Consider the following 57,017-nt stretch of genomic DNA (forward strand, 5'->3'; position numbering starts at 1 on the left):
CACGCGTACTCGCCGTACCACCGGGTGCGCGAGGGCACCCGGTACCCGGCGGTGATGTTCCAGGTGTTCGACGGGGACAGCCGCGTCGACCCCCTGCACGCCCGCAAGCTCTGCGCCGCGCTGCAGCACGCGACGGCGGCGCCGTTCGAGGAGTCCCCGGTGCTGCTGCGCCGGGAGAAGGACGTCGGCCACGGCGCCCGGGCGGTCTCGCGCACCGTGGACCTGGTCGCCGACACCCTGGCGTTCCTCGCCCACCACACCGGGCTGCGGCTCGCGTGACCTGCCTCTCCCGGCCGTGCTGAGCGGCGGTACCGAGTGCCGAGCGGCGGCCCGTGGGGCGCCGCGCGGTTGCTAGCCTCGTCGGTTCGCTCAGCCCGCTCAGCCCGCTCGGCCCCGGTCGTCCCGGTCCGTGGCCGTCCCCCCGACGGAAGGAGCTCGCCCAGCGTGAGCCTGCTCGCTCCCCTGCACACCCTGGTCGCGACGACGACCCCCGACGTGCCCGAACCCGAGCCGTCCCCGACGCAGACCGAGTCGACGTTCGAACGAGCCCAGACCGACATCCCGTGCGGCACCCTGGACCCCACCTTCTGCGGGACGCTGCACGACTGGACGGGCAACGAGAAGCTCGCCCGCTGGGTCGTCGGCATCGGCGACACCGTGCTGCGCGTCGTCCTCATCCTCGTCATCGCCCTGCTCGTCCGCTGGCTCGTCCACCGGGCGATCGGCCGGCTCAGCGAGCGCATCGCCACCGGCCGCACCGGCATCGGCTCCCGCGGGCACAAGACGACGGCGTTCCTGGCGGCCAGCCCGCTGGCCGGCGAGCGCCGCGCCCAGCGGGCGCGGACCATCGGCTCGGTGCTCAAGAGCGTCGCGACAGGCGTCGTGGCGGGTATCGCCGTCCTGCTGGTGCTCGGCGAGTTCGGGATCAACCTCGGACCGCTGATCGCCGGTGCCGGGGTGCTCGGTGTCGCGCTCGGCTTCGGCGCCCAGTCGCTGGTGCGGGACTTCCTCTCCGGCCTGTTCATGATCGTCGAGGACCAGTACGGCGTCGGCGACGTCGTCGACCTCGGCGAGGCGGCCGGTTCGGTCGAGGCCGTCGGTCTGCGGGTCACCCGGCTGCGCGCCGTGGACGGCACGGTCTGGTACGTGCGCAACGGCGAGATCCTGCGGGTCGGCAACCAGTCCCAGGGCTGGGCCCGCGCCGTCCTGGACGTGGGCGTCGCCTACGGCGAGGACGTCAACCGGGTGCAGGACCTGCTCGCGGACGTCGCGCACCGGCTCAAGGACGACCCCGACTGGGGTCCGCTGGTCCTCGAGGAGCCCGAGGTGTGGGGTGTCGAGCAGCTGTCCGCCGACGCCGTGGTGGTGCGGCTCGTCGTCAAGACCGTCCCGCTGGAGCAGTGGAAGGTCGCCCGCGAGCTGCGGCGGCGGATCAAGGCCCGTTTCGACGCCGAGGGCGTGGAGATCCCGTTCCCGCAGCGCACGGTGTGGCTGCGCCAGGAGGCCGAGGAGAGGGCCTCGGGCGAGGCGGCGCCGGGCCGCGGGCACGGCGACGCGGACCGGGCCGGCGCCTCCCCCGCCGGGGGCCCCGGCTCGACCGGCGGCCCCGCGCCCGAGGAGGAGCGCCGCCAGCCGCCGCCGAAGGGTGAGTCGGACGTCGCGAACGACCTCGACGAGGACAGCGACAAGGGTCTGTGAGGACGGGCCTACCCGGCCGGCCGACCCGACCGGCCCGTCCCGCGGTCTCGTCGCGTCGCGCCGTTCAGCCGCCCCGCGCGGTGAGCCACAGCACCCGGTAGCCGTCCAGCCGGACGGCGCCGTCGTCCTCGGTCGGCGGCGCCGCCCCGCTGATCCGGTCGACCGCGTCGGCCGGGTCGAGCCCCAGGTCGCGCAGCCACCAGCCCTCGACCCACCGGGTCTGCTCGGTGACGTTGTACAGGCCGACGAACGGGCCGGCCCAGTGGTCGCGCAGCACGACCAGGACCCCGCGGTCCGGCGCCGCCAGCGCCTGCGACGCCACGGCCGCGTGCAGCTGCTCGGTCCCCGCGCGGGCTGCCACCAGCCGGCGCAGGCCCCCGAGCACCGCCGCGGGCGCGGGGAGGGGGGCGTGCACAGGGCTGGCGAGCGACCGCTCGGCTCGCTCGACGGCGTCCCAGTCCAGGCGCGGCCGGTGCGCCCACCGGTTGTCGCCCTCGTGGCCGGGTTCGCCGGCCCAGCCGGCGTCGTTGAGCGCGGCCACCTCGTCCCCGGACCAGATGACCGGCACCCCGCCCCAGCCCAGGGCGAGCGCGTGGGCGAGCAGGACCCGGGCGATGGCGTCGTCCAGCCGACCGGGGTCGTCGCCCGCGGCGCCGACCCCGCACAGGCTGGCCGTCGTCCCGCTGATCCGCCGGTCGCCGGTGGCCGGGTTGTGCTGGAAGACCAGGCCGTCGGCGAAGGACCCGGGGAACCGCCCGCTGTAGAAGTCGGACAGGAACGCCCGGTGCCCGGGGCCGGAGAGGCCGACGGCGGCGGCGTCGGCGTCGTCCACCGCCCAGCCGATGTCGTCGTGGCAGCGCACGTAGGTGATCCACGCCGTCGTCGTCGGCACGGGCGGGATCGCCTGCAGCGCCTCGGCCGCCAGGGTCACGTCGCGGCTGGCCAGCATCGACCACGTCTGCACCATGAGGCTGTTGTGGTAGGCGAGGTCGCTGACCTTGCCGTGGTGGCGGCCCTGCCCGAGGTAGCCGACGAGCTGGCCGGGCCCGACGATCGCCTCGGCCTTGAGCAGCGTCGCCGGGGCGGCCACCCGGGTCAGGGCGTGCAGCGCCTGGGTGATGGCGTGCACCTCGGGCTGGTTCTGGCAGTCGGTGCCGAGCCGCTTCCACAGGAAGGCGATGGCGTCCAGGCGCAGCACCTCGACACCGAGGTTCGCGAGGTGCAGGACGACCCCGACCATCTCCACGAGGACCTCGGGGTTGGACCAGTCGAGGTCCCACTGGAAGGCGTTGAACGTCGTCCAGACCCAACCGTCGAGGTCGTCGTCCCAGGTGAAGGAGCCGGGGGCGAAGTCCGGGAAGACCTCGGGCAGCGTCGCCTCGAAGGCGTCCGGGACGGCGCGGTCGGCGAACACGTGGAAGTAGCCGCGGTACCTCGGGTCCCCCGCGCGGGCGGCCTGCGCCCACGCGTGCTCGCGCGCGACGTGGTTGAGCACGAGGTCCAGGCACAGGCTGATCCCGTGCCCGCGCAGGGTCGTCGCCAGCGCGCGCAGGTCCTCGACGTCCCCGAGGTCCTCGCGGACCTGCCGGTAGTCCGCGACGGCGTACCCGCCGTCGTCGTCGCCGGGGCGGGAGCGCAGCAGGGGCATGAGGTGCAGGTAGCGGACGCCGAGGCGACGCAGGTGCTCGACGCGGGTCGCGACGCCGGCCAGGTCGCCGGCGAACCGGTCGGCGTAGGCGGCGTACCCGACGACGTCCGGGCGCTGGAACCAGTCGGGCTCGAGGCTGCGGCGCAGGTCGTGGCGTCGCAGGTCCTGCGGCCGCTGCGCCCAGGACCGTGCGGCGAGGACGGCGAGCCGCCCGGCGAGCTCGTCGGCGCCGTCGTACGCGCCGGCCAGGCCCTCGACGAGGTCGGCCCACCAGCGCTCGAGCCTCAGCCGGAAGATCTCCTGGTCGTGCGGGGGCAGGGCGCCGAGCGCCGGGTCGCAGGCGGCGAGCACGGTCTGCGGCGGGGTCGGGGCGGCCACCGGACCATCACAGCAGAGCGGCTGGGACAATGGGAGGCGTGACGCAGCCACAGCAGCAGTCCGAGCAGGAGCCCGGCCACCAGCCGAGCTTCTACGAGCAGGTGGGTGGCGCCGAGACGTTCCGCCGGCTCGTCCACCGCTTCTACCAGGGCGTCGCCGCGGACCCGGAGCTGCGGGCGATGTACCCCGAGGAGGACCTGGGGCCCGCCGAGGACCGGCTCCGGATGTTCCTCGAGCAGTACTGGGGCGGCCCCACGACGTACTCCGAGCAGCGCGGGCACCCGCGGCTGCGGATGCGGCACGCGCCGTTCCGGGTGACCCCGAGGGCCCGGGACCTGTGGCTGACGCACATGCGCGCCGCGGTGGACGACCTCGGCCTGGCGCCGCTGCACGAGGCCCTGCTGTGGGACTACCTGGAGCGCGCCGCGCACTCCCTGCTCAACGCGATGGAGTAGGTGGCCAGCCCGCCGGCCGGCCGGCGTCCGGCCGATCATGAAACCGGCTCGCAAGACCTGCAAGACATTTCACAGATCGCCGGACCAGGCCCTAGGCTCGGTCGGTGACCACGACGCACCAGAGCCCCGTCACCAGCCCGTCCACCGCCGCCGGTGACCCGGCGCAGGCACCCGAGTGGTGGCGGACCGCCGTCATCTACCAGGTGTACCCGCGCTCGTTCGCCGACTCCGACGGCGACGGCGTCGGCGACCTGGCCGGCGCCACGGCGCGCCTGCCGTACCTGGCCGAGCTCGGCGTGGACGCCGTCTGGCTGTCTCCGTTCTACGTCTCCCCGCAGGCGGACGCGGGCTACGACGTCGCCGACTACCGGGACGTCGACCCGGTGTTCGGCACCCTGGCCGACGCCGACGCGCTGGTCGCGCGGGCGCACGAGCTGGGGCTGCGCGTCGTCGTCGACCTCGTCCCCAACCACACCTCGGACGAGCACGTCTGGTTCCAGGCCGCCCTGGCCGCCGCCCCCGGCAGCCCGGAGCGCGAGCGGTACGTCTTCCGCGACGGTCGCGGCGAGCACGGCGAGCTGCCGCCCAACGACTGGCGCAGCGTCTTCGGCGGCTCCGCGTGGGAGCGCGTCACCGAGGCCGACGGCACCCCCGGCCAGTGGTACCTGCACATCTTCGACGTCAAGCAGCCCGACCTGAACTGGGAGCTGCGCGAGGTCCGCGACGAGTTCCTCGACGTCCTGCGGTTCTGGCTGGACCGCGGCGTCGACGGCTTCCGCGTCGACGTCGCCCACGGGCTGGTCAAGGCCCCCGGCCTGCCGGACTGGGACCACGAGCAGGAGATGCTGCACGGCTCCAACGAGGACGGCGAGCGGCCCCCGATGTGGGACCAGGACGGCGTGCACGAGATCTACCGCGAGTGGCGTGCCCTACTCGACACCTACCCGGGCGAGCGGATCCTCGTCGCCGAGGCCTGGGTCGAGCCCGCCGAGCGGCTCGCGCTGTACGTGCGGCCGGACGAGATGCACCAGGCGTTCAACTTCGACTACCTCGAGGCCGCCTGGCGCGGCCCCGACCTGCGGCGCGTGGTCGAGCACTCGCTGGCCGCGGACGCCGCGGTGGGCGCACCGACCACGTGGGTGCTCAGCAACCACGACGTCGTCCGGCACGCCAGCCGCCTCGGGCTGCCGGTCGGCACGCACCGGCCCAACGGCATCGGCGCCACGGACCCGCAGCCGGACGCCGAGCTCGGCCTGCGGCGCGCCCGGGCGGCCTCCGCGCTGATGCTCGCCCTGCCCGGCTCGGCGTACGTGTACCAGGGCGAGGAGCTCGGCCTGCCCGAGCACACGACCCTGCCCGACGAGGTCCGCCAGGACCCGACGTTCTTCCGTACCGGCGGCGAGCACCTCGGCCGCGACGGCTGCCGGGTGCCGATGCCGTGGGCGGCCGGCGCCCCCGGCCTGGGCTTCGGCCCGTCCGGCCGGACGTGGCTCCCGCAGCCCGACGCCTACCGGGAGCTGGCCGCCGACGCCCAGGACGGCGTCCCCGGCTCGACCCTCGAGCTGTACCGGATGGGTCTGCGCCTGCGCCGCGACCTCGCCCTGGGCGCGGGTTCGCTGGAGTGGGTCGACACCGGCGAGGACGTCGTGTGCCTGCGCAACGGGTCGGTGCTGGTCGTGACCAACCTCGGCGAGCAACCGGTTGTGCTGCCCGACGGCGCGGAGGTGCTGCTGGTCAGCGGTGACCTGGTGGACGACGCCGGCCGGCAGGCGGTCCCGACCGACGTCACCGCCTGGGTCCGCGCCTGACCGGCGGGTAACGCGCTCACGCCGGGTCGGACGGACGCGCCGTCCGCGCGCGCGGCGGGACGGCGTGTTCGTCCGACTCGGCGCAGGGGCGCGGGGTCGGGGCGCGGGGTCGGGGCGCGGGGTCGGGGCGCGGGGTCGGGGCGCGGGGTCGGGGCGGGGACGGCGAGGGCCGGTGGGGAGCCGGCTGTCGGTGGTCGGGTGCAGGGTGACCGCATGCGCTACGGGTTCGTGATGGCCAGTGGGACGACGCGGCAGTTCGCCGACGCCGCGCGACGCGCGGAGGCGCGCGGGTGGGACGCGATCTTCACCTGGGAGACCGTGTGGGGGCAGGACGCCTGGATGACCCTCGCCGCAGCCGCGATGACGACGGAGAGGATCCGGCTCGGGACGATGCTCACCCCGCTGCCGAGGATCCGGCCGTGGGAGCTCGCGGGGCGGGTGGCCACCCTCGACGCGCTCTCAGGCGGCAGGGCCCAGCTCGCGGTGGGGCTCGGCGCGCCGCACGAGGGCTGGCTGGCGTTCGAGCCGGACGAGGGACGCCGCGTGCGGGCGCAGAAGCTGGACGAGGGGCTCGCCGTGTACGACGGCCTGATGCGCGGCCAGCCGTTCTCCTACGAGGGACGCCACTACGCGGTGCGGCCGACGACGTTCGTGCCGCCGCCCCCGCCCGTGCAGACGCCGAGGGTCCCGGTGTGGGTGGTGGGTGCCACGCCGTCGGAGCGCTCGCTCGGCCGCGCGGCCCGGTGGGACGGCCTGCTGGCGGCGAAGGTCGGCAACGGCCCGGACAGCCCGTTCACGCCCGACGACCTCGCCGACGCCGTCGAGCGGACGCGGCCGCTGCGCGAGGCAGCCGGCCTGCCGTGGGACGGGTACGACGTCGTCGTCGAGGGCATCAGCCCGACCGGACCGGCGGGAGCGGAGCACGTGGCGCCGTACCGGGCCGCCGGGGCGACGTGGTGGGTCGAGTCGAACTGGGAGGGCTACGACGGCGACCCACTGGCCGACCTCCTCGCCCGGATCGACGCCGCCCCACCCCGGGACGACTGACGCGCGGCCGCCCCGGGCGGTCGAGCGGCCGTCAGTGCACCGTGTACCCGCCGTCGACGACGAGGACCGACCCGGTCATGAAGGACGACGCGTCCGAGGCGAGGTAGACGAGGCTGGGGGCGATCTCCTCCGGGGTGGCGTACCGCTGCATCGGCGCGTCCAGGATCCAGTGCTGGCGGAACTCCGGCCGGTCCACGGGTGCCATCTCCGTCTTGACGTACCCGGGCGCGAGCGCGTTGACGCGGATGCCGTGCGGCGCCCACTCGGCGGCCAGGCTCTTGGTCAGCTGGTGCACGGCCGCCTTGGAGGCGTTGTACGCGGGCTGCCACTGCGGCCGGTTGACGATCTGCGCGGAGATGCTGCCGATGTTGACGATCACCCCGCCGCCGGCGTCGACCATGTGCCGCGCGGCCGCCCGGCTGCAGCGCCACAACGCGGTGAGGTTGAGGTCGAGGACCTGGTCCCACTCCTCGTCGGGCACCTCGAGCGCCGGGCGGTGGATCGCCACGCCCGCGTTGTTCACCAGGACGTCCAGCGCGCCGAGCTCGTCGACGCACGCGCTCACGGCCCGGTCGACGTCCGCCGTGACGGTGACGTCCGCCCCGACGACCAGGGCCCGGCGGCCGCGCGCGCGGACCTGCTCGGCCACCTCCTCGGTGCGCGCCGCGTCCCGGGCGACGAGGGCGACGTCCGCGCCGGCCTCGGCGAGCCCGAGCGCGAAGGCGCGGCCGAGCCCCCGGTTGGCGCCGGTGACGAGGGCCACCGTCCCGTCGAGGCGGAAGCGGTCGAGCACGGTCATCGGGATCTCCTCGGGGTGCGGGTGCCGTCGGGGCCGGCGGGGTGGGGCTGGACGTGGGCGGGTGCGTGCACGACCCGCACGTCGGCGCCGGTGGCGCGCGCGGCCGCGACCTCGGTCGGGTCAGCGGCGTCGTCGACGACGACGTGGCTGAAGCGGTCCACCGAGCACACCTCGTGCGAGGCCCCTCGCCCCAGCTTCGTGTGGTCGAGCAGCAGCACGCTGCGGTCCGCGACGTCGAGGGCGGCCAGCTTGAGCTCGGCCGACGGCTCGAGCGCGTGGTAGCAGGTGCCCTGGCGGACGGCCGGCGAGCTGAGCAGCGCCACGTCGACGCGCTGCCGGCGGACGGCCTCCAGCGCGGCGGGCCCGAAGGTCGCGTCGAGGTGCGGGTCGTAGTCGCCGCCGAGCAGGTGCACCTGGACGCGCGGGGCGCCGTCCACCTCGCGGACCACCTGCAGGTAGTTCGTCAGCACGGTCAGCGGCCCGTGCGCGCGGCGGGTCAGCAGCCGCAGCAGCGGCAGGACGGACGTGGAGTCGTCGACGAAGACGGTGCGCACGTCGTCCACGAGGTCGACGGCCCGGGCGGCGACCGCCTCCTTGACCGCGGTCGCCGTCCGCAGCCGGAAGAGCGCGCTGGTCTCGACGGTCAGCTCCGAGGGGGCCACGGCCCGGCCGCGCTGCTTGCGCAGGTACCCCGCCGCCGCGAGGGCGTCGAGGTCGCGGTGCATCGTCATGCCGCTGACGGCGAAGCGCCGCGCGAGGTCGGCGATGGTGCACTCCCCCGCCTCGAGGACGTGCTCGAGGACGGCCTCGCGGCGCGCCTGCACCGAGGCGTCGCTGGACCTGCTCCCGCGCACCACCCGCACCTGCCCGTCGCTCGTCCTGCCGCCTCCGCCGTCCGACCGGGTCATCCGACGCCGGTCACGACACCGGACGCGCTCACGACACCCGACACGGTCACACGCCGCCCGGCCGCACGACGATCTTGACGTGCCGGTCGGCGGGGTCCGGTGCCAGGGCCTGCTCGACGTGGTCGAGGTCGACGTGACCCGTGACCAGCCGGTCGAGGTCGACCGCCCCGGACGCCGCGAGGTGGATCGCCTCGGGCCAGGTGCCGGCGTAGCGGAACGTCCCGGTGACGACCAGCTCGCGGTTCTGGACGGCGGCGACCGGCACGGTCATCTCGTCGGCGCCCATCCCGACGAGCACGACGGTCCCCGCACGGCGGACGGCACCGAAGCCCGATGCCACCGCGGCGGGAGCGCCGGAGCACTCGACGAAGGCGTCGACCTGCACGCCCTGGTCCGCCGGGGAGCCCTCGGCGGGGTCCAGGACCCGGGTGGCGCCCAGCTCGCGCGCCAGGTCGCGACGGTGGGCGTCGACGTCCGACACGACGATCTCGGCGGCCCCCAGGGCGCGGGCGACCTGCGCGACGAGCAGGCCCACGGGGCCGGCGCCGGTCACGAGCACGGACGACGCCACGCCCACGCCCGCCTTGCGGTTGGCCCAGACCCCCACGGACAGCGGCTCGAGCAGCCCGGCGGCGTCGTCCGACACCGTGTCCGGCACGGGGTGCGCGAAGTCGTCCGCGAGCGTGACGTACTCGGCGAACGCCCCGTCCACGGGTGGGGTCGCGAAGAACCGCACGTCCGGGCACAGGTTGTAGCGGCCGGCGAGGCACTGCTCGCACCGCCGGCACGGCACGCCCGGTTCGAGGGACACGCGCTGGCCGACCCGGGCCGGGTCGACCCCGTCCCCCACGGCGACGACGGTCCCGCCCGCCTCGTGCCCGAGCACCAGCGGCTCCCGGACGACGAAGTCACCGATCCGCCCGTGCTCGTAGTAGTGCACGTCCGAGCCGCACACACCGACCGAGCCGACGCGGACGAGCACCTCGCGGGGGCCCGGTGCGGGGACGGGGCGCTCCTCGACGGCCAGGTCCCGCACACCGCGCAGGACGCTGACGCGCATCGTCCCCGGCACCGCGTGGGTGGTGGTGTCACTCACCGGTCACCGCTCCCAGGGACAGGCCGGTGACGAGCCACCGGCGGACGGCCAGGCCGGCCAGGATCATCGGCAGCACGACGATCGTGCCGATCGCGGTGACCTGGCCCCAGTCGATGCCGGTCTGCGTCACGAGCTGGCTCGCGGCGATGGGCAGCGTCTGCGAGTTCGGACCCGAGAACACCGTCGCGAACGCGTAGTCGTTCCAGGCGAAGACCAGGCACAGCACGCCGGTGGTGACGAGTCCCGCCTTGCTGAGCGGCAGCACGACGTGCCAGAACGCCTGCCACCGGCTGCAGCCGGCGACCAGGGCAGACTCCTCGATCGACGGCGAGATGTCGGAGAAGAAGGCGCTCATCAGCCAGATCGCGAACGGCAGGTTGAACGTCATGTACGCCAGGACGAGGCCGGGGAGCGTGTCGATGAGGCCGGCGAGCCGGAACATCAGGAACAGCGGCAGGATCACCGCGGCGATCGGCGCCATCCGGGTCGAGATGATCCAGAACGACAGGTCGTTCTTGCGGCGCATCAGCGAGCGGGACAGGCCGTAGCCCGCCAGGGTCCCCAGGACGAGCGACAGGATCGCGGAGACCCCGGCGGCGACGACGCTGTGCCACAGGTACGGCGTCAGGTCGTTGGGCCCGCTGAACAGGTCGCGGTAGTTGTCCAGCGTCGGTTCGAACAGGACCTGCGGGGTGCCGGCCGTGACGTCCGCCGAGCTCTTGAACGACGCCATGACCATCCACGCGAGCGGGACCAGGGTCCACAGGAGCACCAGGGTCAGGACGACGGCGACGACCACCCGGCTGCGGCCGCTGCGCTTCTCGATGGCGGCGACGGTGCCCTGCGGGCGCGTGGGCGCCGCATGGGGTACGTCCTTCTGGGGCGTGGCGGGAGCGGGAGCACTCACCGGGCCACCTCCTTCGATCCGAGCACGCTGACGAACAGCTTGGCGATGGCGATGGTGACCACGAGCATCATCAGACCGATGGCGGCGGCGTACCCGAGGTCGAAGAACCGGAAGGCGTTCTCGAACAACCGGATCGGGATGATCTTCGTCGCGTCGGCGGGGCCGCCGTTGGTGGTGACGTAGATGATGTCGTAGTAGCGGACGGCGTCCATGGCGCGGATGAGCAGGGCCACGAGCAGGATGCCGGAGATGGACGGCAGGACGATGTGCCGCAGCGTCGACCAGTAGCCCGCGCCGTCCAGGGCGGCGGCCTCGAGGACCGACGGGTTCACCGAGCTGAGACCTGCGAGCGTGATGAGGGTGATGAGCGGCGTCCACTCCCACACGTCCATCAGCACGACGGCCACGAACGCGGTGGTCGGGCTGCCGAGCACGTCCCCCTGCCACCCGAGCTGCTGCAGGACCCACGCGTAGAGCCCGAAGGTCGAGTCCGTCAGGTAGCGGCCCAGCAGGCCCACGATGACGGGGGCGACGAACATCGGCAGGAGCACCAGCGACAGCAGCAGACCCCGTCCGCTGACGACCCGGTGCAGGGCCAGCGCGATGCCGACGCCGAGCACCATCTCCAGGCCCAGCGTGGCGACGAGGTACACGCCCGTCCGCAACCAGCTCGCCCACATGTCGGGGTCGGTCAGGACGCGCGACCAGTTGTCCAGCCCCGCCCACTCCAGCCGCACCCCGCCCAGGAGGCGCACGTGGCTGAAGCTCATCACGACCAGCGCGACGAAGGGCACGATCGACAGCAGGGCGAGAACGGTCACCCCCGGCGCGAGCAGCTTGCCGGTGAACGTCAGCCCGCGGCCCCGGTCCGGGCGGTTCGCCGGGCCCGCGGGGGCCCGCGTGTCGGCGGTCATGCCTGCCACCCCCGGTCGACGATGCGCTCGAACCTGCCGGCGACGCCGCGCATGGTCTCCTCAGGAGACTGCTGGCCGGCGATCATCTTGGACAGGCCCGTGAAGATGGCGGTGTCGCAGGCGTTCCACATCGGGATCTTCGGCCGCAGGCCGATGTTGTCCTCCTCCCACGCGGTCGTCACCGCGTCGTAGGTGAGCATGTTCGGCATCTCGCTGGGTCGGGTCGTCGCCTGCTGGACCTCGGGCAGGTCGTAGACGGACAGCCGGGTCGGGGTGCCCCCGCCGGCCTCGCTGCGCAGGTTGCTCAGCTGGGTCTGCGGCGACGTGGCCCAGTTGACGAACAGCCAGGCGGCGCCCCGCTGGGCGCCGGAGGAGTTGGCGGCCACGGAGATCCCCGTCCCGCCGAACATGTGCGCGGTCCGTGCGGGGCCGGAGGGCAGCGGCGCGTAGGCGATCTGCCCCGGCAGCACCTGCTCGTTGCTGGCGGCGAACTCGTGCCAGTTGGGGCACATCGCGATCTCACCGGCGCGCAGCGCCGCCCCGACGCCGTCCCAGTCCCACGTGCTCGAGGCCGGGTGCGCCACGGACAGCAGCTCGTCGTAGAAGGCGGCGGCGGCGACGGCCTCGTCGGAGTCCAGGACGCACTCCCCGGGCTCGCGCACGCCGATGAGCCCGACCTGCTCACCGCCCTGGAAGTAGTCGCCGCCGTACGCCCACAGGACGTTGCTGAAGTCGCACATCAGCGAGTCGTGCTGCTTGGCCTGGTGCCCCGTGCCGTAGGCGACCTCGTCGACGTTGTCGTTGAACCAGCGGGCGATCTGCAGGTACTCCTCCCAGGTGCGCTCCGACCCGGGCGTGGGGTCGAACCCCAGCTCGTCCTGCATCTGCGGGCCGTAGCGCTCGAACAGGTCGGCCCGGTACTGCCAGATCATCGTGGGGCAGTCGTACGGCAGGGCCAGCACCGGGTCCTCGTCCTCGAACTTGCCGGTCGCCCGCAGCTGGGTCGGGATGAAGTCCTCGAGCCCGCCCTCGAGCGGCGGGTAGCTGTCGTCCTCGATGAACTCCCGCAGGTCGACGAGCCCGGCGCTGTACGGCGCCAGGACCTGGTAGGGGTCGGCGTAGATGACCTGGTAGCGCGCGTCACCGGAGGCCATGTCGAGCGCGACGCGCTGCACGAGCGCGGACAGCTCGAGGTTGACGATCTGGACGTCGATGCCGGTCAGGTCGCGGAACGGCTGGAGGTTCGCGGCGATCGCCGCGGTCGGCGCGGTGTTCTCCGAGATGAAGTTGATGGTCGTGCCCTCGAAGCGCCGCCACGGGTCCTGGCCCGGCGTCAGGGAGGGGACGGGCCGCGGGGCGTCGCCGGAGCAGCCGGCCAGGGCACCGGTGCCGGCGAGCGCGCCGGCGCCGAGCAGGCCGGCGCGCAGCAGGGAGCGACGCGTCGGACCACCCGCTGCGCGGGGCACGGCGGGTGGTCCTGCGAGACGTGGTGGGCGTGGTGGACGGCGCATGGGGACCTCCGCGGGGCTCGGGCGACGCCGACGTCCCGCAACTTGTCACACATTTTGTGTGACATCAAGACTGTCGAGGCGTCGCTCGCTGTGGTTGGTTGGGTGGGTACGTGCGCTTTTCCCGCCGCACCCGGGCCGCGAGCCCGGCACACCGCCCCCGGAGGTCCCGTGACCGAGCAGCTCGTCGCCGGCGTCGACTCCTCGACGCAGTCGTGCAAGGTGCTCCTCGTCGACCCCGCGGACGGTCGGGTCCTCGACCAGGGGCAGTCGCCCCACCCCGACGGCACCGAGGTCGCCCCCGCCGCCTGGTACGAGGCGCTGCGCACGGCGACCGGCGCCGTCCGCGGTCACCTGGACGACGTAGCCGCCGTCGCCGTCGCCGGCCAGCAGCACGGGATGGTCGCGCTCGACGCGCACGGGTCGGTCGTCCGCGACGCGCTGCTGTGGAACGACGTCCGCAGCGCGCCGCAGGCACGGCGGCTGGCCGACGAGCTCGGCGCGCGGGCCTGGGTGGACGCGGTGGGGTCGGTCCCCATCCACTCGCTGACCGTCAGCAAGCTCGCCTGGCTGGCCGAGAACGAGCCCGAGCACGCCGACCGTGTCGCCGACGTGCTCCTCCCCCACGACTGGCTGACCTGGCAGCTGCTCGGTGGCGCGCAGGGCGACGCGGAGAAGGTGACCGACCGCAGCGAGGCCTCCGGGACGGGCTACTGGTCGGCCGACGAGGACCGGTACCGCGAGGACCTGCTCGCCCACGCGTTCGGGCGGGTCGTCGGCGTGCCGCGCGTCCTCGCCCCGTCCGGGTCCGCGGGGCGCACGCCCGCCGGGACGCTCGTCGGCCCGGGCCTCGGCGACAACGCCGCAGCCGCCCTGGGCCTGGGGCTGCGACCCGGCGAGGTGGCCGTGTCGCTGGGCACCAGCGGCGCGGTCTTCGCCTCCGCGGACGACGTCACCCCGGACCCGAGCGGCGAGCTGAACCGGTTCGCCGACGGCCAGGGGCGGCTCCTGCCGCTCAGCTGCACGATGAACGCGGCCCGCGTCCTCGGTGCCGTCGCCCAGATGGTCGGCGAGGACCTCGCCGGTCTCGAGCGGCTCCAGGGCGAGGCGGCACCGGACGCCGACGGCCTGGTGCTCCTGCCCTACCTCGACGGCGAGCGGACGCCGGCGCTGCCTGAGGCGGCCGGCAGCCTGCACGGCATGCGCCGGGGCAGCATGACGCCTGCGAACGTGGCGCGAGCCGGCGTCCTCGGCATGCTCTGCGGCATCGCCGACGCGCTCGACGTGCTGCGCCGCAACGGCGTCCACGTCGAGTCCGCGGTGCTCGTCGGCGGTGCGGCCCGGTCCGCCGCCGTGCGGGGGGCGGCTCCGGACGTCTTCGGGGTGCCGGTGAGCGTGCCCCGGCCGGCCGAGTACGTCGCGCTCGGGGCCGCCCGCCAGGCCGCGTGGGTGCTGTCCGGGGACGCCGAACCGCCGGAGTGGGACCGCGAGGTCCTCAGCGAGCACGAGCCCACCGGGGCCGACTGGGGAGCCCAGGTGCGCGAGCGGTACGCCGGCGTCCGGCGCCAGGTGCACGGCGTCTGAACGTCCGACGGGCCCGGGGCGTGGGGTCAGCCCCGGACGACGGCCTCCACCGTCGACCGCGCACCGCGCTCGTGCAGCGAGCGCAGCGCCTCCAGGTAGGGGCCGGTGAAGCGCTCGTCGTCCACCAGGTCGCCGAACAGGTCCCGGTCCCGCAGGAAGGCGAGCGGGTCCTGCGACTGGCGTGCCGCGGCCGCCGTCACCCTGTCCCGCAACCGGTCCACGACCTCGATCGGCTCGCCCTGCTCGTCGACGCCCTCGGCGTACCGGGCCCAGGACGCCACGACGAGCGCCGACCGCCGGACCTCGCCTCCCCGCTCGAGCTGCTCGCGGACGACGGGCACCAGCCACTTGGGGATCCGGTCCGAGCTCTCCGCGCACAGCCGTGCGAGCGTGTCGCGCACCTCGGGGTTGGCGAACCGGTCGACGAGCGCCTGCTGGTACTGCGCGACGTCCACCCCGGGGACGGGGGCGAGCGTGGGCTCGGCCTCCTCGCGCATGTACCCGAGCAGCAGGTCCACGAACAGCGGGTCGGCGCACACCTCGTGGGCGTACCGGTACCCGCTGAGGTAGCCGAGGTAGCACAGGGCCTGGTGGCTGGCGTTGAGCAGCCGCAGCTTCATCAGCTCGTAGGGGACGACGTCGTCGACGACCTGGACGCCGACGTCCTCCAGCGGGGGGCGGCCGGCGGTGAACCGGTCCTCGAGCACCCACTGGGTCCACGGCTCGCAGACCACCGGCCAGACGTCCTCGACGCCGAGGAGGTCCCGGACGGCGGCCCGGTCCTCGTCGCTGGTGACGGGGGTGATCCGGTCGACCATGGAGCTGGGGAAGGCCACGTCGCGTTCGAGGTGCTCGGCCAGCTCCGGGTCCTGCAACCGCGCGAACGCGGTGAGCATCGCCTGGGCCACGTGGCCGTTGCCCTGGATGTTGTCGCAGCTCATCACGGTGAACGGCGGCACGCCGCGCTCACGGCGCCGGCGCAGCGCGGCGGTGAGCAGGCCGAACGTCGTCGACGGGACGGCGTCCGGCTGGAGGTCCGCCTGGATCGCCGGGTCGGACGGGTCGAACTCCCCGGTCACCTGGTTCACGTGGTACCCGCCCTCGGTGACGGTCAGCGAGACGATCCTCGTCGCGGGGTCGGCCATCCTCTCGACGACCGCCTCGGGGTCGTCGGGCGCGAAGAGGTAGTCCACGAGCGAGCCCACCACGCGGGCCTCGAGCCGGCCGTCCGGGTGCTTGACCACCAGCGTGTACAGGTGGTCCTGGGCGGCCAGCGCGTCCCGCATCCGCCGGTCCCCCGGCATCAGCCCGACGCCGCAGATCCCCCAGTCCAGGGCGGCGCCGGCGTCCATCAGCCGGTCCAGGTACATCGCCTGGTGGGCGCGGTGGAAGCCGCCGACGCCGACGTGCACGATGCCGGTCGTGACGGCGGACCGGTCGTAGCCGGGCACGGAGACGTCCGCCGGCAGGCTCCCGAGGGTGTCGGTCGACAGGCGCGTCATGCGGGGTCCTCCTGGGGGTGGGGGGTCACTTGATGGCGCCCATGGACAGCCCGCGGACGAGCTGCTTCTGGGCCACCCACCCGGCCACCACGACGGGCAGCGAGGCGAGCGTCGCCGCGGCCGAGAGCTGGGCGAAGTACAGGCCCTGGCTGGTGATGAAGCCGACGAGGTACACCGGGACGGTGCTGGACGCCGACGCGGTCAGGTTCACGGCGAAGAAGAACTCGTTCCAGGCGAAGATGACGCAGATCAGCGCGGTGGCCGCGATCCCGGGCGCCACCATGGGGAGCATGACGTGCCGCCAGGTGGCGCGCAGCCCCGCGCCGTCCATGGACGCGGCCTCCAGGACCTCCGCGGGCACCTCCTGCAGGAACGACCGCATCATCCACACGGCGATGGGCAGGTTCATCGTCGTGTAGAGCACGATCAGCACCCAGATGTTGTCCAGCGCCTGGATCTGCCCGGCGATCACGTACAGCGGCACGATGACCGCGACGACCGGCAGCATCCGGGTGGAGATGAAGAAGAACAGCACGTCCTGCGTCTTCTTCACCGGCCGGATCGACAGGGCGTACGCGGCCGGGATCGCCAGCAGCAGCACCAGGGCGGTCGAGGCGACCGTGGCGACGGCGGAGTTCACGACGAACGGCGCGGCCCGGTCGATCACCGTCGTGAACTGGTCGAGCGTCGGGGTGAACACCACCTTGGGCGTCTCGGTGTAGGCGTCCGCCTCGTTCTTGAAGCCGGTGAGCACCATCCACAGCACGGGGAAGAAGAAGAGCCCCGCGAGCACCCAGGTGAGGGCGGTCAGCGCGCGCCCCTTCGCCCCCGACCCGCTGGGTGTGCGGCCGGGCGGGGACGACGCGCGGCGGCGTCGCACGCTGGCCTCCCGGCGGCGGGTCCCCGCGTCGATCGTCATGGCGTCTCCTTCGTGAAGCTCGTGAAGATGAGTCGCAGCGCCAGCGTGGCGACGATGATGGTGCCGACGACGACGACGACCCCCATCGCGGCGGCCTGCCCGACGTCGAACCCGAGGAACGCGCGCTGGTAGATGTAGAAGGGCAGGTTGGTGCTGGCCGTGCCCGGCCCGCCCTGGGTCATCATGTAGATGTGGTCGAAGGTGTTGACCACGTAGATCGCACCGAGCAGCACGGACAGCTCGATGTAGCGGCGCATGTGCGGCAACGTGATGGACACGAACGTGCGCACCGGCCCGGCGCCGTCGACGGCCGCCGCCTCGAGGGACGAGCGGTCCTGGCTCTGCAGCCCGGCCAGGAGCAGCAGCATCATGAACGGCGTCCACTGCCAGACGAGGGCCGTGACGACCGCCGCCAGCGGGTACCGCGAGATCCAGTCGGTCTCACCGGCACCGAACGGGCCGAGCACCCAGTTCACGATCCCGTAGGTGGGGTCGAACATCGTCGTCTTCCACAGCAGCGCACCGGCGACGGGCATCACGAGGAACGGCGTGATGAGCATGGTCCGGGCGAGGCTGCGGCCGCGGAAGGGGCGGTCGAGCAGGATCGCGAGCGCCAGGCCGAGGACGAGCGCGACGAGGACGCAGAGCCCGGTGATCAGGACGGTGTTCCAGGCCGCCTGGCGGAACACCCGGTCGGTGAACACGTCCCCGTAGTTGGCGAGCCCGACGAACTGCCGCGACCCGGGCCGGACGAGGTTCCACGCGTGCAGTGAGTACCAGATGGTCACGAGGAACGGCAGCTGGGTGACGATGATGGTGAAGACGAGGGCGGGCAGCAGCGGGCCGCGACGTCGCCACCCCTCGGCCCGGTCCCTCGCCCTGTCGTGGCCGCGGCCCCGCGGGGCGGCGGACGGTGCCCCCGGCGCGGGGGGTGCCTGCGTCCCGGCGCTCATCGGCCGTCCTCCTGGTAGGTGGCGCCGACGCTCTGGGCGTAGCGCTGCGACTGCTCGACCGCCTGGTCGACCGTGATCTGACCGGCGATGGCGGCCGAGATCTGCTGGCTCACCCGGGTCCCCAGGTCCTGGAACTCGGGGATCCCGACGAACTGGATGCCGGTGTAGGGGACGGGGTCGACCGTCGGGTTCTCCGGGTCGGCGTTCTCCATCGCGGTGAGCGTCGGCTCGGCGAAGGCCTGCGCGGCCTCGGCGTACTCGGGGATCTGGTAGGTGGACAGCCGGGACCCCGGGGGGACGGCGGCCCACCCGATCTCCTCACCGACGAGCCGGATGTAGTCCTTGTCGGTCATCCAGGACATGAACTCCCACGCCTGGTCGGGGTGCTCGGACGTGGCGGGGATCGCCAGGGACCACGCGTACAGCCACCCCGAGGCGTCGGTCTCCTGCACGGGCGCCTGGACGTAGCCGTTGAGTCCGGCCACCGTGGAGTCGGTCTCGGACTCGACCGTGCTGACCATGGACGTCGCGTCGTACCACATGGCGGCGTTGCCCTGGGTGTACTGCGTCGCGCACCCGGAGAAGCCGGCCTGGGCGGCCCCGGGGGTGCCGTAGTCGCGGACGAGGTCGACGTAGAACTCGATCGCCTCCCGGCTCTCCGGCGAGTCCAGCCGGGCGTTCCAGTCCATGTCGAACCACCGGCCGCCGAACGTGTTGATGACGGTGTCGAGCGGGGCGAGGACCTCACCCCACCCCGCCAGGCCGCGCAGGCAGATGCCGGACAGGCCCGCCTCGGGGTCGTCCAGCTCCGCGGCGAGCTCGCGGACCTCCTCCCACGTCGGCTGCTCGGGCATCTCCAGCCCGGCCTGCTCGAACAGGTCCCTGCGGTAGACCATGAACGAGGACTCCCCGTAGAACGGCACCGAGTACAGGTCGCCGTCCACGGACAGCGACTCGCGCACCGACGGGATGAAGTCCTCGGGGTCGTACCCCTCGGTCGCCTCGGCGTAGGGCTGCAGGTTGACCAGCCAGCCGTTCTCGGCCCACATCGGCGTCTCGTAGTTGCTGATCATCACGACGTCGAACTCGCCGCCCCCCGTCGCCACCGAGGCGGTGATCTTCGCGCGGGCCTCGTTCTCCGACAGCGAGACGAACCGCAGCGTCGTCCCGGGGTGCTCGGCCTCGAAGCGGTCGGACAGCGAGATCGCGTCCGTCATCTGGGAGTTGGTCACGATGGCGACGACGATCTGGTCGGTGTCCCCGGAGGCGCCCCAGGTGCCCGCCCCGCCGCAGCCCGCGAGGGTGGCGACGGCAGCCAGGCCCGCGGTCGCGGCCCGCCACCGGCCGACGGGCCGTCCGCGCCGCCGTCCTCGCCGCTGTCCCCGGTGGCCTGGGTCCCGTCGGGTCCGCGCTGCTGCCATCACGCCTCCTCCTCGTCGCTGCCGTCCGCGGCCGGCGGCCACGGGCCCTGGACGACGGCGACCTTGCCGCTGCGTCCGCCGTCGGCGACCTGGTAGGCCGCTCCCGCCTCCGCCAGCTCGAAGACGTCGGTCACCACCACGTCGAGGTGCACGCCCTGACGTGCCATCAGCCACAGCAGCTCGCCCATCCGCACGGTGCTCGTGACCCAGGACCCGACCACGGTCACGGCCCGGTGCAGCAGGTCCTCGCTGGCGTCGACCTCCAGCCGGCCGCCCTCGCCGACCAGCACCACCCGCCCCCACCGGCGCACCGACCGGACCGCCGTGGTGCGGGCCGCGGTGCTGCCGGAGCAGTCCACGGCGACGTCCGCCCCGTCCGGCAGGGCACCCTCCAGCGCGGCGGGGTCCACGGCGTCCACGGCGACGTCGACCGCGCCGAGCCGTTCGGCGACCTCACGTCGCTCGGCGGAGACGTCGGTCCCGACGACGCGCGAGGCGCCGAGAGCACGGGCCAGCAGCCCTGTCATCAGGCCGACGGGACCGAGTCCGGTGACCAGGACCTCGTCGCGGCCGTCGACCCCGGCGCGGCGCAGCGCCTCGTAGGCGGTGCCGCCCCCGCAGGCGACGCACGCGCCGTCCAGGTAGGACAGCGGCTCCGGCAGCGCGAGCAGGTCGCGCTCGTCGGCGAGGAGCAGCTCGGCGTGGCCGCCGTCGCGCTGCCAGCCGTAGGCGGCGCGCTGCGGTGCGGTGCAGGAGATCTGGTAGCCGCGCCGGCAGTCGTCGCACTGGCCGCAGCCGCTGATGTGGTAGACGACCACGCGGTCACCGGGGCGCAGCCGGCCCGCTCCCGGGCCCACGCGCAGCACGTCCCCGCACGGCTCGTGCCCGGCGACGACCCCGCGGTAGGCCTCCGGCCCGGTGCCGAGGTGCTCGCGGTAGATCGCGCGGACGTCGCTGCCGCAGATGCCGGAGGCGCGGGGCCTGACCAGGACCTGCCCCGGTCCCGGGTCGGGGTCCGGCAGGTCGGCGAGGGTCACCTCGCGCCCACCCGGGAGGAGCACGCCGTGCATCGGCCCTCCCACGTCGTCGCGGATACCCGCTCAGATGAGCGAGTGCCCGCTCATCTGGTGAGTAGCATCACACCGACGCCACGTCCCGGTGTCAAGGGCGAGGGCGACGCGAGGTGACGACGACGAGTCACGAGATCGGGGTGGAGGTGAGGTCGACGGACGGCGAGACGACCACCCGCGCCAGGTCCGCGACCATCGCGGCGCGGACCGACCCGGCGTTGCTGGCGGAGGTCGCGCGGCGCTACTACCTCGACGACGAGTCGAAGGTCGACATCGGCAGGTCGCTGGGCCTGAGCCGGTTCAAGGTGGCGCGCCTGCTCGACGAGGCGCGGCGCAGCGGCGTCGTCCGGATCCGCGTCGGCGCGCCGGCCACCGTCGACCCGCGGCTGTCGGCCGCCCTGCAGGCCGTCCTGCCGGTGGACCACTGCGTCGTCGTCGCCTCCAGCGGATCGTTCGAGGACGACCGCCGGCACGTCGCGGGGGCCGCCGCGGCCCTGCTCCCCGGTGCCGTGCCCACCGGCGGCCGGCTCGGGCTGACGTGGAGCCGGGCCGTGGACGCCGTGGTCGACGAGCTCGCCGAGCTGCCCCGCTGCACCGTCGTCCAGCTCGCCGGTGCCCTGGCCCCCGACGTCGGCGGCGCCAGCGCGGCGGACCACGTGCACCGGGCCGCCCGGCTCGCCGGCGGGACCGCGCACTCCCTGCACGCGCCCCTCGTGGTGGACGACGAGACCCTCGCCACCGCGCTGCGCCGCCAACGCGGTGTGCGCGAGGCGATCGCGCTCGCCGACGACCTCGACGTCTCCGTCGTCTCCGTGGGGGCCTGGCGTCCCGGTGGCTCCACCGTCTGGGAGGCCGTGCCCGAGGCGGTGCGCTCCCAGGGCGCCTGCGCCGGGGCGGTCGCGGAGGTCAGCGGCCGGCTCCTCGACGCCGCCGGCGGTGCGGTGCGCACCCGGCTCGACGACCTGGTCGTCGCGGTGACGCTGGACCAGCTGCGCCGCCCGCCGGTCCGGGTGGCGCTCGTCAGCGGGCCCGACCGCGCCGCGGCGACGGTCGCGGGAGTGCGCGCGGGTCTGGTGACCCACCTGGTGACCACGAGCGTCAACGCCCACGAGGTGCTCCAGCTCCTGGGCTGACGGGCTGACGGACTGACTGACGCGCAGTAGGGGGTGCCCGCCCGCGCGGCCGGGCGGCGCCCGTCAGGCCAGCAGCGGCTTGCGGACCAGGACGTGGCCTCCGGGAGCCGACAGCCGCACCCACGACCCGCTGGCCAGCACGGCGACGGGTGCGTCCGGCGCCCCGCGGGGCAGGAACCCGAGGGCCTCGGCGGCGAACGCGGCACCGTCGGGCACGGAGGCGGTCCACGAACGGGACCAGTGCGCCGACCGCGACCAGACCGTCGCGCGCAACGTGGCCACGGCCGCCGACCCCGCGCCCTGCGGTGTGCCGGAGGCGATCTCGGCGATCCCGCCGGCGGCGCTCGCCGCAACCGAGGCGCTGGGCACCTCGCCGACGGGCTCCCACCCGGACCGGGGCGGCGAGATACCGGCCCAGGCGACGCCGGTCGACTCCACCGGCGGCAGCGGCAGGGTCGGCCCTCCGTCCCGGCGGGCGAGCCGGTCGGTCAGCCCGCCGAGCGGCGTGACGAGGTCGCCGTCCCAGGGCTCCGCCAGCGCGACCGTCCGCAGTCCGACGACCGTGGGCAGCCCGGCACCGTGCAGCGGTGACACGTACACGGCGAGCACCGGCCCGTGCCCGCTGAGGCGGGCGTCGCCGTCCGGGTCGACGCGGCGGGCGCGGGCCAGGTACGTCCCGAGGTCCTCGCGGGTCGCCTCGTCGGCCAGGTGGATGGCGTCGGCGTCGCTCACGACCGGCGCCTGGCGCTGCGCAGCGGCACCGGCTCGTCGAGCCAGCCCTCCATCCGCTCGCGCTCGGCGTCGCTGAAGCGCCGCGGGCGCCCGGCCTGCAGGTCGTAGAGGACGAGCGTGGACTCGGCCCGGGCGTAGACGGTCGGCGACCCGCCGGGCTCGTCCGCGTCGTCCAGGACCTCGTACTGCATGTCGAAGCTGGCGGCGCTCATCGAGCTGACCCACAGGTCGACCGAGACCGGTTCGGGCCGGTAGTGCAGCGGCTGGAGGTAGTCGATCTCGTGCCGGGCGACGAGCACCCCGGTCTCGACCATCGTCCCGCCGTCGTCGCTGTCGTGACCGTGGAAGGCGACGACGCGCGCGTCCTCGAGCAGGCGCAGGAACTGCACGTTGTTGACGTGGCCGTAGGCGTCCATGTCGGACCAGCGAAGCGGTGTGGGGATCCGTCGGCGGGGCATGGGGCCATCGTCGCGCACCCGCGCCGCCTGCGGCAGCCGGGCCCGCGGTCACCCTGCCGCCGTCGGGGTGGCGGGTTACCGTCACGGGTGTGAGCCATCCCCAGCCTCCCGCCGCCGACCGCACCGAGCCGGGGCCCACCGGCGGAGCCGACCCGGCCGACACCCACGACGGGGGCGCGGCCGACTCGACCGCCGGCCGGTACGTCGAGGACTCCTTCCAGCGGGACACCCGCTACCTGTCCGCCCGGGTGACCGCCGACGGCCGCGACGGCTGGCCGGTCGAGGCGGGCAGGTACCGGCTGGTGGTGGCCCGGGCCTGCCCCTGGGCGAACCGGGCGATCATCGTGCGCCGGCTGCTCGGGCTGGAGGACGCGCTGTCGATGGGCGTGTGCGGCCCGACGCACGACGCCCGCAGCTGGACCTTCGACCTCGACCCCGGTGGTGTCGACCCCGTGCTGGGCATCCCCCGACTCAAGGACGCGTACGAGAAGGCGGTCCCCGGGTACCCGCGCGGGATCACCGTCCCCGCGGTCGTGGACGTGCCGACCGGCGCGGTCGTCACCAACGACTTCAAGCAGATCACGCTGGACCTGTCGACGCAGTGGACGGCGCACCACCGCGACGGCGCCCCCGACCTGTACCCCGAGCCGCTGCGGGACGAGATCGACGAGGTCGCCGAGCTCGTCTACCGCGACGTCAACAACGGCGTGTACGAGGCCGGCTTCGCCGGGACCCAGCGGTCCTACGAGCAGGCGTACGACAGGCTGTTCGCGCGGCTGGACTGGCTCTCCGACCGGCTGTCCTCGCAGCGCTACCTCGTCGGGGAGACCATCACCGAGGCCGACGTCCGGCTGTTCACCACGCTCGCGCGGTTCGACGCCGTCTACCACGGGCACTTCAAGTGCAACCGGAGCAAGCTCGACCAGATGCCGGTGCTGTGGGCCTACGCCCGCGACCTGTTCACCACCCCCGGGTTCGGGGACACGACGGACTTCGTGCACATCAAGCGGCACTACTACGAGGTCCACCGGGACATCAACCCGACCGGTGTCGTGCCGAAGGGCCCGGACCTGTCGGGGTGGCTGGAGCCGCACCACCGCGACCAGCTCGGTGGGCGGCCGTTCGGCGACGGGACGCCGCCTCCTCCCCCGCGCGAGAACGAGCGCGTCCCGGCCGAGCACACCGTGCCCGGGTTCACCCCCTGAGCACACGTCGCGTCGACGCGCGGCGCCCCGCCACGGTGACCGTGACGGGGCGCAGTGCGTGACGGCTGCTCAGAGGCCGAGGTCGCGGCCGATGAGCTCCTTCATGATCTCGTTCGAGCCGGCCCAGATCTTCGTCACCCGGGCGTCCCGCCAGGCTCGGGCGACCCGGTACTCGTTCATGTAGCCGTACCCGCCGTGCAGCTGGACGCACTCGTCGAGGACGTCGTTCTGCACCTGCGCGGACCACCACTTCGCCTTGGCCGCGTCGACCGCGTTCAGCTCGCCCCGGCAGTGCAGCTCGATGCACTGGTCGACGAACGCCTGGGTGACGTCGACGGTGGTGACGAGCTCGGCGACCTTGAACTTGTTGTGCTGGAAGGACCCGACCGCCTGACCGAAGGCCCTGCGCTCCTTCACGTAGTCGATCGTCTCGTCGAGGATCTGCCGGCAGTGCGCCAGGTTGCTGTAGGCGGCACCGACGCGCTCCTGGACCAGCTCCTCCATCATGTGGATGAAGCCGCGGTCCACCTCGCCGATGACGTTGGCGACCGGGACCCGCACGTCGTCGAAGAACAGCTCGGCGGTGTCGGACTCGGTCTGGCCGACCTTGTCGAGCTTGCGACCACGGGTGAATCCCTCCATCCCCGTCTCGACACCGAACAGGGTGATGCCCTTCGGGCCCTTGCTCGGGTCGGTGCGGGCGGCGACGACCACGAGGTCGGCGCTGTAGCCGTTGGTGATGAAGGTCTTCGAGCCGTTGAGCACGTAGTGGTCGCCGTCCCGCACCGCCGTCGTACGCAGCGCCGCGAGGTCGGAGCCGCCGCTCGGCTCGGTCATCCCGATCGCGGTGACGATCTCGCCGGAGCAGAAGCCGGGCAGCCAGCGCTGCTTCTGCTCCTCGGTGGTGAGCCGCTTGAGGTAGGGCGCCACGACGTCGGAGTGGATCCCGAAGCACGAGGACAGGGCGGCGGAGACCTTCGACAGCTCCTCACCCACGACGACCGTGAACTTCCAGTCGTCGGCGCCGCCACCGCCGTACTCCTCCGGCATCATCAGCGCCAGCAGCCCCTGCTTGCCCGCCTCGAGCCACAGGTCCCGCGGGAGCGCCCGGGCCTCGATGAACTCCTCCATCCTCGGCCGGGCGTGCCGGTCCAGGAACTCTCGGGTGGAGGCGCGCAGCGCCTCGTGCTCCTCGGTGAAGATCGTGCGCCGCACGGGTGCTCCTCGCTGTGCTGGGGCCGGGAACGGGGGTACTGTCGAAACGTGACTAAGCGCTTGCTCACCCCAGGGTCGTCGGCCGACGAGTCCGGTGTCAAGCCGCGGGAGGCCGCCCCCCGCGACGAGCCGGCGACCGGCTCTGGCACCCTCGCGGACGTGCCCGGTGACCGGTCCCGCAGCACGGGCGACGCGTCCGACGTCGGCTCCGAGGCTGCCCACGCCCCCGACGGGAGGGGCTACCCGGACGGCGTCGAGGGCGCCCTGGCGGTGGCGGCGGACGACCCCGAGGTGCCCCCCACCGCGCGCAGGCTGCTGGACGCGGCCGTCGACACCTTCGCCGAACGCGGCTTCCACGCCACCACCACCCGCGACATCGCCACCAGGGCGGGGCTGTCTCCGGCCGGCCTGTACGTGCACTACCCGTCGAAGGCCGCCCTGCTCGGGCACCTCAGCCGCACCGGTCACGACGCCGCCCTGCGGCTGGTCCAGCACACGCTCGGGCTGCCGGGCGACTCCCCCCGGCGACTGCACGCCCTGGTGGCGGCGTTCGTCACCTGGCACGCCGAGCACCACACGGTGGCCCGCGTCGTGCAGTACGAGCTGCGTTCGCTCGACCGCGCGGACCGCGAGCACGTGGCCGGGATCCGGCGGGAGCTGGAGCGGTTGGTGGAGGCCGAGATCCGGCGGGGGCTGGACGCCGGCACCCTGGACGTGCCGCACCCGCGGCAGGCGACCCGCGCGATCCTGTCCCTCGCGGTCGACGTCGCCCGGTGGTTCGACCCCCGCGGCAGCGAGACACCCCGGCGCCTGGGTGTCATCTACGCCGACCTGGCGCTGCGGATGCTCGGTGCCGAGCCGGCAGGAACCGCTCAGCACGCCACCGGGCCGACCGACGAGAGCACGGAGCACGCCGCCGACCAGAGCGCGGCCGCAGTACCCACCGCCGACACCGGCACCCCGACGGGGCGGACCCGCCCCACGCACCCGCCCGAGGAGACCCTATGAGCGAGCGCACCGACGACTCCCCCCGCCCCGACTCGACGGGGCGCGTGGCACCCCCGGACGGTGAGCGCGTCTTCTCCGACCTGCTGCGGGTGCTCGACCTGACGGCGCAGGGCACGGACGACGCCGGGCAGGACCTCTTCGTCGGCGACAGCCAGCCGCAGCCGCACGGCCGGGTCTTCGGCGGCCAGGTGCTCGGCCAGACCATCGTGGCGGCGGGCCGGACGGTCCCCACGGACCGGGCGCTGCACTCCCTGCACGGGTACTTCCTGCGGCCGGGTGACAGCACCCGGCCGATCACGTTCGCCGTGGAGCGCCTGCGTGACGGTCGCTCGTTCACGGCCCGTCGCGTCCACGCGATCCAGGACGAGCGCCCGATCCTGTCGATGATCGCCTCGTTCCAGGACGAGGCCCCCGGGCTCGACCACCAGGACGCGATGCCCGACGTCCCCGACCCGGAGTCGCTGCCGTCGACGATCGAGCTGATGGGGCACATCGACCACCCCATCGCCAGGGCGTGGTCGCACGGCAGGCCGATCGACATCCGGCACGTGGACCAGCCGATCTACTGGCAGGTGGACGACCGCCGGGTCGCGCGGCAGGCGGTGTGGATGCGCGGGTACGGGCCGATGCCCGACGACCAGCTGCTCCACCGCGCCGTCCTCGGCTACGCCAGCGACTACACGCTGCTGGAGTCGGTGCTTCGCCGGCACGGCAAGGTCTGGGCGCAGCCCGGACTCAAGGCGGCCAGCCTGGACCACGCGATGTGGTGGCACCGACCGGCCCGCGCCGACGAGTGGCTGCTGTACGTGCAGGGCAGCCCGTCGGCGTCCGGGTCGCGCGGCCTGGGCTCCGGCAAGATCTTCCGTCGCGACGGGACGCTCGTCGCGTCGGTCGCCCAGGAGGGCATGCTCCGCGTCCCGGTCGACTGACCCCGCGAGCCGGCGAGCCGCCTGGACGACGGCCGCCGAGCAGGCACGAGGCCCCGCACCACACGGTGCGGGGCCTCGCTGCGTGCGGTCGACGCGTCAGCCGGGCCGACGCGTCGCCCGCGTCAGTCGCGCGTGAGCTTGCGGTAGGTGACCCGGTGCGGGCGGGCGGCGTCCACGCCCAGGCGCTCGACCTTGTTCGCCTCGTACGCCTCGAAGTTGCCCTCGAACCAGTACCACTTGGCCGGGTTCTCCTCGTCGCCCTCGTAGGCGAGGATGTGCGTGGCGACCCGGTCGAGGAACCACCGGTCGTGGGAGATGACCACGGCGCAGCCCGGGAAGTCCAGCAGCGCGTTCTCGAGCGAGCCGAGCGTCTCGACGTCCAGGTCGTTGGTCGGCTCGTCGAGGAGCAGCAGGTTGCCGCCCTCCTTGAGCGTCAGCGCCAGGTTCAGCCGGTTGCGCTCACCACCGGACAGCACACCCGAGGGCTTCTGCTGGTCCGGGCCCTTGAAGCCGAACTGGGAGACGTAGGCGCGCGAGGGGATCTCGACGTTGCCGACCTGGATGTAGTCCAGGCCGTCGGACACGACCTCCCACAGCGTCTTCTTGGGGTCCAGCCCGCCGCGGCTCTGGTCGACGTAGGAGATCTTGACGGTGTCGCCGATCTTGACCGTGCCGCCGTCCGGCTCCTCGAGCCCGACGATGGTCTTGAACAGCGTGGTCTTGCCGACGCCGTTCGGCCCGATGACGCCGACGATCCCGTTGCGCGGCAGGGAGAACGACAGCCCGTCGATGAGGGTCCGGTCGCCGAAGCCCTTGCGCAGGTTCTCGACCTCGATGACGAGGTTGCCCAGCCGGGGGCCCGGCGGGATCTGGATCTCCTCGAAGTCGAGCTTGCGGGTGCGCTCCGCCTCCGCCGCCATCTCCTCGTACCGGGCGAGGCGGGCCTTGGACTTGGCCTGGCGGCCCTTGGCGTTCGAGCGGACCCACTCGAGCTCGTCGGCCAGCCGCTTGGCGAGCTTGGCGTCCTTCTTGCCCTGCACCTGCAGGCGCTCGCGCTTCTTCTCCAGGTAGGTGGAGTAGTTGCCCTCGTACGGGTACAGGCGGCCGCGGTCGACCTCGGCGATCCACTGGGCGACGTTGTCGAGGAAGTACCGGTCGTGCGTGACGGCCAGGACCGCACCGGGGTAGCCGGCGAGGTGCTGCTCGAGCCACTGCACGCTCTCGGCGTCCAGGTGGTTCGTCGGCTCGTCGAGCAGCAGCAGGTCCGGCTTGCTGAGCAGCAGCTTGCACAGCGCGACGCGGCGGCGCTCACCGCCGGACAGGACGGTCACGTCGGCGTCCGGGGGCGGGCAGCGCAGCGCGTCCATGGCCTGCTCGAGCTGGGCGTCGAGGTCCCAGGCGTCGGCGTGGTCCAGCGCCTCCTGGAGCTCGCCCATCTCGGCGAGCAGCGCGTCGTAGTCGGCGTCGGGGTTCGCCATCTCGGCGGAGATCTCGTTGAAGCGGTCGAGCTTCTGCTTGATCTCGCCGACACCCTCCTCGACGTTGCCGAGGACCGTCTTCTCCTCGTTCAGCGGCGGCTCCTGCTCGAGGATGCCCACGCTGTATCCCGGCGACAGGCGAGCCTCGCCGTTCGACGGCTGGTCGAGGCCGGCCATGATCTTCAGGATCGTCGACTTGCCGGCGCCGTTCGGCCCCACGACGCCGATCTTCGCGCCCGGGTAGAACGACATGGTGACGTCGTCGAGGATCAGCTTGTCACCGTGCGCCTTGCGCGCCTTGTGCATCGTGTAGATGAACTCCGCCATGCCCTCAGGCTAGTGCTCGGGGCCGCAGCCACCGAATCGCCGCCGCGACCCCGAGCAGTGCACGAGCCCGTCGCGCGCCCGCGCACGCGCGGACGGGACGGGACCGCCTCAGACGCCGACCAGCCGCGAGTCGCCGACCTCCTCCCCCGCGCCGTCCGACGCGCCGTCCGACTCAGGGCCCTCGTGGTCGCCGTCGAGGTCGCGCACGGCCGGCTCGCCGAACGGGTCACCCGCCGCGTCGTCGGCGCCGGCCTGCGGCAGGGCGGCCTCGCGGACCACCCGCTGGTAGCGCGTCGTCCCGAAGGACAGCTCGTGGCCGACGTGGTCGGCGACCACCTCGACCTCCTTGCGCTCGGCGCCGTCCTGCTCCCAGGTGCTGACGCGCAGACGCCCCACCACCACGACCCGCTCGCCGCGGCGCAGCGAGTCGGCGACGTTGGCGCCGAGCTGGCGCCAGCACGACACCCGGTACCAGGTGGTCGGCCCGTCGCCCCACTCCCCGGTACCCCGGTCGAGCACCCGCGGCGTGGACCCGACGCTGAAGCGGGTCACCTCGTCCCCGCTGCGCAGCTTGTGCACGACCGGGTCGGCGCCCACGTTCCCGACCACGGTCACCGTCACGTCCCTCATGGCACCTCCTCCTGGCCCGCCGGGCGGCGGGTCCGGGTCGACGGTCGCCACCGCACGACCGGCGCGCCACGGCGAACCGGACGACCTGTGGACGACGCGCCCGGGGCCGGAGCCTGTGGGCGGCCCGCCGCGCACGGAGGGCAACCGCCCGGTCAGGGGCGCACGAGGAGCGGGGCCCACCGCGCCGACTGCAGGTGGTCGTCGACCTGCACGCTGACCCGGTGCCCGGAGGACGGCCAGGCGGGCACCGCGACGGTCTGCACCCGGCCGTGCCCCCCGCGCGGGCGCACCTGGACGAGGACCGTCCGCCGGGCCCGGGGGTCGGCGGGGACGTACGCGTCGACCCCGGTCAGGAACGGCAGCTGGAACGCGGGCAGGGCATGGCCCGGCGTGGAGACGCCGTCCGCGCCGTCGTCGACGACGAACACGCCGATCACCCGCCGCTGGCGCGGCGCGACCGCCGGGGCGAGCACGTCCAGGCCGTCGACGAGGAGACGGTCGCCCGCGGTCCCCTGGTCGCCCCACCACTCCCGGTTGCGGCTGACCGTGAGGTTGACGTGCCGCTCGCTGTGGGGGCTGACGGCGTCCAGCCCGGTGCCGGGGACGCCGGTGAGCAGCCGCAGCAGCGCGGTGGAGCGCAGGAGGGGCTGGCGGTAGAAGTGGTGGACCTGCCCCTGCGGGTGCGTGACGGCGAGCTCGTACCGGGCGCGGGGGTCGAGCCGGAGCGGCCCGAAGGCCCCGTCGGCACCCACGGCCACGGTGGCCGCGGGACGACCGACCCGCCGTCCGGTCAGTGCGCTGACGCGGTGCACGGTCAGCGTCGTCCCCTCGGCGCCGACGTTGGTGGGGAACAGCACGACGCGCCCGGACACGTCGACGGGCCCACGCTCGGGGACCACCGCGGTGGTGCGCGGTGCCCGGCCGGTCAGGAAGCGGTGCACCTCGGCGAACGTCTCGGGTGAGGTGACCACCTCGGTGTGGGCCTGGTCGTCGAGGTGCACGTTGCGGGCGCCGACGACCTCGGCGTCGGGGTTGGCCTCGGCCCACACCGCGAGGGTGGGGACGCCCCCGGGCAGGCCGTCGGCTGGCGCGCCGTCGAGGTTGACGTAGTGCGCGACGGCGGCGGCGCGCTCCGCGGTGCTGGTCAGGTAGCGCTGGACGACGAAGGTGCCCAGCGAGTGGGCGACGAGGTCGACCTGCTCGACGCCGGTGCGTTCCCGCAGGGCGTCGACCCGGGCCTGCAGCCCCGCGTGCACCTGGGCCAGGGAGGTGGTGGTGAAGGTGGAGTCGTACTCGTGCGCCTCGACCCACGACACCGGGTACCCGTTGGACGCGAGGCGCTGGGCCTGCGTCTCGAACTGGCTGGCGGACCCGGAGGAGCCGTGCACGAACACGACCGGCCGGGGCGCCGCCGGGCGGCCGTGCCCGCCGGCCGCCTCGACGCGCTCAGCACCCCCTGTCGTCGTCGCCCCCGCGGGGACGCCCAGCCCGGCGAGCAGGACGGCGAGGGCGGCGAGCAGGGCGAGCAGGTGACGGCGCATCAGGTCCCCAGACGTCGGCGGTGCCGCTCGGAGCGCGGTGGCCGGGGAAACTACCGCTGCTAGCCAGGCGGGTCAACGACCGTCTCGACCAGGGAGAACCCGTCCGGTCAGCGCGCGGCGTCGAGCGCCAGCCGGGTGAGCCGGTGGTCCTGCAGGACCGACGTGACGGGCTGGAGCACCGCCCGGTGGGCCACACCCCGCACGGCCGCGCGCAGCCGCCTCTCGGTGCGCCGCCGGCGACGCCGCGCGCCCAGGCGGACCAGCGGTCGCGCGGCGGCGGCGAGCAGCAGACCACCGAGCAGACCGCCGAGCAGCAGCAGCGTGGGCAGCGGGACGACCCCGACCTCGGGCGTGCCCGGCTCCGGCAGCCGCAACCAGGCGAGCACGGCCAGCGTGACCAGCCACAGCAGCCCGGTGACGGCCGCCACGGCCAGGAGCGCCTGCAGCACGCCGACGACCCGCCACCAGACCGGCCGTCGCCGCTCGAGGTCGACGCCGACGACCGCCTGGTCGAGGGCGTCGGCCACGTCCTCCCCGGGCGGGGTGGCGGCCTCGTGCACCGCGTCCACCCACGGCTGCGGCAGCCCCTGGGAGGCGGCCTGCGCCACCCGGCGGGTCGCCAGCTCCACCTGCGCGCGCTGCGCCTGCGTGGGCGCCGGCAGGGAGGAGCGCTGGAGCCGGCGCGCCTCCTCGCCCACCTCGTCCAGGCGCAGCCGGCGCAGCGGGTCGGGTCGCAGCCGCCGCAGCCAGCGGGTGAACGGCCAGCCCGTCGCCGCCGTCGCGGACCGCCGGTAGTCCCCCTCCACCGCGTCGAGCACGGCCGGGACGCCGGCGGCGCCGGCCAGCGCGTCGACGAGCAGGTCGGTGGCGGCGAGCCGCTCCGGGTCCGGCTCCCGGTCCGCGACGCCGTCGCGCAGCCGGGTGGCGACCGCCCGCAGGTCGGCGTCCGCGCGCTGCACGACGGCCTGCCGCTCGCGCACCACGGCACCGACGAACCCGCGCAGGTCCTCCACCCCGTGCCGGGTCACGGCCGACGTCGTCAGCACCCGCACACCCTCCAGGCCGTCGGCCTCGAGCAGCCGTCCCAGGTCGGCGCGCAGCGGGGCGACCGCCTCCGGTGGCAGCCGGTCGACCTGGTTGAGGACGACGAGCATGACCGCCTCGTGCCCGACCAGCCGGCGCAGGTACCGGTGGTGCAGGGCCTCGTCGGCGTACTTCTGCGGGTCGACCACCCACACGAGCAGGTCGACCAGGCCGACCAGCCGGTCGACCTCCAGCCGGTGGGAGAGCTCCGTGGAGTCGTGGTCGGGCAGGTCGAGCAGGACCAGCCCGTGCAGGTCGGTCTCGTGCTGGCCGTCCAGCACCGTCTCGCGGGACGTGCGGTGCCGGCGCGGGACGTCGAGCCACTCCAGCAGCGCGTCCGCGCCCGGTCCCCAGACGCAGGCGGTGGGTGAGGACGTGGTGGGGCGACGGGCGCCGACCCGGGCGACCTCCAGACCGGCGAGCGCGTTGAACAGGCTGGACTTGCCGCTGCCCGTCGACCCGGCGAACGCCACGACGGTGTGGTCGGCGCCCAGGCGGAACCGCTCGTCGGTGCGGCGCAGGACGGCGCTCGCCTGCTCGGCCGCGTCGGCGGGCAGCCGGTCACCCCCGGCCACCAGCGCGCGCTCGAGCGCCTCGACCCTGGAGGCGACGTCCGGTTCGACCACTACCGGGCCGCCTGTACTCGGGTGAGCGCCGCGCGCAGCCGCGCACCGGCGTCCGGGTCGACGTCGGCGTCGTCGAGCAGAGTGAGCAGGCGCTGCTGCTCGGCGGCCATCAGGCCGTCGACCCGTCGCACGACGTCGGCCCTCGCCTTCGCCGCGAGGGCGCGCACGGCCTGGTCGCCGAAGATCGCCTCGAGCAGCCGCTGGGCGACGACGGCCGACCCCGCGGCGACGCCGACCTCGGCGCCGGTGGGGATGAACGCGGTGGAGGCGAACACGACGACCATGAGGACGACCCCGAGCGCGTTGACGCCGAAGGACAGCACCCTGGCCTGGGTGCGCCGCCCCTGGCCCTCGGCGCGGACGAGGTCGAAGACGTACCGCTGCCAGTCGCGCACCTCGCGCTCGATCCGGGCGTCGAAGTCGGGTGGCAGCTCGGTGACGTCGGGGGCCTCGGCGAGCAGCGCCGCCCCTGCGGGGCGGGCCCGCCAGCGGGACACCGAGCGCTCGACCGCGTCCTCGGCCTGCGCGCGCACGAGCGCGGCCACGCCGGTCTGCAGCGCCTCGCCGAGCGGTTCGGCGGGCGCCGGGCGACCGCGCAGGACGGCGGCGACCCGGTCGCGCAGGCGCCCCACCGCGGACTCCAGGCCGCGGAAGAACTCGCCGGTGCCGACGAACTCCTGCCAGCGCGCCAGGACCTCGCCCCGCAGCAGGGAGCCGTCCGTCAGCCCCTTCTCGAGCTGGCGGTCGGCTTCGGCGTAGGCGCTCTCGACCTCGCGGCGCAGGGTGGCGTCGGCGTCGAGCTGGGTGTCGGCGGCGTCGGCGAGCTGGGGCACCCGGACCTGCAGCGAGTCCAGCGCGCCGGTCAGGGTGCGCCGCACGACGACGGAGCGCGCCCGCGCGTCGGTGGCCAGCGACACCAGCCACCGGCGCAGCTGACCGACCTCCCGCTCGCCGAGCAGGCCGCCCTGCGTCGCCGTCTCCGGCACGGTGAACAGCGGCGCGGTCGCGAGGTGGTTGTCCCGCAGCATCACCGCGAGGTCGGAGCGCACCTCCGACATCGCCTCGGGCGGGACACGGTCGAGGACGACGGCCACGGACGTGCCGCGCTCGGCCGCCGTCCGAAGCAGGTCCCACGGGACGGCGTCGGCGTACCGGGCCGCGGTGGTGACGAACAGCCACAGGTCGGCGGCGGACAGGAGCTGCGTGGCGAGCTCGCGGTTCGCCTCGACGACGGAGTCGATGTCCGGCGCGTCCAGGAGCGCCAGCCCGGCGGGCAGCACGGACGACGCCACCAGGCGCACGCTGGTGACCCGGTCGCCGAAGGCGGTCTCACCCTCCTCGCCGGTGAGCCGCGCCAGCGAGGGCAGCACCCGGTCGGAGGTGAACCAGTCCGCGTCGTCGGGGTGGTGCACGAGCACCGGGGACCGGGTGGTGGGCCGCAGCACCCCGGCGCGGGTCACCTGCTCGCGCAGCAGGGAGTTGACGAGGGTCGACTTGCCGGCGCCGGTGGAGCCGCCGACGACCGCGAGCAGCGGCGCGTCGAGACGGCGCAGGCGGGGCAGCAGGTAGTCGTCGAGCTGGTCGACGAGGCCCGCCGCGGCGACCCGGGCCGCGTGGACGCCGGGGACCTGCAGCGGCAGGGTGGTGGCGGACAGCTCGGCACGCAGGTCCTCGAGGGCGGTGAGCAGCTCCCCGGCCGCCTCGGCGGAACCGGACGTGTCAGCGCCCTGACCGTCCGCTGGAGTGCTCACGCCGCACAGACTGCCGGTGCGAGGGGATGTTGACCAACGGGGCACGCCGCATTCCGGACACCGGTCGCGTCACTCGTGCTCGTCACACCGCCCCCTGTCGTCCGGATCACGACGAAGACCCCGGTCCACGGACCGGGGTCTTCAGGTGGTGCGCCATCAGGGACTCGAACCCCGAACCCGCTGATTAAGAGTCAGCTGCTCTGCCAATTGAGCTAATGGCGCGCAACGGAGGGAAACGTTAGCAGCGGACCCGGCCGCGGACGAAATCGGTTCGCGGTGACCTCCGTCGCCACGGCGACCGCGCGGCGACGGGCCGCCCGGTCACTCCGGCAGCGGCTCCCACCAGGCGTCCTCGGGCTCGCCCTCCTCGTCGAGGATCTGCTCGGAGTCCGGCCCGGCCGGCGCCGAGAGGTCGATGATCAGCGACAGCGGCACCTTCTCCTGGAGCAGCTCCATCACGTGGCTCTCGTCGGCCGCCTCCTCGGTCGCCGACGCCTCCGTCGTGTCCGTCGACCCCTGCTCGGGGGCGGGGGGCTGAGCGGCCTGGTCGGCCGCCTGGCCGGCGTCGTCAGGGCCCGTGCTCATGTGCCTCACCTCCGAAGACCGCCCGCGGCGGTACGTCCCCGGCGCTCGCCGGGCTGGGTGCAGTATCCCTGCGGATCGCGTCGATTGTCGCGCACCTGCATGGCGTGGCGGCAGGGCGAAACGGATGACGCCCCCGGTCGACAGCGCGACCGGGGGCGTCCTCGGGGTGAGTGACGGGACTTGAACCCGCGACATCCGCGACCACAACGCGGCGCTCTACCAGCTGAGCTACACCCACCATCGCCGTCATGGGCCCTCGCGGGGTGACGGCGGGACCGAGTGTACCGGTCAGCCGGCAGTGCTCCGCACGTGCCTTTCCGCGATCTTGCGCGCGGTCGCCGAGTCCGGGCCCGGCGCGGGGACGAAGACCGCCTCCCGGTAGTACCGCAGCTCCGCGATGCTCTCCTCGATGTCGGCGAGGGCCCGGTGGCCACCGGCCTTCTGCGGGGAGGCGAAGTAGGCGCGGGTGAACCAGCGGCGGGCCAGCTCCTTGATGCTGGAGACGTCGACGATCCGGTAGTGCAGGTGCGCCTCGAGCTCGGGCATGTCCCGCGCCAGGAACGCCCGGTCGGTCGCGACGGAGTTGCCCGCGAGGGGCGCCTTGCGCGCCTCGGGGACCCACTCGCGCACGTACTCCAGCACCTTCTCCTGCGCCTGCTCCAGGGTCACCCCGTCCGCGAGCTCGTCGAGCAGCCCGGACTCGGTGTGCATGGTCCGCACGACGTCCGGCATCTGCTCCACGGCCTCGGCCGGCGGCCGGATGACGACCTGCACCCCCTCCCCCAGCACGTTGAGCTCGGAGTCGGTGACCAGAGCGGCGACCTCGACCAGGGCGTCGGCCCCCAGGTCGAGGCCCGTCATCTCGCAGTCGATCCAGACGATGCGCTGGGCGGAGACGGAGTTGTTCACGCGGGACAATCTAGACGCCGCGCTCGTCCTCACCCGGCCAGGACGTCACGGCGTCCCCCGTCCAGGGGCCCCCGTCCCCGGCGTCCCAGACCTGCCCGTCGTCCCACCCGTACCCGTCGCCCAGGTCGCCCACCAGGTCGTCGTCCAGCTCGCTCACCAGGTCGCCGCTCAGGTCGTCGTCCGGGTCGCCGATCAGGTCGTCGTCCGGGTCGCCGTCCAGGTCGTCCCCGGCGCCGTCCAGCGGGACGGGGCCCGGCCAGGACCCCCCGGAGACCTGCACCGCGGCCCAGACGGCCGTGAACACCGCGACGGCCAGCGCGGGGACGCCGAGGACGACGGCCCACCCGACGTCCGCGACGACGAGCGCGACGACCGTGGCCACGACGGTCAGCCCCGCCCAGCCCACGAGCTCGTCGGTCTCCGGCGGGCCCACCGACGTGCGGGTCACCGGCCGGTCACGCGGCGTGTCCACCGCCTGCCACCGCGCGGTCCGCGACGTCCGGCTCCCGGCCGGTCGCCGCGCTCCTGCACCGTCCCGTCGTGCCGGTTCCCGACGTGCTGGTCCTCGACGTGCCGGTTCCCGACGCGGCGGCTGCGAGTGGCGGCCCACCACACCTCCGTCCCTGCACCGGGCGACGGCCCGGCGGGGCCCAGTGTGGCGGACCCGGGCCGGCGACGGACAGGGGCCGGTCGGGTGTCCGCCGATAGGCTCAGCGACCATGACCGTCCCGCCGCCCGGACGGCCCGTCCACGGGCCCGGACCGCACTTCCAGCCGCCGCCCGGCGGGTGGCCGCCGCACCCCGCCTGGGGACCGGCCACCGGTCCGCACCCGGGTGGTCTCCCGGGCGCGCCCACGGCGCCGCCGCCCGGGGCGCCGCCGACGGTGCAGCCGGTGCCGCAGCCACCCGTCCCCCGCCAGCCCGACGGCTCCACGCCGACCCCACCCGGCCCCGGTCGACGTGGCGGGTCGCGCGCGACGCGCACCGTCGTCACCGTGCTGGTCGGCCTGGCCCTGGGCGTGTGCGGTGTCCTGACGCTCGGCGCGATCGCCTACGAGACGGGGGCGAGCGGCCTGGTCGTCGGGCTGGTGCTGGCCGCGCTGCCGGTGGCGCCGGTGGTCGCGGCGTTCCTGTGGCTGGACCGGCACGAGGCCGAGCCGCCGTCCCTGCTGCTGTTCGCGTTCGGCTGGGGCGCTGCCGTCGCCACGCTGGTCTCCCTCGTCCTCAACACGGCGTCCACGGCCGTGCTGCAGCAGTCCGGCGGCGACCCGGACCTCGTGCTGTTCACCGTGGCACCGCTCGTGGAGGAGTCGACGAAGGGCCTGGCCGTCCTCGCGGTGCTGCTGCTGCGGCGCCGGGAGTTCGACGGCGTCGTGGACGGGATCGTCTACGCGGGGATGGCGGGGATCGGCTTCGCGTTCGTGGAGAACATCCTGTACTTCGGCCGCTCGTTCGTGGAGGACGGCGGCGGCGGCGTCGCGGCCGTGTTCGTCCTGCGGGGCGTCTTCTCGCCGTTCGCCCACCCCCTGTTCACCCTCGCCATCGGCATCGGGGTCGGCGTCGCGGTGACGCGGCGCGGGTGGGCCGCGCGCCTGCTCGCCCCGTTCGCGGGCTGGCTGGTGGCGGTCGCGCTGCACGCCGCGTGGAACGGTTCGACGCTGCTGGGGATGCAGGGCTTCCTCGGCGCGTACGTGCTGCTGCAGTTCCCGGTGTTCGTCGGGGCGATCACGATCGCGGTGATGTCCAGGCGCCGGGAGGCCCGGCTCATCCGCGAGCACCTCGGGGCCTACGCGGCGACCGGGTGGCTGTCCGCCGGCGAGGTGGAGATGCTGTCGTCGCTGCCGCACCGGCGCGGCGCCCGGCGGTGGGCGGGGTCCTCCGGCGGAGCGGACGCCCGTGCCGCGATGCGCGACTTCCAGGAGCTCGCCAGCGAGGTGGCGTTCCTGCGGGAGCGGATGCGGCACGGCACCGCACCCTCGGACGCCTCGGAGGTGGAGCACCGCATGCTCGTGTCCATGCACCACCTGCGGCCCCGTTTCGTCCCGCGGCAGCGCTCGACGGTCCCCGTCGACGTCCCCGGGTGGCCGGCGGCCGCGCCAGCGGGCCCGGCGGTCGGCGCGGCGCCGGGGCACTCCGGTGACGGAGGGACGCGGTGACCGCGGTCCTGGTCCTCAACGGCCCGAACCTGGGGCGCCTGGGCACCCGGGAGCCGCAGACGTACGGGACGACGACGTACGCCGACCTGATCTCGCGCTGCGAGGACGTCGGCCGCGAGCTGGGCCTGGACGTGGAGGTCCGGCAGACGGACGCCGAGCACGAGCTGCTGGGCTGGTTGCACGAGGCCGCCGACCGGGGCGTGCCGGTGGTGCTGAACCCGGCGGGCTGGACGCACACGTCGGTGGCGCTGCGGGACGCGTGCGCGATGCTCACCGCCCCGCTGGTGGAGGTGCACATCAGCAACGTGCACGCCCGCGAGCCGTTCCGGTCGCACTCCTACGTCTCGCCGGTGGCGACGGGCGTGGTCGCGGGCCTGGGCACCGAGGGGTACGTGCTCGCGCTGCGCTGGCTCGCCGAGCGGGACTGACCGCCGTCCGGTCGCCGCAGCGGGAGCGCCGGCTCAGACCAGCAGCGCTCCGAGCGCACCGACCGCCCGGAACGCGTCGATGGTGCGGTCGGTCAGACCGGTGTGCTGGGCCAGCAGCAGCACCGTCGCGGTCAGCGCGACGGGCGCCACGAGCGCCTTCTCGACCGTGGCGCCGGTACGGAACAGCCGCAGGCTCCACCGCCTCGCGCGGCCGCGGACCCACGTGAACGGCACCGGGACCCCACCGACGGTCAGCGAGTCACCCACGACGTGGACGAGCACCCCGCCGGCGACGGCGACGGGCAGCCAGGGCACCGCGTCGTGTCCGGTGTCGGTGAGCCACCACGCGGCGGCGGCGGAGATCGCCAGGTTGCCCAGGACGGTGGTCTCGGTGTTCCCAGGGATGACGAAGTGGCACGCGTGCAGGGCGAGCCCCACGGCCAGCGCCAGGCCGACCAGGGACGACCACGGGTGCTGGGCGGCGGCCCAGGCGACCGCACCGAACACCAGCGGGGCGAGGAGCACGTCGTGGGTGCCGTTGCGGTGCCCGCGCGCCACGAACCCGACCGCCGCGGAGAGCGTGGTGGTCAGGGGTCCCCACATCCGGGCGACCGTCGACCCGTGGCCGCGCGGGACCGGTCCCCGCATCGTCCAGCCACCGGAGTCCAGGTCGGGCAGCAGGGCGAACCCGCCCCAGGCGGCGACCCAGGCGACCTGCTCGGCCGGGTGGTGGACGGGGGCGAACGGCAACGTCGCGGCGCCGGCAGCCAGACCGGACAGGGCGTGCGAGTGGCCCATCACGGCGGCGCGTCCTCCTGGGGTCCCGGCGCCTCGGCGCACGGCGGGGACGACGCCATCCGTTGCGGCGCAACGGGTCACGTCGTCGAGCGCCCGCAGCCTAGGGGACGACGGGGACGCCGCGGCGCCGGGGGCTCACCGCGCGGAGGCGTACCCCCGGGGCAGGTGCGCGGCGTCCCCGGGGCGGCGCCCGTTCGGGGCGCGCCCGTACGGCTGGCTGACCGGCTCGACCCGCGGCGGGTCCGGGACGGGCAGGGTGACGGGCTGGTCGGGCAGCAGGTCGACCGGCTCCCCGTGGTGGCTGGTGGTCGCCTTCTCCCCCTCGACGAGGGTGTACGTCGCCTGCTCGCGGCCCTGGGTGCGGTGGACGTCGACGCGCACCACGCACTCCCCCCAGCCCATCCGGAAGCACACCCGGTCGAGCATCGGCAGCAACCGGGGCGCGAACGTCACCCGCCCGTCGTGGTCGCGCATCCCGCCGACCCCGGCGACGGCGACCGACCACGTGCTGGCCATGCACGCGATGTGCAGGCCGTCGTCCACGTTGCCGTAGACGTTGCGCAGGTCGGCGAACGCCGCCTCGGCCCAGTAGTCGTGGGCGAGCTGCAGGTGACCGACCTCGGCGGCGAGGACGGCCTGCGTGCCCGCCGACAGGGAGGAGTCGCGGACGGTGCGCGCCTCGTAGTACGCGAAGTTGCGCTGCTTCTGCTCGGGTGTGAAGTGGTCGCCGCGCAGGTGCATGGCGAGCACCAGGTCGGCCTGCTTGATGACCTGGGTGCGGTAGAGCTGGAAGTACGGGTGGGACAGCATGAGCGGGTACTCGTCGGGCCGGGTGGACTCGAAGTCCCACTCGGCGTGGGCGGTGAAGTCCTCCGACTGGGAGTGCACGCCGAGCGACTCGTCGTAGGGCAGGCGGACGGCGTCCGCAGCGGCGCACCACAGCGCGACCTCGTCGCTGTGGACGTCGAGGCTTCGCGCGAGGTCGGGCCGGCGCCGGCAGGCCGCGGCGGCTTCGCGCAGGTTCCGTTGCGCCATCAGGTTCGTGTACACGTTGTCGTCGACGACCGCGGTGTACTCGTCGGGTCCGGTGACGCCGTCGATGCGGAAGACCCCGTCGGCGGCGAAGTGCCCCAGGGACGCCCACAGCCGGGCCGTCTCGACGAGGACCTCGACGCCGTGCCGCGTCTCGAACTCGGTGTCACCGGTGGCAGCGAGGTAGCGGGCGACGGCGTCCGCGACGTCCGCGTTGACGTGGAACGCCGCGGTGCCCGCCGGCCAGTACCCGGACGTCTCCTCGCCGTGGATGGTCCGCCAGGGGAACGCGGCGCCGTCCAGGCCGAGCTCGGCGGCCCGCTGGCGGGCCTGCGGCAGCGTGGAGTGGCGCCAGCGCAACGCGTCCCGGGCGGCGTGCGGGACGGTGTAGGTCAGCAGCGGCAGCACGAACGTCTCGGTGTCCCAGAACGCGTGCCCGTCGTACCCCGGACCGGTGAGGCCCTTCGCGGGAAGCGCCTCCCCCTCCGCCCTCGCCCCGGTCTGCAGCACGTGGAACAGGGACACCCGGACGGCCTGCTGCAGCTCGGCGTCCCCCTCGACGACGACGTCGGAGCGGCCCCAGAAGTCGTCGAGGTACTCGCGCTGCTGCTCGGCCAGCCCGTCCCACCCGGTGAGGCGGGCGACGGCGAGGGCGGCGTCCACCTGGTCGCGCAGCGCGTGCGCGGACCGGCGGCTCGACCACCCGTACGCGAGCAGCTTGACCAGGCGCAGCCGGCTGCCCTGGGGCAGGCGGACGGCGACGGTGAATCGCGCCATGTCGTCGGACGCCTCGACGGAGGTGTCGGCGTCCTCGGGGAGGTCGAGGACGTGCGTCATGCCCGCGGCGACCCGCAGGTCGCTGCGGTGCGTACGGTGCACGAGCACGGCGCGGCTCTCCCGCCCGGCGGCGAGCTCCGGGACGAGCGGACGTTCCAGGACGGCGGCCGCGCGCGGGTCGCGGTGACGGCCGTTCGTGGGGGCGTTCGCCACGAGGTCGGACTGCAGCGCGATGTACGTGTCGCCGTCCACCGGCTCGACCTCGTAGCAGATCGCCGCCAGCGCGCGCTGGGAGAAGGAGACGAGGCGGCGGGACGTGACGCGCACGGTGGAGCCGCTGGGCGACGTCCACTCGGTGCTGCGGTGCAGCTGCCCGTTGCGCAGGTCCAGGTACCGCTCGTGGGACTGGACCTGCCCGTACCGCATGTCGAAGGGCGAGTCCCCGACGTGCAGGCGGATGAGGGTGCCGTCGGTGACGGTGACGACGGTCTGCCCGGACTCGGGGAACCCGTAGCCGGCCTCGGGGTGCGGCAGCGGACGTTCCTCGTAGAAGCCGTTGACGTAGGTGCCGGGGACGGCGCGCGGCTCGCCCTCGTCGAGGGACCCGCGGATGCCGATGTGGCCGTTGGACAGGGTGAACAGCGACTCGGCGGTGGCGAGGTCGTTCAGCTCGAGGCCGCTGGTGGGCAGCTGCCACGGGTCGACGGCGAACCGGGGCCGCTGACGGCGGATGGGGCTCACGCGCCACCTCCGCCGCGGCGCAGCTGGGCGAGGTCGGTGACGACGACGTCCGCGCCGGCGGCCCGCAGCGCGTCGGTGTTGTCGCCGCGGTCGACGCCGACGACGTACCCGAACCCGCCGGCGCGCCCGGCCTGGACGCCGGACACGGCGTCCTCGACCACGGCCGCCTCCCCCGCCTCGACGCCGACGGCACGGGCGGCGGCGAGGAAGGTGTCGGGCTGCGGCTTGCCGGGCAGGCCCTGGTCGGCGGCGACGACGCCGTCGACGCGCGCCTCGACGAGGTCGGCGAGGCCGGCGGCGGCGAGCACCTGCTCCCCGTTGCGGGAGGCGGTGACGACGGCGGCGCGCAGGCCGGCGTCCCGGACGGCGCGCAGGTACGCGACGGAGGAGTCGAAGACGGTCACCCCGTCGGTGCGCAGGTGCCGCTGGACCTGGTCGTTCTTGCGGGTGCCGATCGCGTGGACCGTCTCCGCGTCGTGGGCGTCGTCGGGGCCGCCCTCGGGCGGGGTGATGCCGCGGGCGGCGAGGAAGTCCCGGACGCCGTCCAGGCGCGGCTTGCCGTCGACGAACGTCAGGTAGTCCTGCTCGGTGAACGGCGGTTGGTCGTGCGCGGCGAGGACGGGGTCGAACGCGTCCTTCCACGCGGCACGGTGCACCGACGCCGTGTCGGTCAGGACGCCGTCCATGTCGAACAGGACGGCCTTGACGGACGGCGGCAGGCCGAGGTCCGTCAGGTCGGTGCGGGCATGATCCGGGCTGGGGTTCTGCGCGGTCATGCTCAGCACGCTAGCCGCCGCCCCCGCGCCCGGCCCGGTGGACGCGCTCCTGTCACGACGTCGTGACGCCCCGTGGCCGTGCGTGGCGGACGAGGTCACGGCTGCGTGACGACCCCGTTCGTCCAGGAGTGACCTCGGCGTGTCAGCGCTACGGTGGCACCCGCGTCCGAGGCGGTGCGCGCAGCGCTCAGCGGTGGGTCACGGCTCCGGGTGCGGGCCCCCGTAGCTCAGCGGACAGAGCAGCGGACTTCTAATCCGACGGTCGCAGGTTCGATCCCTGCCGGGGGCACCACCTGTTTTCGCAGGTCAGAGGCTTGCACGGCCTTCGGGGTTCGCGCCCGGCACCCGGTCCGACGACCCTGAGTCCGCAGTTAGTCCGCGGGCTGCTGCGTCGAGGCGGTCTGCGACGTCCTGCAGGTCGTCCTCGAAGAGCCCCGAGTAGACGTCCAGAGTCATCGCCGCGGACGCGTGCCCGAGCAGCCGCTGCACCGCCTTGATGTTCGCACCGGCGCTCACGGCCAGCGAGGCCGCGGTGTGCCGCAGCTCGTGCGGAGTGAGCCCGTCGAGTCCGGCCCGGCGAGCGGCCGGGAAGAACACCCGGGTCCGCCAGTTCCCGATCCGCAGCAGCTGGCCCTCCGGGCTGGTGAACACGAACTCCTCCGGCTCCTTCCCCTCCACGTGCTCTGCCAGGTCCGGCAGCAAGGACCGAGGGATCGGCACCGTTCGGACCTGGTGCGTCTTCGGCGTTCCGAACACAGCCACACCTGACACCTCGGTCACCGACTCCGCGACGACCATCCGGCCCCGCACGAGGTCCAGGCGCTTCACCCTCAAGGCCGCGAGCTCTCCGAACCGCAGCCCGCAGTACGCCAGCAGACGGATCACCAGGCCGTCCTCCCCCGCCGCCTCAGCCAGCGCGTTCACCTGCGCGTGCGTCAGGAACCGCTTCTCCGGCTTGTTCGCCCGAGGCAGCCGCACCCTCTCAGCCGGGTTCCTCGGGATGCGCCCGTCCCGCACCGCCAGGTCGAGCACCAGCGACAGCACCCGGTGCGCGTGTCGCACACTCGACCCTGACAGTCCCGAGGCGGACAACCGGCCGACCCACTCGCTCACGTCAGCGTGCTTGACCGCACTCAGCGGCACGTGCTCCCAGGTCGGCAGCACGTGCACCCGCAACGCCCCCTCGTAACGGTTCGCGGTGGACGCCTTCAGCTGCACCTGACCGGCCAGCCACCGGCGCGACCAGGCGCCCACGGTCACCTTCGAAAGCGACGGGTCCACGTAGGTGCCGGACAGCATCTGCGATGCAACCGAGTCCAACCACCGCTGCGCGTCGATCTTGCGGCGGAAGTGCCTGGCGTGCTCGCGCTTCGCGGCGTCCCGGTACCGGGCCCGCCACACCCCGTTCGGCCGCTTCTGGATGCTCGACACGACGCACCAATCAGGCCACGTCCGGGCGCCACGTGTCGTCCGCGGCGCGCTGCTCCTCGATCCACGCCTCGACGTCCTCAGCCTTGGCCACCACCCTGCGCCCGAGCCGGAACATCCGGGGCCCCTCACCCCGGTACCGCATCCACCGCAGCGTCGTCAGCGGCAACCGCGTCGCCTCCGCGACCTCCTGAATCGTCATGATCTGCACCCGAACCAACCCCTTCACGTGCGTTGCTGTGTCGCTGTCTGAGTCGCCCTCCCGATCCCTGAGAGGGTCTGGGCCGGACGGCGGCCGTCAAGGGCGCCTTCGGCGTCACTACGTGATCTCGCTGCGCTCGACCCTTGACCGCCACCACCCGACCCAGGAATCGGCGGGTATCGGGAGGACGCCCCGCTGTGGTCACGCGGCGGCGCGGGTCTCGCGTCGGGCGGTCGCCCGGTGGTCGTGCCACTCACGGGCCAGCGCGGCGGCCTGCGCGGCCAGGGCGGCATCACCCGCGGTCGTCCACCCCATGCCGTCGAAGTCCCACGACCCCACGACCAGGGTCGTCTCCTCGTCGGCGTCAGCGGCCAGGTCCGCATCGACGTCGACCACCTGGACGCCGTTCGCCTTCTCCCTCGCGGTACGCAGCTGCGCGAGCCGCCACCGACGTCGTGTCGACCGCAACCGGCCCAGGGTCGTGGAGTAGCCGCGGGACTTGGACGCGAAGTGCCCGCGGAACCCGAGCATGTGCAGCCACCGCCCCAGCCCCAGGTACTCGCTCGCCTCGGCGCGGGCGATCCGGGCGCAAGCAGCCACGATTCGGCACACGTGCGGCGACAGGCCCAGCCAGACGGCGGCGTCCGGGTCTCGCAGTCTTGCGGGCAGGCCGAAGTCCTCGCACGCCTTCGTCGCGTACTTGGCGATGTAGGCCGCGACCGTCTCCGGATGCAGCTGCCCCGCCCGGTCAATCCGGCCGGCCTCCCGATCCGCACCGGCAGTGACCGGGCGGGCGTCCACCTGCGCCCCGAACCGCAACCGCCGCACCACATCCCCCTCGGAGGTGGGCGGCGCGTCGAAGGCCACCCGCGCGGCGGCCTCCCGCACCAGCCCCGCCAGGTCGGCGGCGTCGACGTCGACCACCGGTGCCGGGAACGGAGCGTCCGGGCTGGCGAGCCGGGCCGGGCCGTCCAGGCGGATCAGGGCGTGGAAGTGCACCACCCCGCGGCGCTGGAACTCCGCGACCTTCGCGAACGACACCCGCACCAGGTCCATCAGGTCCGACTGCCGCACCCCCAGCCGCCCGGCGAGGGTCCGGTGCAGGGCGATGGTGAACCTGCGCCAGAGCTCCGGCGACCACCACTGCCACACCACGTGCGCGTCGTAGTCGTAGCAGTCCGCGCAGATCGGCTGCCCCAGCACCGGGTCGTCCTCGCCGTGGACCCTCGCGCACCACGTCGGGCGCCCGTGCGCGCACAGCCGGCCACCACGACGGAAGGGCCGGCACCGTCCCGCCTTGCCTGCCCGGTCTCGGCGGGTGGTGTGCACCGGCCCGAACCCCGGCGCCGTCACCGTCGCGAACACCAGCGGATGCGCGGCCACCGACGTCGGGACGCCCTTCATCCCTCCCGCCGCACCGGCCGCGAGCAGGTGCCACATGTCGCCCTTGTACTCGTGGCTGCACGAGCGGCACACAGCCGCGCGCCGGTTCCCGCACCGCACGTACAGCACCCCGTCCGGCTCGGCCGCCGAGTCGTACGCCGACAACACCTCACCCGTGGCCCTGTCGACGGTCGTGGCCGACCCGCGGAGCCGGACCGGGCGGGCGCAGAACCCACACGACGACGCCTGCTCACCCCACCGCTCCAGCGACCCGGCCCGCCACCGGGCAGCGACCTGCGACCCCACCACCGCGTCATCCACGACGGCCTCGACCGCGGCCAGGTCGGCAAGGGCGGGGGCGGTCATCTCTCAGGCCGCCTCGACACCCACGCCTGGCCGGTGCACCCGCTCGCGCGCCACGGTCGGCAGGACCGTGGGGACCGGCTGCCGGACGTCGTACTCGGTGCGGCCCATCGGCATCGCCAGCACCTCGGACAGCACCTCCGGCACCGGGTCCCCGTTCAGCAGCCGGGCGCGGGCGTGCAGCCGGGCACCGCGACGGGTCCCGCCCCAGATGCCGTGCTCGTCGTTCAGGATCGCCGCCGCCAGGCACGAGGACCGGACCGGGCAGTCCGCGCAGACCCGCGACACCATCGGCTCCACCCGGTTCGCCGAGGACTCGGGGAACCAGGCGTCCGGGTCCGTCGCGCAGCACCCCGCCCGCTCGGCCCACCCGGGCCGGATCTGCGCCCGCAGCTGCACCCGCGCGGCATCGGACAGCGGGTCGTCCCCGGACGGGTCAGGGGCGAACTCCTCCAACATCCGGCAGAACAACACCCGCACGCACATCGTCACCCCGTCCTCTCGCTCGCTGTGCCGACCGGCTCACCGGCCAGCCCCTCCGCCGCCTTCGTCGTCTCGCTGTGGCTGTCGTCGCGCCGAGCCGGGTAGGTGGCGGCAAGCGCGGCGATGTCGGCGTCACTCAGGTACGCGGCGCGGACCCGGACCGGCTCCCGCACACCGTCGACCCGCACGAAGGCCACCCCCGGTGTGCTCTCCGGGATCTGGTGGCACAGGGCTCCGGCGTCCCGGGCGCCGTCACCGAGCACCATGTCCACCTGAGCCTTCTCGTCCAGGCGCATCCCGACCTTGGTCGGGAACAGGTTGCGCAGCCCCAGCACCTCCTTGCGGGGGTCCTGCAACGCCGCGACCAGCACCACCCCCGGCGCCCGGCCCTGGGTCGCGATCATCGCCAGCGCCTTCTCCGCCCGGTCCTTGACCCTGCGGTCCGGCAGGTACGCCGTCAGCAGCGCAACCTCGTCCACCAGCACCACCAACAGCGGCTCCACCACCGTGGGCGTGTGGACCCGCTCGTGTGCCTGCGCCAGCCGAGCGGCGCGCTGGGTCATCACCGCCGCGGCATCCTCGAGCAGCTCCACCCCGTCCTCGGCGGTGGCCGCGAACCGGGCGAACAGCGCACGTCCCGGCGCGAGCTCCATCCCGCCCTTGCCGTCCACGGCCCACACCTGCACCCACCCGTCCCGCAGCGCCGGACCCAGGGCAGCGAGCATCGACCAGATCACCGACCCCTTCCCGGCCCCGGTCACACCCACGACCAGAACGTGAGTGCCAGCCAGCCGCAGCCGCCACAGCCCGCCGTCCTCCCGCACCCCGACCGGCAGCGCGCCAACGTCCACCGGCTCCACCACCGGCAGCGGCCGCACCGTTGCCGCCAGCGGGTCACCGAACAGCCACGTCACCGACACCGCCGAGGTGCCGAGCCCGCTCACCCGACACGACCGGGCACCCGCGGCCGCGGCGAGCTTGTCCGCCCGGGAGACGACGTCGTCAACGCACTGCCCGGCCAGCAGCCTCACCCGCCCCGTCAGCACCCCAGCGGCCGACGTGCGAGCCTCACCACCAGCCCACCGCAGCCGCGACAGGCCAGGCGTCCACGAGGTACGGACCCCGGTGCCCTTGTGCACGTCGGTCACCGCCAGGCCCAGCCGGTCGCACCAGCCCTCCCACGACCGAGCGACCGCACGGCGGCGCCGGTACCGCCACGCCTCCTCGACCCCTGCGGCCCACCACGACGGCCGCACGAACCACACGCCAAGGCCCATGGTCCCGGCCACGGACAGCGACGCCAGGACCCATAAAGGGCCCCCGAGACTGTGCACCGCGGCGACAAGCAGGAGCGTGGAGACGGTGAACGGGTAGCGCCATAGCGCCCGAGCTGCACCCACCAGCGCCACGAACAGCAGCTCGCACAGCCCGATCACCAGATCGACCACGGCGCCGTTGTCGTCCGCCTTGAAGTGCTCCACCCGCAGATACGCATCCGGAACCTTCGTCACCCGCGTGCCGCGCGGCGACCCCCAGCCGCCCACGACTCAGGCCGCCTTCCCCGGCTCGACCCGTCCCTGCCCAGAAGCCGGGCCGGACGACTCCGGTCGCTTGTCGGGCGCGTGCATCGACGTCGCCCGGAACGAGTACCCGATCTTCGGCCGGTTACCCCGGTCATCGATCCACGGCGTCACCGTCAGGCCTTCGAACACCACGGGCCGGAACGGCATCCCCGGCAGCGCGTCCGGAGGCACTGGCTGCACCTCCGCCGCGACCTTCACCACGACCTCCGCCTGACCGCGACGTCCCTCTGGGTCCACGTCCACCACGCGCACGGCCCACAGCCGCAGGCCGGTCGCCTTGTCGCGCGACTGACAGTCCTCCACGCCCGCCTGCCGCTTGTCGTAGTCCTCGATCCTCTCCACCTCACCGACCACAAACGCTCCGGCAGGAAACACCTGGTTGTGTGCGACTGGAATGCCGCCCTGGATCGCCATGTCTTGGACTCCTCTCACGGTCGCTGACCCTTGCAGCGTTGCGAGACGGACCAGCGGCGCCTAGATGACGCCGGGTGACAGGCGTTGACTCAACCCTGGTAGTTGTCGGTGCTGTGGGTCATGCTGGCATTTCAGACGGAATGGGACGTGCGGAGGCGGCCGTGAATGCGCTGAGTGAAGCTCGTCAGGAGCGAGGATGGTCGCAAACGGCATTCGCTCGCCGTCTCCAACTACTCGCCGAGACCTCCGGCACTCCGATTGCCGGCCTGCCAAGCCTCAAGACCCAGTTGTCCCGCTGGGAGAACGGGCGCGTTCAGCCCGATCCGATGTACCGCCGACTCATCCGTGAACTGACCGGCCTGACTGACGACGCCCTAGGTTTCACCACCGAAAGCGCTCCCAGGCCGATGGTGAGCGCCCTTGATGAACGACTGGCTGCAGCACGGGCTCTAACCGAACCGCTCATCGACAGCCTCACCGTCCAACTCACCGCCCTACGGGAGCAAGACCGAATCACCGGCTCCGCGGGGACCTTGGTCCAAGCCCGTGCCCTACTAGAACGATGCGAAGAGCTGCTCCACTTCTCTACCGCTGCAGGGATGCGCCGGAAGATCGCCAAGATCGCTGCTGACGTTGGGGCCCTCGTCGGCTGGCAATCGCTCGACGTGGGCGACCATGGCGCAGCGTGGCGCGCGCTCGAAGCCGCGGCAGCCGCTGCACGTGAGGCGGACGAGTCGGCGTTGCTAGCCCATGCGCTGGGTGAGCAGTGCTTTGCCCTCCTCGACCTGGGCCGGCCCGGCGAGGCCGTGGAACTAGCAAGGTTCGCACGAGGTCAGCGGGCATTGCCGGCGCAGGTCACGGCCTGGCTCTACGCCACCGAGGCAGAAGCACACGCTGCCCGGGGGCTGACCCGGGAGACCGTCCATGCACTCACCAACGCCGAGCGCCGACTCACACGCGCTGGGTGCACGGAGGAGACGCCCTACATCAAGCTCGACGCCGGACAACTTCGACGCTGGACCGGCCATTGCCTCGTCCTCGCGGACGATCGCCAGGCCGAGAGTGTGGTGCTGGAGGGCCTCAACGCAGTGGCTGGTTCGGGTGGTCGTGCAGAGACTGGCGCTCTCGTGGATCTCGCCGTTGCGATGATGCGTCGAGGCGCACCCAATGAGGCACACGGCGTCCTCAGCCAGGCCGAGTCCCTCAGCCGCAGGGTGGGGTCCATCCGTCAGCATCGGAGAATCGAGGCGGTTCGCTCAGCTGCGTGAGGCGGCGTCCCCTGCGAGCCAGCGGAGTAGGCCCACGATCGATCCGGAACCGAGAATCTCGCCCGCGTCGATCATCCCGAGGACACCGCGGAGTGGAATCCACCCAACCTCTCCCGCCTCCTCGTCGTCGGTCGGTTCTCCTATGTACTCGGCAACGTCGGTCCAGAACACCTCGTGCGGCGTGTCCACCATCCCGATCATGGGCTGGAACGCGGCAAGCGGCCGAAGATTGCTCGGTCGCCAGCCGGTCTCCTCAGTCGTCTCCCGACCGGCCGCCTCCGGGGGCGCTTCCCCCTGATCAACGATTCCACCGGGCAGCTCCCAACCCGTCTGATCCGTGACGAAACGATGCCGGCGAAGCATGAGCACCTCGTCGGCATCGTTCACGACGAGCGCTATAGCCACGCGTTGGAGCCGAACGACGTGGTGCTCGAAGCGCGGCCCGACGGGAGGCTGCACGTCGACCAGGACCAGCTTCACCCAGGGGTTGTCGTAGAGGATGCGCTCCCCGTGCACAGTCCAGATTGAACGCTGCCGGCTTCGCTCACTCACGGCGTGACGCTACCCGAGGCAGCCAGCTCAGGCGGCCAACGCCGGGCTCGCTCGCGAGCGGACATCAACCCCGACACGCACCTGACCCCAGCCGACGAGGCCGGGGTCAGGACGATGATGCACGTGTCGTCACGGGCGCATGAGACTTCCCATCGCAGGCAACAGAGACTACGCCCCTCGACGGTACGACAGCCCACGGTCGTCAGTCAACGTCCACAGCCGATAGGGCAGACACACGAATCAACACCCCGCGAGATGCTCTACACCTCTAGCATGAAGCGCTGCCCACAGGAGGAAGCCTTGGATCCTTACGCGAATGCCCGCACCAAGCTCCAAGCGCTGGTTGCCGCCGCGGCGCAAGACTCTGATATGAACGAAGCAACGACGCGTCTACGGCGCATCGATGTGCTCCTCTTCGATTGTCTCGGTTGGAACCGCGACGAAGTAGTCACCGAAGGATATTTCGACGGTGAGTATGTCGACTACGCACTCGGCAAGGGCGCGACGGAGGCCATCGTTGAAGCCAAGCGCGAAGGCGTCGCATTTCGGTTGCCAGCGGGGGTAGCTGGACGTCAGAGCGTTGAGATGCAGACTCTGCTGGAGGATGAGGCGACAGCGGCTGCGATAAGGCAAGTACTCAGTTACTGCCAGCAGCGAGGTGTGCCTGTAGGTATCATCGCTAATGGCCACCAACTCGTTGCCTTCTACGCATCTCGGCAGGACGGGGTGCCCCCCTTGCGTGGGAGGTCACTCTGCTTCTCATCCCTGGGGGAAATGCTCGACAACTTCTCAACACTGTGGACGCATCTGTCCCGCGACGGAATGGCGAGCAAGAACCTTCAGCGGGTCCTACTTGGGGCACAGTCCAGGGCTCTGCCCCCAGCCAAACTCGCGAACGAAATCACCAACTACCCCGGGTTCCGCGGGCGTACGGCCCTAGAAACAGACCTGAAGATCCTAGGCGGCCTGTTCATTCAGGACCTGGAGAGTGAAGAGTCTCTCAAGGATGAGTTCTTGCGAGAGTGCTATTGCAGCAGCGGCGCCCTCTCGCAGTACGCTCTCGTTAGCAAGGAGATACTGAAAGCCAGATATCAGGCGATTGAAGCTCTTGCCGAGGTGTCGACGACTCCTGCGCGGACCAAACGTGGCGTAAGTCAGTACCTCTCAGCAGACGTGATTTCTGCTGCCATGAGCCGCAGACCTCTGATCATTCTTGGCGACGTCGGCGTTGGCAAGTCCATGTTCATCAAACACCTCATCAGGATCGATGCGGCGGAAGCCCTCGGCGACTCCTTGGTCTTCTACATCAATTTCGGGACAGAACCGGCACTAGAGACGGATCTTGAGCAGTTCATTTATAAGCGCATTACCGAGCAGTTGATGGAAGACTTCAAGATCGATATTTACGAACAGGCCTTCGTGCGCGCTGCCTACAGCAAGGAACTGAAGCAGTTCCGCTCCGGCATTTACAAGTCCCTTCAGGACGATGACCCGGCAGAATTCCGGCGCCAGGAACTGCGCCTGCTGGAGAAGGAAACGTCGTCCGATTCGGCCCACCTGTGGAAGTCCCTGGAACACATCCGCCAGTCGAAGAGGCGTTCAGCAGTAATCGTGCTAGACAACATTGATCAACGGCCAGCCGAGTTCCAGGACCGAGTATTTGTTATTGCCCAGTCCCTCGCGGATACGTGGCCAGCCACCGTGTTTGTGTCGCTTAGGCCCTCGACGTTTTACGCGTCCAAGAGTAAGGGCTCGCTGGCGGCGTACCAACTTCGCGTCTTTACAGTTCTTCCCACTCGCGTCGACGACGTGGTGCTGAAGAGACTTCAGTTCGCTCGGAAGCAACTCGAGCGCGCTGACGAGGCTGGCGTCTTCCCATCGAAGCTTAGCTTGAGTGCGGATGACCTGCTCGCCTATATGGATGTCCTGCTCAAGGCGTTCACGGAGAACGACGACTTGAAGCGACTCCTTGACAACATAAGCGGCGGAAACCTACGCCTAGCTCTGACATATCTATCCGCATTTGTAGGCAGCGGCTACGTGTCCATTCAACGCGTATTGGACGTTGCGCGCAGCGGCGGGGTCTATACCCTTCCGATGCATGAGTTCTTGCGTTCGATCATTTTTGGCGAGTACGACTACTTTGACCCGAGCGCGAGCGACATCTGCAATCTCTTCGATACCAGTTTCGAAGACGGCCGCGAGCATTTCCTGCTGCCAATGCTCGTGAGTTTCATTCAGCGGGTGGGCGAGTCAACGCCGGGCGACGGCTATGTGGAAATCTCAGACGTCTACCAGTTCGGTCAAGGCGCAGGCTATGACCAGGAACAGATTGGCAGCCAATTGACTCGAGCCATCGATAAGCGCCTGCTTGAAGCGCCGGCTGGTCACCACGCTGGGGGACCCTACCGAATCACCAACGTGGGAAGTTACATGGTGCATCACATGGTGAAACACTTCGCTTACGTCGATGCCATGATTGTCGACACTCCAATCGTCGATATCGCAACCCGGCGTGCGATTCATAACGTTCAGTCGATAATTGAGCGCCTGGACCGAGCGGAAATATTCATTGACTATCTGGATAAGCAATGGCAAAAGGCAGGCCACGAAGACTCAGTGGACTTCGACTGGCCAAGCGTGTCCACGGCACTCAAGGATGACATCAGCGGCGCACGGGAGCGTGCAGTTGCTGCAGCCCGCCGGCACTCCTAACCCCTCGGGACGACGTTTCCTTGCTTCACCTCCGTCCGAAGTGCAGCGAGGCCGCCGATTGTGATCCGACAGGTGATGTGCGACGGATCTGCGTCACCCGACGGAGGACAGGCCGCCGATCGGGCGTGAAGAGTTTCCTTACTCCGTCAAGTGGCCTCGCTGCGCTCGGCCGCCCGCCCGTGCCGGGCGTGCGGCGCAGGCGCCGTTCCGGGCGCGGGCGGGCACCAGGCCCGGTGCCGAACGTCAGGACTTGTCGCTCCGGGATCCGACGCCAGCCCGTCGGGGTGTCAGGTCGAACGTCGCGAAGACGTCATCCGCGAGATGATCAGCGAGGAAGTCCGCGTCCTGCTCAGAGAGCGGCCCGTCCGGCTGCACGACACCGTGGACTCGAAGGCCGGCTACAAGCCGTCGCTGCAGCTCAACCCAGTCCCGCTGGTCACCCATACGCTTAACGTACCCGCCCAATCCTCGCTCGTGACACGGCGACGGACCCAGCGGGCTCGCGACTCGGTCCGCACTGAGTCCGCAATCTTCTTCAGAGCCTCCCAACCTGACCATCGCCAGCCGCAGCCCGAGCAGGCGCATTGAGCACGAGGGCGCCCGAACCGCACAGGGTCAACGTGACGCGCCCTTGGCTTCTAATCCGACGGTCGCAGGTTCGATCCCTGCCGGGGGCGCCGAGCACGTGTGCGATCTCGGCTGGGGCTTGACGGTCTCGGTTGATCCTTGACACCTCCTTCGGCTGATCCTCGGCGGCCACGTAGCCGAGGATGGCTGGGTGCTGTCCTCGACGCGTGAAGCGCTGAAGATCCTGAAGGCCGCCCGGGTGACGCTGGACAAGGGGCTGGATACCGAGGAGCTCGATCGCGTGGAGGCCGACTTCGGCTTCGCCTTCGCCCCGGACCACCGGGACCTCCTCGCCGCCGCCCTGCCTGTCGGTGAGCGTTGGGTCGACTGGCGGCGCGCTGATCTGTCCGACATCTCTGCTCGGCTGCTGTGGCCTCAGGAAGGTGTGCTCTTCGACGTCGAGCACAACGCCTTCTGGCCCGGATCGTGGGGCGATCGACCGGCGCAGCTCGGTGCGGCGCTCGAACGCGCACGGGAGCGCGTCAGCACGTGGCCTCGGCTGGTGCCCGTGTACGGCCACCGTTACCTCCCTGCTGCACCTGCACCTACCGGCTCTCCCGTGTTCTCCGTCTACCAGACGGACGTCATCTACTACGGCAACGACCTCGTCGACTACCTGCACCACGAGTTCGGGCGCGCGAGAGCGGTCCATTCGACCGCGGCGATCGTGCGCATCCCCGTGTGGTCGGACCTTGCGGAACAAGACGGTCGATCGTGCTAGCCAGCCCGCCACGGCGGCGGGCGAAGACCACGATCGCGTCCCGGCGCCCACGAACCAGCACCCCGGTCCCGGGCGCGCAGCGCACCGGCGTCGACGACGATCGAGCCGCCGACCTCAGCCCGCGGGCACGGGCTCGCGTCCGGCCACGAGCCGGCGCCAGCCGAGCAGCGTGCAGACGGCGAACCCGAGCGCGTTCGCGACCCCGTGCGTCGCGGCCATCCACGTCAGGGACAGGTGCGGGACGGCGTCCCACACGTGCCCGGCCGCCCACGACAGGGCGAGCACCATGGTCGCCGCGAGCGTCACGGCACCCGTGCCCAGCAGGACGCGTGTGACGCCGTCCCGCGCCTCGGGGCGCACGTCCCGCCAGACCAGCAGACCCACCACCCACATCCCCGCCGTCAGCACCACGGTGCCGGCCAGCTCCACCGGCTCCCCGATGAAGTAGCCGACCAGGACGACGAACGTGCCGACGGGCACCGCGAGCGCCCCCACCGGTCCCAGCGGCGACGTCGTGCTGCGGGCCACCAGGCCGGACACCAAGGCTGCGGCGAAACCGGCGAAGTGGAAGTGCGCCACGGTCAGCGCGTGCTCGGTGCCGTTGAATCCCAAAAGGTCCCAGCCACCCCGTTCGGCGACGAGCGAAAGCCCGGCGATCGACGGGGTGACGAGAGCGGTGAGCGCAGCCACCTCGACCGGTGCGAGCGACCGCGTCCTCAGCAGCCTGGCCGCCGCGACGAGGGCCAGGCGGACCGTCGCGGTGAGGTACGCGCCCGCCAGCAGCGCCGCAGCGTCCCCTCTCGGCAGGAGCGTCGACGCCGCACCGACCAGCCCGAGTACGGGCCAGGCGCGCAGCCACCTGGCCTGCGGCGGCGGGTCAAGGAGCCGCAGCCCCAGCGGCACGACGACGACCATTCCGACCGCGCACAGGACGGCCACCAGCGGAGTCACGCGACCGGACGCTAACGGACGGCGTCAGGCGACGGCCCGCCCGTACGCTGGCCGCCCGAGGGGCAGCAGGGAGGCCGGGATGGCGACGACGCGGGGCACGGTGCTCGTCACCGGGGTCGGCCGCCGCCGCGGCATCGGCGCGGGCCTGGCGGTGGCCCTCGCGGAGGACGGGTGGGACCTGGCGCTCGGCTACTGGGCGCCGTACGACAAGCGGGTCGGTCTCGAGCGCGGTGCGCACGACCCGCAGGACGTCGCCGAGGAGTGCCGGGCGCTGGGACGCCGCGTCGACCTGCTGCCCGGTGACCTCGCCGACCCGGACGTCCCCGAGCAGCTCGTCGTGCGGGCGTCGTCCCGCGGTGATCTGCGGGCGCTGGTGCTGTCCCACTGCGAGAGCGTCGACAGCTCGGTGCTCGACACGACCGTCGAGTCCTGGGACCGGCACCTCGCCGTCAACGCCCGCGCGTCGTGGCTGCTCGTCAAGGCGTTCGCCGAGCTCCTGCCGCCCGGGCCGACCACGGACGTGACCGGCCGGGTCGTCGCCCTCACCAGCGACCACACCGCCCACAACCTTCCCTACGGCGTCAGCAAGGGCGCGCTGGACCGGCTCGTCGTCGCCGCCGCCGTCGAGCTCGGGCACCGCGGTCTGCGCGCGAACGTGGTGAACCCCGGACCGGTCGACACCGGGTGGATGACCGGCGACGTCCGCACCGCGCTGACCGAGCGGACGCCGGCCGGGCGGCTCGGCACCCCGCAGGACACCGCCGACCTCGTGCGCTTCCTGCTTTCCGACGCGGGCGGCTGGGTGACCGGGCAGGTGCTGTCCAGCAACGGCGGGTTCGGCGCGGGCTGACGCGCGGCCACCCACATCACGACGGAAGATCCGGCGTCTCCGGGCGCGTCGGATCCTCCGTGACCCCGCGGGCAGGTCAGCTGCGCGGCTGGCTCCGCACCTTCAGGTAGATGCCGAGCAGGACGACGACCGTGCCGACGGCGCCGCAGACCACGCCCCAGCCCGGGGTCGCCGCGCCCGCGGACCGCCCCCCGAACGCGAGCAGGCTGGCCACCAGTCCGGCGAGCGCCAACAGCATCCCCACGACGAGGACGGCGTTCGCGGTCCGTCCGCTCGGACCGTCCGTCGGCTGACGCACAGCGATGACAACCCCTCGGTCGGTGCGTTCCTGGTGACCGCCGAGCCTAGCCATGCACAGCAGCGCAGTTCCGGTCCCTCACCGGGACCGGAACTGCGTCGCTGACCTCACGAGGCAGGGGCGCGTCACCGCGCCGGCGCGTCCACCCGCATCATCGTCGCGGTCATCGTGGCGCAGTGGACCTCACGGTCACCGGTGACCGCGTACGCGTCGCCCTGGCACACGGTGATCGTCCGCCCCGACCGC

General features: G+C 73.0%; 52 protein-coding genes and 3 tRNA genes (1 of these 55 running past the window's edge). 17 read left to right on the forward strand and 38 right to left on the reverse strand.

Annotation, left to right across the window (positions count from 1 at the left end):
• Both ACYVQV_RS01570 and ACYVQV_RS01575 read left to right on the forward strand, forming a co-directional pair.
• Window positions 1-279, forward strand: a 279-nt coding sequence (locus ACYVQV_RS01570) for a prolyl oligopeptidase family serine peptidase (RefSeq protein WP_461021511.1), incomplete at its 5' end; no start/stop codon positions are given.
• A gap of 165 nt (window positions 280-444) precedes the next feature.
• Window positions 445-1,698 carry a mechanosensitive ion channel family protein gene (locus ACYVQV_RS01575; protein WP_461021512.1) on the forward strand — a complete coding sequence of 418 codons (1,254 nt, stop codon included), beginning with the start codon at window positions 445-447 and terminating at the stop codon, window positions 1,696-1,698.
• A gap of 64 nt (window positions 1,699-1,762) precedes the next feature.
• Here ACYVQV_RS01575 and ACYVQV_RS01580 read toward each other — a convergent pair whose 3' ends face one another.
• Window positions 1,763-3,724 (reverse strand): alpha-amylase family protein, encoded by a 1,962-nt coding sequence (locus ACYVQV_RS01580; protein WP_461021513.1) that lies wholly within the window; start codon window positions 3,722-3,724, stop codon window positions 1,763-1,765.
• A 29-nt stretch (window positions 3,725-3,753) separates the two neighbouring features.
• Here ACYVQV_RS01580 and ACYVQV_RS01585 point away from each other — a divergent pair, with 29 nt between their 5' ends.
• From ACYVQV_RS01585 to ACYVQV_RS01595, 3 genes are all read left to right on the forward strand, one after another.
• Window positions 3,754-4,179 (forward strand): globin, encoded by a 426-nt coding sequence (locus ACYVQV_RS01585; RefSeq protein ID WP_461021514.1) that lies wholly within the window; start codon window positions 3,754-3,756, stop codon window positions 4,177-4,179.
• A gap of 104 nt (window positions 4,180-4,283) precedes the next feature.
• Window positions 4,284-5,987 (forward strand): glycoside hydrolase family 13 protein, encoded by a 1,704-nt coding sequence (locus tag ACYVQV_RS01590; protein ID WP_461021515.1) that lies wholly within the window; start codon window positions 4,284-4,286, stop codon window positions 5,985-5,987.
• 213 nt (window positions 5,988-6,200) lie between these two features.
• Window positions 6,201-7,034: an LLM class flavin-dependent oxidoreductase gene (locus tag ACYVQV_RS01595; protein ID WP_461021516.1), complete on the forward strand. Its 834-nt coding sequence runs from the start codon at window positions 6,201-6,203 to the stop codon at window positions 7,032-7,034.
• 31 nt (window positions 7,035-7,065) lie between these two features.
• Here the strand turns inward: ACYVQV_RS01595 and ACYVQV_RS01600 are convergent, their stop codons facing one another.
• From ACYVQV_RS01600 to ACYVQV_RS01625, 6 genes are all read right to left on the reverse strand, one after another.
• A complete protein-coding gene (locus ACYVQV_RS01600) occupies window positions 7,066-7,833 on the reverse strand; it encodes an SDR family NAD(P)-dependent oxidoreductase (RefSeq protein WP_461021517.1) in 768 nt (255 codons plus the stop codon).
• Window positions 7,830-8,687 (reverse strand): DeoR/GlpR family DNA-binding transcription regulator, encoded by an 858-nt coding sequence (locus tag ACYVQV_RS01605; RefSeq protein WP_461021518.1) that lies wholly within the window; start codon window positions 8,685-8,687, stop codon window positions 7,830-7,832. The genes ACYVQV_RS01600 and ACYVQV_RS01605 overlap by 4 nt, the downstream gene beginning before the upstream one ends.
• A gap of 100 nt (window positions 8,688-8,787) precedes the next feature.
• A complete protein-coding gene (locus ACYVQV_RS01610) occupies window positions 8,788-9,801 on the reverse strand; it encodes an NAD(P)-dependent alcohol dehydrogenase (protein WP_461021721.1) in 1,014 nt (337 codons plus the stop codon).
• A gap of 28 nt (window positions 9,802-9,829) precedes the next feature.
• A complete protein-coding gene (locus tag ACYVQV_RS01615) occupies window positions 9,830-10,744 on the reverse strand; it encodes a carbohydrate ABC transporter permease (protein WP_461021519.1) in 915 nt (304 codons plus the stop codon).
• Window positions 10,741-11,658, reverse strand: coding sequence for a carbohydrate ABC transporter permease (locus ACYVQV_RS01620; protein WP_461021520.1), 918 nt, complete (start codon window positions 11,656-11,658; stop codon window positions 10,741-10,743). The genes ACYVQV_RS01615 and ACYVQV_RS01620 overlap by 4 nt, the downstream gene beginning before the upstream one ends.
• Window positions 11,655-13,124, reverse strand: coding sequence for an extracellular solute-binding protein (locus ACYVQV_RS01625; RefSeq protein WP_461021521.1), 1,470 nt, complete (start codon window positions 13,122-13,124; stop codon window positions 11,655-11,657). The genes ACYVQV_RS01620 and ACYVQV_RS01625 overlap by 4 nt, the downstream gene beginning before the upstream one ends.
• A gap of 213 nt (window positions 13,125-13,337) precedes the next feature.
• On the opposite strand from ACYVQV_RS01625, the gene xylB reads away from it, so the two are divergent.
• Entirely contained in the window at window positions 13,338-14,750 is a 1,413-nt protein-coding gene (gene xylB, locus ACYVQV_RS01630; protein WP_461021522.1) for a xylulokinase, read from the forward strand.
• Between the two features lie 26 nt (window positions 14,751-14,776).
• On the opposite strand, the gene ACYVQV_RS01635 is transcribed toward xylB, so the two are convergent.
• The 5 genes from ACYVQV_RS01635 to ACYVQV_RS01655 are packed head-to-tail and all read right to left on the reverse strand — an operon-like array spanning window position 14,777 to window position 20,615.
• A complete protein-coding gene (locus tag ACYVQV_RS01635; RefSeq protein WP_461021523.1) occupies window positions 14,777-16,252 on the reverse strand; it encodes a mannitol dehydrogenase family protein in 1,476 nt (491 codons plus the stop codon).
• Window positions 16,253-16,277: 25 nt separating this feature from the next.
• Window positions 16,278-17,171 carry a carbohydrate ABC transporter permease gene (locus ACYVQV_RS01640; protein WP_461021524.1) on the reverse strand — a complete coding sequence of 298 codons (894 nt, stop codon included), beginning with the start codon at window positions 17,169-17,171 and terminating at the stop codon, window positions 16,278-16,280.
• Complete coding sequence (locus ACYVQV_RS01645) at window positions 17,168-18,124, reverse strand: carbohydrate ABC transporter permease (protein ID WP_461021525.1); 957 nt, start codon at window positions 18,122-18,124, stop codon at window positions 17,168-17,170. Before ACYVQV_RS01645 ends, ACYVQV_RS01640 begins: the two co-directional genes overlap by 4 nt.
• Window positions 18,121-19,545, reverse strand: coding sequence for an ABC transporter substrate-binding protein (locus ACYVQV_RS01650; RefSeq protein WP_461021526.1), 1,425 nt, complete (start codon window positions 19,543-19,545; stop codon window positions 18,121-18,123). The genes ACYVQV_RS01645 and ACYVQV_RS01650 overlap by 4 nt, the downstream gene beginning before the upstream one ends.
• The gene (locus ACYVQV_RS01655; protein WP_461021527.1) at window positions 19,545-20,615 is read right to left on the reverse strand and encodes a zinc-dependent alcohol dehydrogenase family protein; all 1,071 of its coding nucleotides are present in this window, start codon (window positions 20,613-20,615) and stop codon (window positions 19,545-19,547) included. The genes ACYVQV_RS01650 and ACYVQV_RS01655 overlap by 1 nt, the downstream gene beginning before the upstream one ends.
• 113 nt (window positions 20,616-20,728) lie before the next feature.
• Here ACYVQV_RS01655 and ACYVQV_RS01660 point away from each other — a divergent pair, with 113 nt between their 5' ends.
• Window positions 20,729-21,748 carry a sugar-binding transcriptional regulator gene (locus tag ACYVQV_RS01660; RefSeq protein WP_461021528.1) on the forward strand — a complete coding sequence of 340 codons (1,020 nt, stop codon included), beginning with the start codon at window positions 20,729-20,731 and terminating at the stop codon, window positions 21,746-21,748.
• Window positions 21,749-21,811: 63 nt separating this feature from the next.
• Here the strand turns inward: ACYVQV_RS01660 and ACYVQV_RS01665 are convergent, their stop codons facing one another.
• Complete coding sequence (locus ACYVQV_RS01665) at window positions 21,812-22,480, reverse strand: hypothetical protein (RefSeq protein WP_461021529.1); 669 nt, start codon at window positions 22,478-22,480, stop codon at window positions 21,812-21,814.
• Window positions 22,477-22,938: an acyl-CoA thioesterase gene (locus ACYVQV_RS01670; protein WP_461021530.1), complete on the reverse strand. Its 462-nt coding sequence runs from the start codon at window positions 22,936-22,938 to the stop codon at window positions 22,477-22,479. The genes ACYVQV_RS01665 and ACYVQV_RS01670 overlap by 4 nt, the downstream gene beginning before the upstream one ends.
• A gap of 236 nt (window positions 22,939-23,174) precedes the next feature.
• Here ACYVQV_RS01670 and ACYVQV_RS01675 point away from each other — a divergent pair, with 236 nt between their 5' ends.
• On the forward strand, window positions 23,175-24,143 hold the full coding sequence (locus tag ACYVQV_RS01675) for a glutathione S-transferase family protein (RefSeq protein WP_461021722.1): 969 nt from the start codon (window positions 23,175-23,177) through the stop codon (window positions 24,141-24,143).
• A gap of 69 nt (window positions 24,144-24,212) precedes the next feature.
• Here the strand turns inward: ACYVQV_RS01675 and ACYVQV_RS01680 are convergent, their stop codons facing one another.
• A complete protein-coding gene (locus ACYVQV_RS01680) occupies window positions 24,213-25,358 on the reverse strand; it encodes an acyl-CoA dehydrogenase family protein (protein WP_461021531.1) in 1,146 nt (381 codons plus the stop codon).
• A 48-nt stretch (window positions 25,359-25,406) separates the two neighbouring features.
• Between ACYVQV_RS01680 and ACYVQV_RS01685 the strand changes: the two genes are divergently transcribed.
• Both ACYVQV_RS01685 and ACYVQV_RS01690 read left to right on the forward strand, forming a co-directional pair.
• Entirely contained in the window at window positions 25,407-26,366 is a 960-nt protein-coding gene (locus ACYVQV_RS01685; protein ID WP_461021532.1) for a TetR/AcrR family transcriptional regulator, read from the forward strand.
• On the forward strand, window positions 26,363-27,295 hold the full coding sequence (locus ACYVQV_RS01690) for an acyl-CoA thioesterase (RefSeq protein WP_461021533.1): 933 nt from the start codon (window positions 26,363-26,365) through the stop codon (window positions 27,293-27,295). The genes ACYVQV_RS01685 and ACYVQV_RS01690 overlap by 4 nt, the downstream gene beginning before the upstream one ends.
• A gap of 122 nt (window positions 27,296-27,417) precedes the next feature.
• Here ACYVQV_RS01690 and ettA read toward each other — a convergent pair whose 3' ends face one another.
• The 10 genes from ettA to ACYVQV_RS01740 form a co-directional block, all read right to left on the reverse strand.
• Window positions 27,418-29,100 (reverse strand): energy-dependent translational throttle protein EttA, encoded by a 1,683-nt coding sequence (gene ettA / locus ACYVQV_RS01695; protein WP_461021534.1) that lies wholly within the window; start codon window positions 29,098-29,100, stop codon window positions 27,418-27,420.
• Window positions 29,101-29,208: 108 nt separating this feature from the next.
• Window positions 29,209-29,730 (reverse strand): single-stranded DNA-binding protein, encoded by a 522-nt coding sequence (ssb, locus tag ACYVQV_RS01700; protein ID WP_461021535.1) that lies wholly within the window; start codon window positions 29,728-29,730, stop codon window positions 29,209-29,211.
• A 152-nt stretch (window positions 29,731-29,882) separates the two neighbouring features.
• Entirely contained in the window at window positions 29,883-31,271 is a 1,389-nt protein-coding gene (locus ACYVQV_RS01705) for an alpha/beta fold hydrolase (protein WP_461021536.1), read from the reverse strand.
• Window positions 31,272-31,378: 107 nt separating this feature from the next.
• A complete protein-coding gene (locus tag ACYVQV_RS01710; RefSeq protein ID WP_461021537.1) occupies window positions 31,379-32,980 on the reverse strand; it encodes a GTPase in 1,602 nt (533 codons plus the stop codon).
• Window positions 32,980-34,731 carry a dynamin family protein gene (locus ACYVQV_RS01715; protein ID WP_461021538.1) on the reverse strand — a complete coding sequence of 584 codons (1,752 nt, stop codon included), beginning with the start codon at window positions 34,729-34,731 and terminating at the stop codon, window positions 32,980-32,982. Before ACYVQV_RS01715 ends, ACYVQV_RS01710 begins: the two co-directional genes overlap by 1 nt.
• Before the next feature lie 146 nt (window positions 34,732-34,877).
• Window positions 34,878-34,953, reverse strand: a tRNA-Lys gene (locus tag ACYVQV_RS01720).
• A gap of 99 nt (window positions 34,954-35,052) precedes the next feature.
• A complete protein-coding gene (locus tag ACYVQV_RS01725) occupies window positions 35,053-35,316 on the reverse strand; it encodes a hypothetical protein (protein ID WP_461021539.1) in 264 nt (87 codons plus the stop codon).
• Between the two features lie 165 nt (window positions 35,317-35,481).
• Window positions 35,482-35,554: transfer RNA gene (locus tag ACYVQV_RS01730), tRNA-His, on the reverse strand.
• A gap of 50 nt (window positions 35,555-35,604) precedes the next feature.
• A complete protein-coding gene (gene orn, locus ACYVQV_RS01735) occupies window positions 35,605-36,198 on the reverse strand; it encodes an oligoribonuclease (RefSeq protein WP_461021723.1) in 594 nt (197 codons plus the stop codon).
• Window positions 36,199-36,235: 37 nt separating this feature from the next.
• Complete coding sequence (locus ACYVQV_RS01740) at window positions 36,236-36,697, reverse strand: hypothetical protein (RefSeq protein ID WP_461021540.1); 462 nt, start codon at window positions 36,695-36,697, stop codon at window positions 36,236-36,238.
• 421 nt (window positions 36,698-37,118) lie between these two features.
• Here ACYVQV_RS01740 and ACYVQV_RS01745 point away from each other — a divergent pair, with 421 nt between their 5' ends.
• Window positions 37,119-38,381: a PrsW family intramembrane metalloprotease gene (locus ACYVQV_RS01745; protein WP_461021541.1), complete on the forward strand. Its 1,263-nt coding sequence runs from the start codon at window positions 37,119-37,121 to the stop codon at window positions 38,379-38,381.
• Window positions 38,378-38,809: a type II 3-dehydroquinate dehydratase gene (aroQ, locus tag ACYVQV_RS01750; protein WP_461021542.1), complete on the forward strand. Its 432-nt coding sequence runs from the start codon at window positions 38,378-38,380 to the stop codon at window positions 38,807-38,809. Before ACYVQV_RS01745 ends, aroQ begins: the two co-directional genes overlap by 4 nt.
• Window positions 38,810-38,842: 33 nt before the next feature.
• On the opposite strand, the gene ACYVQV_RS01755 is transcribed toward aroQ, so the two are convergent.
• The 3 genes from ACYVQV_RS01755 to ACYVQV_RS01765 form a co-directional block, all read right to left on the reverse strand.
• On the reverse strand, window positions 38,843-39,607 hold the full coding sequence (locus ACYVQV_RS01755) for a metal-dependent hydrolase (RefSeq protein WP_461021724.1): 765 nt from the start codon (window positions 39,605-39,607) through the stop codon (window positions 38,843-38,845).
• A 135-nt stretch (window positions 39,608-39,742) separates the two neighbouring features.
• Window positions 39,743-42,148 carry a glycoside hydrolase family 65 protein gene (locus ACYVQV_RS01760; RefSeq protein WP_461021725.1) on the reverse strand — a complete coding sequence of 802 codons (2,406 nt, stop codon included), beginning with the start codon at window positions 42,146-42,148 and terminating at the stop codon, window positions 39,743-39,745.
• A gap of 5 nt (window positions 42,149-42,153) precedes the next feature.
• Window positions 42,154-42,933, reverse strand: a complete 780-nt coding sequence (locus ACYVQV_RS01765) for an HAD family hydrolase (RefSeq protein ID WP_461021543.1) — start codon at window positions 42,931-42,933, stop codon at window positions 42,154-42,156.
• 216 nt (window positions 42,934-43,149) lie between these two features.
• Here ACYVQV_RS01765 and ACYVQV_RS01770 point away from each other — a divergent pair.
• Window positions 43,150-43,225, forward strand: a tRNA-Arg gene (locus ACYVQV_RS01770).
• Window positions 43,226-43,239: 14 nt separating this feature from the next.
• Here ACYVQV_RS01770 and ACYVQV_RS01775 read toward each other — a convergent pair.
• From ACYVQV_RS01775 to ACYVQV_RS01800, 6 genes are all read right to left on the reverse strand, one after another.
• Complete coding sequence (locus tag ACYVQV_RS01775) at window positions 43,240-44,364, reverse strand: tyrosine-type recombinase/integrase (protein ID WP_461021544.1); 1,125 nt, start codon at window positions 44,362-44,364, stop codon at window positions 43,240-43,242.
• 10 nt (window positions 44,365-44,374) lie between these two features.
• On the reverse strand, window positions 44,375-44,563 hold the full coding sequence (locus ACYVQV_RS01780; RefSeq protein ID WP_461021545.1) for a helix-turn-helix transcriptional regulator: 189 nt from the start codon (window positions 44,561-44,563) through the stop codon (window positions 44,375-44,377).
• Window positions 44,564-44,764: 201 nt separating this feature from the next.
• The gene (locus tag ACYVQV_RS01785; protein ID WP_461021546.1) at window positions 44,765-46,312 is read right to left on the reverse strand and encodes a replication initiator; all 1,548 of its coding nucleotides are present in this window, start codon (window positions 46,310-46,312) and stop codon (window positions 44,765-44,767) included.
• 3 nt (window positions 46,313-46,315) lie between these two features.
• Window positions 46,316-46,789, reverse strand: a complete 474-nt coding sequence (locus ACYVQV_RS01790; protein ID WP_461021547.1) for a WhiB family transcriptional regulator — start codon at window positions 46,787-46,789, stop codon at window positions 46,316-46,318.
• 8 nt (window positions 46,790-46,797) lie between these two features.
• Window positions 46,798-48,273 carry a hypothetical protein gene (locus ACYVQV_RS01795; RefSeq protein WP_461021548.1) on the reverse strand — a complete coding sequence of 492 codons (1,476 nt, stop codon included), beginning with the start codon at window positions 48,271-48,273 and terminating at the stop codon, window positions 46,798-46,800.
• 66 nt (window positions 48,274-48,339) lie between these two features.
• The gene (locus tag ACYVQV_RS01800; RefSeq protein ID WP_461021549.1) at window positions 48,340-48,789 is read right to left on the reverse strand and encodes a plasmid replication, integration and excision activator; all 450 of its coding nucleotides are present in this window, start codon (window positions 48,787-48,789) and stop codon (window positions 48,340-48,342) included.
• Between the two features lie 161 nt (window positions 48,790-48,950).
• Between ACYVQV_RS01800 and ACYVQV_RS01805 the strand changes: the two genes are divergently transcribed.
• Window positions 48,951-50,057: a helix-turn-helix domain-containing protein gene (locus ACYVQV_RS01805; protein ID WP_461021550.1), complete on the forward strand. Its 1,107-nt coding sequence runs from the start codon at window positions 48,951-48,953 to the stop codon at window positions 50,055-50,057.
• Here ACYVQV_RS01805 and ACYVQV_RS01810 read toward each other — a convergent pair.
• On the reverse strand, window positions 50,046-50,609 hold the full coding sequence (locus tag ACYVQV_RS01810) for an NUDIX hydrolase (RefSeq protein ID WP_461021551.1): 564 nt from the start codon (window positions 50,607-50,609) through the stop codon (window positions 50,046-50,048). The genes ACYVQV_RS01805 and ACYVQV_RS01810 overlap by 12 nt on opposite strands.
• A gap of 273 nt (window positions 50,610-50,882) precedes the next feature.
• On the opposite strand from ACYVQV_RS01810, the gene ACYVQV_RS01815 reads away from it, so the two are divergent.
• Together ACYVQV_RS01815 and ACYVQV_RS01820 are read left to right on the forward strand one after the other, a co-directional pair.
• The gene (locus ACYVQV_RS01815) at window positions 50,883-53,324 is read left to right on the forward strand and encodes an AAA family ATPase (protein ID WP_461021552.1); all 2,442 of its coding nucleotides are present in this window, start codon (window positions 50,883-50,885) and stop codon (window positions 53,322-53,324) included.
• A 778-nt stretch (window positions 53,325-54,102) separates the two neighbouring features.
• Window positions 54,103-54,672 carry a hypothetical protein gene (locus tag ACYVQV_RS01820; RefSeq protein WP_461021553.1) on the forward strand — a complete coding sequence of 190 codons (570 nt, stop codon included), beginning with the start codon at window positions 54,103-54,105 and terminating at the stop codon, window positions 54,670-54,672.
• Between the two features lie 114 nt (window positions 54,673-54,786).
• Here ACYVQV_RS01820 and ACYVQV_RS01825 read toward each other — a convergent pair whose 3' ends face one another.
• Window positions 54,787-55,623 (reverse strand): YndJ family protein, encoded by an 837-nt coding sequence (locus ACYVQV_RS01825; protein WP_461021554.1) that lies wholly within the window; start codon window positions 55,621-55,623, stop codon window positions 54,787-54,789.
• Window positions 55,624-55,702: 79 nt separating this feature from the next.
• On the opposite strand from ACYVQV_RS01825, the gene ACYVQV_RS01830 reads away from it, so the two are divergent.
• On the forward strand, window positions 55,703-56,473 hold the full coding sequence (locus ACYVQV_RS01830) for an SDR family oxidoreductase (RefSeq protein WP_461021555.1): 771 nt from the start codon (window positions 55,703-55,705) through the stop codon (window positions 56,471-56,473).
• Window positions 56,474-56,549: 76 nt separating this feature from the next.
• On the opposite strand, the gene ACYVQV_RS01835 is transcribed toward ACYVQV_RS01830, so the two are convergent.
• Together ACYVQV_RS01835 and ACYVQV_RS01840 are read right to left on the reverse strand one after the other, a co-directional pair.
• Window positions 56,550-56,771, reverse strand: coding sequence for a hypothetical protein (locus ACYVQV_RS01835; RefSeq protein WP_461021556.1), 222 nt, complete (start codon window positions 56,769-56,771; stop codon window positions 56,550-56,552).
• Window positions 56,772-56,896: 125 nt separating this feature from the next.
• Window positions 56,897-57,017 carry the final stretch of a PaaI family thioesterase gene (locus ACYVQV_RS01840; RefSeq protein ID WP_461021557.1) on the reverse strand. It continues 326 nt past the right edge of the window, so the window shows 121 of its 447 coding nt (coding positions 327-447); the start codon falls outside the window, past its right edge — the gene reads right to left on this strand; its stop codon occupies window positions 56,897-56,899.

This window comes from Thalassiella azotivora (genome assembly GCF_054781695.1).

Excerpts from the sequence above, each read along its gene's own strand:
- ACYVQV_RS01765 (WP_461021543.1), bottom strand. The coding sequence starts at position 42,933 with ATGACCGCGCAGAACCCCAGCCCGGATCATGCCCGCACCGACCTGACG.
- ACYVQV_RS01705 (WP_461021536.1), bottom strand. The coding sequence starts at position 31,271 with ATGCGCCGTCACCTGCTCGCCCTGCTCGCCGCCCTCGCCGTCCTGCTC.
- ACYVQV_RS01755 (WP_461021724.1), bottom strand. The coding sequence starts at position 39,607 with ATGGGCCACTCGCACGCCCTGTCCGGTCTGGCTGCCGGCGCCGCGACG.
- ACYVQV_RS01785 (WP_461021546.1), bottom strand. The coding sequence starts at position 46,312 with ATGACCGCCCCCGCCCTTGCCGACCTGGCCGCGGTCGAGGCCGTCGTG.
- ettA (WP_461021534.1), bottom strand. The coding sequence starts at position 29,100 with ATGGCGGAGTTCATCTACACGATGCACAAGGCGCGCAAGGCGCACGGT.
- ACYVQV_RS01645 (WP_461021525.1), bottom strand. The coding sequence starts at position 18,124 with ATGAGCGCCGGGACGCAGGCACCCCCCGCGCCGGGGGCACCGTCCGCC.
- ACYVQV_RS01595 (WP_461021516.1), top strand. The coding sequence starts at position 6,201 with ATGCGCTACGGGTTCGTGATGGCCAGTGGGACGACGCGGCAGTTCGCC.
- ACYVQV_RS01650 (WP_461021526.1), bottom strand. The coding sequence starts at position 19,545 with ATGGCAGCAGCGCGGACCCGACGGGACCCAGGCCACCGGGGACAGCGG.
- ACYVQV_RS01780 (WP_461021545.1), bottom strand. The coding sequence starts at position 44,563 with ATGACGATTCAGGAGGTCGCGGAGGCGACGCGGTTGCCGCTGACGACG.
- ACYVQV_RS01725 (WP_461021539.1), bottom strand. The coding sequence starts at position 35,316 with ATGAGCACGGGCCCTGACGACGCCGGCCAGGCGGCCGACCAGGCCGCT.
- ACYVQV_RS01690 (WP_461021533.1), top strand. The coding sequence starts at position 26,363 with ATGAGCGAGCGCACCGACGACTCCCCCCGCCCCGACTCGACGGGGCGC.
- ACYVQV_RS01635 (WP_461021523.1), bottom strand. The coding sequence starts at position 16,252 with ATGACGCGCCTGTCGACCGACACCCTCGGGAGCCTGCCGGCGGACGTC.
- ACYVQV_RS01600 (WP_461021517.1), bottom strand. The coding sequence starts at position 7,833 with ATGACCGTGCTCGACCGCTTCCGCCTCGACGGGACGGTGGCCCTCGTC.
- ACYVQV_RS01620 (WP_461021520.1), bottom strand. The coding sequence starts at position 11,658 with ATGACCGCCGACACGCGGGCCCCCGCGGGCCCGGCGAACCGCCCGGAC.
- ACYVQV_RS01800 (WP_461021549.1), bottom strand. The coding sequence starts at position 48,789 with ATGGCGATCCAGGGCGGCATTCCAGTCGCACACAACCAGGTGTTTCCT.
- ACYVQV_RS01655 (WP_461021527.1), bottom strand. The coding sequence starts at position 20,615 with ATGCACGGCGTGCTCCTCCCGGGTGGGCGCGAGGTGACCCTCGCCGAC.
- ACYVQV_RS01610 (WP_461021721.1), bottom strand. The coding sequence starts at position 9,801 with ATGCGCGTCAGCGTCCTGCGCGGTGTGCGGGACCTGGCCGTCGAGGAG.
- ACYVQV_RS01670 (WP_461021530.1), bottom strand. The coding sequence starts at position 22,938 with ATGCCCCGCCGACGGATCCCCACACCGCTTCGCTGGTCCGACATGGAC.
- ssb (WP_461021535.1), bottom strand. The coding sequence starts at position 29,730 with ATGAGGGACGTGACGGTGACCGTGGTCGGGAACGTGGGCGCCGACCCG.
- ACYVQV_RS01815 (WP_461021552.1), top strand. The coding sequence starts at position 50,883 with ATGAAGCGCTGCCCACAGGAGGAAGCCTTGGATCCTTACGCGAATGCC.
- ACYVQV_RS01640 (WP_461021524.1), bottom strand. The coding sequence starts at position 17,171 with ATGACGATCGACGCGGGGACCCGCCGCCGGGAGGCCAGCGTGCGACGC.
- ACYVQV_RS01585 (WP_461021514.1), top strand. The coding sequence starts at position 3,754 with ATGGGAGGCGTGACGCAGCCACAGCAGCAGTCCGAGCAGGAGCCCGGC.
- ACYVQV_RS01830 (WP_461021555.1), top strand. The coding sequence starts at position 55,703 with ATGGCGACGACGCGGGGCACGGTGCTCGTCACCGGGGTCGGCCGCCGC.